The following is a 57671-nucleotide window of genomic DNA, read 5'->3' as shown; positions in this document are numbered from 1 at the left end:
CCTACCCAGTGTATGTATCCCGCAAACTACTCCGTTATCCGCAACTAGTGTTGGGACGCTTTCGCACATGCTGTGCGTAAGCGGAATAGCCTGTGGTGATACATACACTGCCGCAGCTTCGGTGTATGGCTTAGCCCCGTTACATCTTCCGCGCAGGCCGACTCGACTAGTGAGCTATTACGCTTTCTTTAAAGGGTGGCTGCTTCTAAGCCAACCTCCTAGCTGTCTATGCCTTCCCACATCGTTTCCCACTGAGCCATAACTTGGGGACCTTAGCTGGCGGTCTGGGTTGTTTCCCTCTCCACGACGGACGTTAGCACCCGCCGTGTGTCTCCCGGATAGTACTCTACGGTATTCGGAGTTTGCATGGGGTTGGTAAGTCGGGATGACCCCCTAGCCCAAACAGTGCTCTACCCCCGTAGGTATTCATCCGAGGCTCTACCTAAATAGATTTCGGGGAGAACCAGCTATCTCCGGGCTTGATTAGCCTTTCACTCCTAACCACAAGTCATCCCCTAATTTTTCAACATTAGTGGGTTCGGTCCTCCAATTGATGTTACTCAATCTTCAACCTGCTCATGGCTAGATCGCCCGGTTTCGGGTCTATACCTTGCAACTCGACGCCCAGTTAAGACTCGGTTTCCCTACGGCTCCCCTATTCGGTTAACCTTGCTACAAAATATAAGTCGCTGACCCATTATACAAAAGGTACGCAGTCACCCCACAAGGAGGCTCCTACTGCTTGTACGTACACGGTTTCAGGTTCTATTTCACTCCCCTCGCCGGGGTTCTTTTCGCCTTTCCCTCACGGTACTGGTTCACTATCGGTCAGTTGGGAGTATTTAGCCTTGGAGGATGGTCCCCCCATATTCAGTCAAGATAACACGTGTCCCGACCTACTCGTTTTCACTCACTATGCGCCGTCACATACCGGGCTATCACCGTCTATGGCTCTGCTTCCCAACAGATTCTGTTAACGCATTGTCAGCTTAAGGGCTGCTTCCCGTTCGCTCGCCGCTACTAGGGAAATCTCGGTTGATTTCTTTTCCTCCGGGTACTTAGATGTTTCAGTTCTCCGGGTTTGCCTCCAAGCACCTATATATTCAGTGCCGGATACTCTGTAAACAGAGTGGGTTGCCCCATTCGGAAATCCATGACTGATAACGACTCTTACTGTCTCGTCATGGCTTATCGCAAGTTAGTACGTCCTTCATCGCCTCCAACTGCCTAGGCATCCACCGTGTACGCTTAGTCACTTAACCATACAACACCTAAGATGTCTGCTATGCAGAACCTCGTGCATTGTATTGCAACTAAGATTGTTTGTTCTCGCTGTACACTTGTAAGATACGCCTCTACCAATTTGAATAAGGTTCAAGTAGAGTGGCATTTCATTACTTTATTACAATCAGCTTGTCCATGTTGTTAAAGAGCATGTAACGCAAAGTTACCGGTAAACATTCAGCTTTGAACGCTTAACGCTAACATCGCTATAGAGAAGAAGTGGTGGAGCCAAGCGGGATCGAACCGCTGACCTCCTGCGTGCAAGGCAGGCGCTCTCCCAGCTGAGCTATGGCCCCACAGACCCCAGGTCTGTCGGCACATCCAACAAAACCCGAAAAGGGAATTTCAAGCTGTGGCAAGGCCGCAAGGAGGACGCATGCACCAGCATGCGACGACGCAGCAACGCAGTTCACAGCGCAGAAATGGTGGGTCTGAGTAGACTTGAACTACCGACCTCACCCTTATCAGGGGTGCGCTCTAACCAGCTGAGCTACAGACCCAGTATAATTTAAGGCTTTATCTTGTGCCAAAGGCACAAGCTACCCCAATTCTTCTCTATTCATCAAACCAAGCAATCTGTGTGGACACTTACATCCATAAGCGAAGTGTAAGGAGGTGATCCAGCCGCAGGTTCCCCTACGGCTACCTTGTTACGACTTCACCCCAGTCATGAACCACACCGTGGTGATCGTTCTCCCGAAGGTTAAACTAACCACTTCTGGTGCAGCCCACTCCCATGGTGTGACGGGCGGTGTGTACAAGGCCCGGGAACGTATTCACCGTGGCATTCTGATCCACGATTACTAGCGATTCCGACTTCATGGAGTCGAGTTGCAGACTCCAATCCGGACTACGACGCGCTTTATGAGATTCGCTTACCCTCGCAGGTTCGCTGCCCTTTGTACGCGCCATTGTAGCACGTGTGTAGCCCATCCCGTAAGGGCCATGATGACTTGACGTCGTCCCCACCTTCCTCCGGTTTATCACCGGCAGTCTCCCCAGAGTTCCCGACCGAATCGCTGGCAACTAAGGATAAGGGTTGCGCTCGTTGCGGGACTTAACCCAACATCTCACAACACGAGCTGACGACAGCCATGCAGCACCTGTCTCAGTGTTCCCGAAGGCACCAATCTATCTCTAGAAAGTTCACTGGATGTCAAGGGATGGTAAGGTTCTTCGCGTTGCATCGAATTAAACCACATGCTCCACCGCTTGTGCGGGCCCCCGTCAATTCATTTGAGTTTTAACCTTGCGGCCGTACTCCCCAGGCGGTCAACTTAGTGCGTTAGCTGCGTTACTCACGTCTTAGTGACACGAACAACTAGTTGACATCGTTTACGGCGTGGACTACCAGGGTATCTAATCCTGTTTGCTCCCCACGCTTTCGTACCTCAGCGTCAGTCTCTGACCAGGTGGCCGCCTTCGCCACTGGTATTCCTTCCAATATCTACGCATTTCACCGCTACACTGGAAATTCTACCACCCTCTTCAGGACTCTAGCGTGCCAGTTCAAAATGCAATTCCCAGGTTGAGCCCGGGGCTTTCACATCTTGCTTAACACACCGCCTACGTACGCTTTACGCCCAGTAATTCCGATTAACGCTTGCACCCTCCGTATTACCGCGGCTGCTGGCACGGAGTTAGCCGGTGCTTCTTCTGTGGCTAACGTCAATTCAGCAAGCTATTAACTTACTGACCTTCCTCACCACTGAAAGTGCTTTACAACCCGAAGGCCTTCTTCACACACGCGGCATGGCTGCATCAGGCTTGCGCCCATTGTGCAATATTCCCCACTGCTGCCTCCCGTAGGAGTCTGGGCCGTGTCTCAGTCCCAGTGTGGCTGATCATCCTCTCAGAACAGCTAGGGATCGTCGCCTTGGTGAGCCTTTACCTCACCAACTAGCTAATCCCGCTTGGGCCCATCTCTAGGTGTGAGGCCCGAAGGTCCCCCACTTTGGTCCGTAGACATTATGCGGTATTAGCCACCGTTTCCAGTGGTTGTCCCCCGCCTAGAGGCAAGTTCCCAAGTATTACTCACCCGTCCGCCGCTCGTCAGCAAAGAAGCAAGCTTCTCTCTGTTACCGCTCGACTTGCATGTGTTAGGCCTGCCGCCAGCGTTCAATCTGAGCCATGATCAAACTCTTCAATTAAAAAGTTCAATCAACTCAATGAATTACGTGTGCTTGCTACCTCAGTAGCTAGACACTCATTCAAAAGTTGCAATATTTTTTGTTGCTTACTTTTGCAAGTGCCCACACAGTTTGCTTGGCTTGATATATTGTTAAAGAGCGTTTCTCAGCAGCCTTGCTGCGAGAGGTGCGTATTCTACACACCGTCAGTTTTCTGTCAACACTTTTTTGAAAAAAGATTTTTTAGAAAACTTATGTTTTCGGCGACTTCGTTGTCTGCCTCAAACGTGGGGCGTATTTTAGACATTTATCTCCGTGGGTCAAGGGCTATTTTCAATGTTTTTATTCGTTTGTACAGATTCCCGTCAAATGTAAATAAACACAACACAATTAAGCCCAAATTCGTTTAATAAGTCACCAAATCGGCACTAAGCCGACAAAAATGATAAACTAAAAGCTACTAACTTAAAGAAACGCCTATTAATCATGACCTACAAAACAATCGATCCGTCCGAATACCCGCTGCAATTTGCCGAGAAGGCAAAACACTTACAGCAATTGTTGTCTCCTTACTATAAAGGAGAACTTGAACTACACGAGTCGCCACGCACTCACTACCGTATGCGTGCTGAGTTTCGAGTTTGGCATGAGCAAAACGACTTATATTACATAATGTTTAATCCCGAAACGCGGGAGAAAATCAGAATGGATGAGTTTGTTCCTGGCTCTGGGCTTATTAATACCCTGATGAAAGCGGTCAGAGACTATGTCATTGATAAGCCAATCTTGAGAAATAAGCTGTTTCAGGTAGATTTTCTTACGACTACAACCAATGAAGCAGTTATCTCCTGCTTATACCACAAACAATTAGATGCGGAATGGGAAGAGTCCGCAAAGCAAATGCATGAAGCACTATCTCCAATAACTGACAAGCTTGGACTCATCGGTCGTGCAAGAAAGCAAAAGCATGTCATCGGAACCGATGAAGTAGTCGAGTGCTTGAATATTGGTAACCGTCATTGGAAAACCGTACAAACTGAAAATGCATTCACCCAACCGAATGCCGAGATCAACAAGCAAATGATAACTTGGGCAATAAATAGTGTGGGAACACCGAAACATGACTTGCTCGAGCTATATTGCGGTAACGGTAACTTCACTCTGCCACTCTCAACACAATTCGAACACGTGCTGGCTACGGAGATCAGTAAACGGTCGGTGGCTTCTGCTCAAGTGGCGACAGAAATGAACGGAATCAATAATGTTGAGTTCGTGCGCATGTCGTCAGAAGAGTTCAGTGAAGCACTCAAAGGTGACGTAGAAAAGCGAAGATTACAGAATATCGACCTGACGAGCTATGATTTTGGAACCGTACTTGTCGATCCGCCTCGCGCAGGCCTTGATGCTCTTACACTTAATGTAGTCAGTCAGTATCAAAGGATACTCTACATATCCTGTAACCCAGACACACTCATACAGAATATAAACGACCTGAGTGATAAGTTTACCGTTACAAAAGCGGCCTTATTCGACCAGTTTCCTTATACACACCATATCGAAGCCGGTGTCTTGTTAGAACGAAAAACTGGCTAAACATTTTTGGCTTCAGCGAGTGGGGCATTTGCTGAAGCCATTATTTTACGTGATCGACGTAAGTTACTGATGTGCGCGTAAATGATCAGTCCAGCGCCAACGGCAATAATAACCGGTTCTCCCCACGGACCAAGAATGTCTCGTTGCGAATATATTAATGCACCTGCGAGCAGCGGGATTAATAGAGACCACTTCCCATGCTGTTTAGCGCCGCCAATGAGCGCAGTTAGACCCACAATAACGCTGATACCTAAAATTGTGTTTTCGAGTAAATCCTCGCCTAAAAACGAGAAACCTACCAATGCAAGTAATGGGAGAATTAGAGGTAATAGCAAACAATGGATAGCACAGACCGTGGTGATCCATATACCCGCTCGATCCAGCTTTTGTTGTTTTGAATGAGTCATTTGCCCCCCTTACCTCAATGAGTCTGTTATATTATAACATACGTACATTGGTCGCAAGAGCGATCACAATTTAATCGTTAAGCTGAGGTGTATGAAAACGGAATCACGCGCTCAATTGAAGTTTCCTTTGTCTTAATCATCAGCAAACGATCAAATCCCATTGCGACACCTGCGCATGGAGGTAGCCCGTGTTCTAGCGCCGCTATTAAAAAACAATCCGCCGCGCGGTAGGGCAATTGAGCACGCTCACGTGCTGCAATATCTTTGTTGAAACGCAATGACTGCTCTACTGAATCGCTCAGTTCGTAATAACCATTGGCAAGTTCAATCCCCTCCCAATAAATTTCGAAACGTCGCGCTACGCTAGGATTTTTACTATCAATTTGGGCTAAGGCTGCCTGACTTGCAGGAAAGTGAGTAATAGCCGTTGGTTGCGATAACGATAATTGTGGCTCTACGTAAAGATTGAAAGCGACCTGCAAAATTGTATCCACATCCGACTCACTTGCCATCCAATCTTTCGTTCGCTCATCATCTTTCAAACGCTGATGAATTGCCTTTATTCCAGCCGGTGTTAGAGGGTCACACTGCATGTGTTGCAGAAAAGCATCTTGATACGTCAATTTTACTAAGGGCGGAGCGTCAGCAACTGTCATTAACAACTCACCAATCTCAGCTATCAGTTGGTCATCGTCAAAACCCACTCGATACCACTCGAGCATCATAAACTCAGGGTTATGGTGACGGCCAACCGGATCATCGCGTACCACATGGCTTAACTGATAGAGACTATGCCCATATTGCGCTAGCAAACGCTTCATCGCATATTCCGGGGAGGTTTGAAGATAACGTAAGTTGTGCTGACTATCGCGCGTACTGAGGTTTTCAATATGCCGATCGGTGACACCGTGTTGGCACAATAGTGGGGTATCGACTTCTAACACATCGCGCTCGAAAAAAAACGAACGAAGTTGCCGCAACAACTCCGCTCGTTTCTTTAATACGTTTAACGTGGCTTTTGAACGCCAGTCAGACATAGTATTTACTTCTGCACGCGTGAAACATATTCGCCTGAGCGAGTATCCACTTTAATAACTTCACCAATTTGCACGAACAACGGGACACGCACTACTGCGCCGGTGCTTAGTGTTGCAGGTTTACCACCTGTACCGGCAGTATCACCTTTTAGCCCTGGATCGGTTTCAGTAATCTCCAGCTCAACGAAATTAGGTGGTTGTACGTTAATCGGGTTACCTTCCCACAGAGTAAGCGTACATACGTCTTGCTCAACTAACCACTTTTCAGCTTCACCGACGGCTTTTGCATCCGCGGCAACTTGCTCAAAGGTTTCATTGTTCATGAAGTGCCAGAACTCACCGTCGTTATAAAGGTATGCCAACTCCAGTTCAATTACATCGGCGCCTTCCACAGACTCGCCTGATTTAAACGTTTTCTCAACGACTTTGCCACTGATGAGTTTACGGATTTTAACACGGTTAAATGCCTGACCTTTACCCGGCTTAACCATCTCGTTTTCAACGATGGAGCATGGCTCACCGTCTTGCATGATCTTTAAGCCACCTTTGAATTCGTTGGTGCTGTAATTCGCCATAAATTTTGTATCCTTGTTTCTCAATACAACTTGATTGCCGCAATAATAAACCAATCCAAGCGGTTTTTCAGGTAAAATAATGACATTAATTGTTAAATAGGGAGTCGTGCAGTGCAAACTCTTGAAGTATCAACGCGCGATGAATGGCAGCTGGAGTTGGCTAAAAGCTATAAAGATCCGCGCCAGCTGCTTACAACATTAGGGCTCGATCCCAATGCATTCAACGAGCACCTCGAAGCAAAAAAGTTGTTTTCGTTCCGTGTGCCGCGGCCCTTTGTCGAGTTGATGGAAGCTGGAAACCCACAGGACCCTCTCCTGCGACAAGTGCTACCCCTCGCTGATGAATTCACAGTAACGCCAGGGTACAGCGTCGACCCACTTAATGAAGTGACCGACAAACGTGAGCATGCAGTTCCCCAAGGTCTACTTCATAAGTATGCATCGCGTGTACTACTTCTGGTTCAGGGGGCGTGCGCCATAAACTGTCGCTACTGCTTTCGTCGCCATTATCCCTATGCAGATGATGTATTACCGCGTAAGCAGTTTGACGAGTGTGTCGAGTACGTTCGTCAGAATCAAGAAGTGAATGAAGTCATTTTAAGTGGCGGCGACCCGCTTTTTGCCAATGATGGTTATCTCATCGAACTCGCCGATAAATTGGCCGAACTAAAACAAATAAAGCGGCTTCGCATTCACTCTCGCCTGCCGGTGGTATTGCCACAACGTTTAACCGAGCGTCTTGCGACGCATTTAACCCAGCGCTTCGAGCAAGTGATATTGGTGATACACGCCAACCACGCTAATGAAATCGGAAGTTCGCTTAAACAGCACCTAGCAACATGGCGACAACGTGGTGTCACATTACTGAATCAAAGCGTCTTATTAAAAGCAATCAATGACGACGCAGACTCACTCTCACAACTCAGCGAAAGGCTTTTCGATGCGTCTGTGTTACCCTATTACCTACACCAACTCGACCCGGTTCAAGGAGCTGCGCACTTTGCCGTCAGCGACGCACGCGCACGTGAACTTTGGCAACAAATTAACGCCAGACTGCCTGGGTTTTTAGTCCCCAAGCTCGTTCGCGAAATTCCTAACCGAGACAGTAAAACACCCATCATGCCAAGCGAATGAGGAAAACCAAAGATGAGTGAAGCAATTGATCGCGTTGACAAACAGTTACAAGAACACCTGCGCGTACTCTATCGACAAGTTGTCGACGCGGACCAGTATTTAGATGATTTAAGAGAACAGGGCAAAGCTAAATTTGACAGTATCTTTGTTGAACAAACAGCTTTCGAAACCAAAGGCAATCGCTTTCAGCCTTATCTCCATGAAGTGACAAAAAATGTAGAAGCCTGGCAACTGGAGCGTGACAATGAAGCGTTGTTGAAAACCATTGTCGAACAACTCCAGCTACTAACAGAGACGTTGGCGCGCCTTAAGCAGATCCGCCAGGCTGGTTAGCCTTAATTTGCTCGGAGAAGGTTTCTCTGAACCACTCTTCGAGCATCTTATGTTCATAGTAGTTAATATCTCGATTACGTTTAATCGAGGCCATACTATCCATATCAAAACCCATATCTTTTACAACAACAGAGTTCTCTTTAATAACCTGCCCTTGCGCGTCAGTTAGCTTGTAAGTCAAGTTAATACGCGGAAAATCAATAGGCCGTACAACACGAATATAAGATGTTGCGCTTTGACCAAAGGTCGGCTCGATCCGACCGGTTAAATCCACATCCGTAACCGTTACCTCAAGCGTTTGCTTTTCTGGCAACAAACTCGCTAATTCATTAAACTTCTCAGTGAAATCTTCTTTTGTCTTCTCTTGGAAACGCGACTCAATGCCCGTAGCCGGCGAAAAGTCGGTGTACTTCTCAACATCCTTGAACGTTACTTTAGCCTCGCCCGCAAACACAGACGTTGCAATAAGTGATAACGGAATCAACGATGTAACCCATATCCTTTTCATAATCACCTCCATAGGTAATTGACTCACAAGATTTGACTACAATATAACCAAAAGATTCCCTGATTATATAAACAAACAAAAAAAGAGCCCCGAAGGGCTCTTTATTAAGTGTTCATGGGGTGAACGACAGCTTACATCATGCCGCCCATACCGCCCATGCCACCCATGTCGCCCATACCACCCGCAGACTCATCGTCTTTAGGGATTTCGGCAACCATTGCTTCGGTCGTGATCATCAATGAACCAACCGATGCAGCAAATTGCAGTGCAGAGCGAGTAACTTTAGTTGGGTCAAGGATACCCATCTCTAGCATGTCACCGTAGGTGTCATTACCTGCGTTGTAACCGAAGTTACCTTCACCTTCACGTACACGGTTTGCAACAACAGACGCTTCAGCACCTGCGTTATACGCGATTTGACGCAGTGGTGCTTCCATCGCACGTAGCATCATGCGAATACCTACGTTTTGCTCTTCATTGTCGCCGGTTAATTCCGCTAGCTTGCTTGCAGCGCGAACCAAGGCAACGCCACCACCCGGTACAACACCTTCTTCAACCGCAGCACGAGTTGCGTGCAACGCGTCTTCCACTCGAGCTTTCTTCTCTTTCATCTCAACTTCAGTTGCTGCGCCAACTTTAATTACCGCAACACCGCCAGCGAGTTTCGCAAGACGCTCTTGTAGTTTCTCACGGTCGTAATCAGATGAAGTTTCTTCCATCTGTTGTTTGATTTGCGTGACACGGCCTTCAATCGCAGCGTCATCACCATTACCATCAACAACAGTGGTGTTGTCTTTAGTAATAACAACACGTTTAGCAGTACCCAAGTCTTCGAGCTGAGTTTTTTCAAGCTCCATGCCGATTTCTTCAGAAACGACGGTACCACCGGTCAATACCGCGATGTCTTGAAGCATAGCTTTACGACGATCGCCGAAACCAGGTGCCTTAACAGCCGCAACTTTTACAATGCCGCGCATGTTGTTAACAACCAAGGTCGCCAACGCTTCGCCTTCAACGTCCTCAGCGATAATAAGCAGTGGCTTACCTGCTTTCGATACGCCTTCAAGTACAGGCAGTAATTCACGAATGTTCGATACTTTCTTATCAACCAACAAGATGAATGGGTTGTCGAGTTCAACAGAGCCGCTTTCTTGGTTATTGATGAAGTAAGGAGACAAGTAACCACGGTCGAACTGCATACCTTCGACAACATCAAGCTCGTCTTGCAGCGCTTGACCTTCTTCAACGGTAATAACGCCTTCCTGACCGACTTTATCCATCGCCTTAGCAATGATTTCTCCAATGGTGCTATCAGAGTTAGCTGAGATAGTACCTACTTGTGCAATGGCTTTGCTGTCAGCACAAGGTTGAGAGATCTTCTTCAGTTCTTCGACAGCGGCAGTAACTGCTTTATCGATACCGCGCTTCAGATCCATTGGGTTCATACCCGCTGCAACTGCTTTCACGCCTTCGTTTACGATAGCTTGTGCTAAAACCGTTGCAGTGGTTGTACCGTCGCCTGCTTCGTCGTTAGCTTTAGAGGCAACTTCTTTAACCATCTGCGCGCCCATGTTTTCGAACTTGTCTTCAAGCTCGATTTCTTTCGCTACAGAAACACCATCTTTAGTGATGGTTGGTGCGCCGAATGATTTATCTAGAACAACGTTACGGCCTTTAGGACCTAAGGTCACTTTAACCGCGTCTGCAAGGGTGTTTACACCTTTCAACATTCTTTGACGCGCGTTATTGCCAAATTTTACTTCTTTTGCTGCCATTTTTTGATTCCTCTTAACTGTACTCTTAGAGACTGTTTAGATTCGGCTTACTCTTGGATAGCCAAGATGTCGCTTTCGCTCATGATCAGGTATTCTTCGCCGTCAATTTTTTCAGTCTTAACGCCGTACCCTTCATTGAAAAGCACTTTGTCACCCACTTTAACGTCAAGTGGACGTACTTCACCGCTCTCTAAGATGCGTCCGTTGCCAACGGCAACGACTTCACCACGCGTTGATTTTTCTGCTGCTGAGCCAGTTAGAACGATACCGCCTGCCGATTTAGCTTCGACTTCGATACGCTTGATAATGACTCGGTCGTGTAAAGGACGAAGTTTCATTTCTCGATAACTCCTTAACCTATTGTTGTTGATAAAACCCACTGAGTGGGCGTTTAAATTTAGTCGTGACCTTTAAATGGGGTATGATTTTCTGTTATCAAGGTTTGCAAGAAAATTTTTTTCATCATATTCGAGGTGAACATGACTACCCCCATCCGCATGGTTTACACCACTACCGACGATGGCGAAGTTGCTGATAGACTAGCCAAAACAATGATTGAGCGACGTCTAGCCGCCTGCGTAAAAATCGTGCCCAAGGTGAGTTCTTACTATCGCTGGGAGGATAAAGTTCAGTGCGACAGCGAATACTGGTTGGTGATTAAAACCCATCATTGGCAGGTCGCAAACCTTAAGCAGTTTATCAGCGAACAGCACAACTATGATTCACCCGAGTTTATCGTTACAGAAATCGTCGATGGACTTGAGTCATACTTGGACTGGGTTGAGGTACAAACCAAACCATGAAAAAAATATGTTCGACTTTCTTATTTGCACTAATCAGTTGGAACCTACTCACGGCCAATGCCGTTGCCCAAAGTAGTAATATCTTTGACCAGCAGCCGGAGTTTTTAACGGTCGATCAAGCCTTTAATGTTCAGGTGCTTAGTGAAAAGCCACTCACTATTGGCATTGAGATCCAGCCTGGCTATTACTTGTATCAGCACGCGTTTAAACTCACACCTGCATCGGCTCTTAATCGACCTATCGAGTACCCTCCTGCGGAATCACACGTCGATGAGTTCTTTGGTGAGAGTCAGGTTTACCGAAATTATGTCGAACTGACGTACTCACTCAATGCAGGTGTCAACGAGGTGACCTTTCACTATCAGGGTTGCGCCGACGCCGGCTTATGCTATCCGCCCGAAACACGCACTATTGGTGTTCAAAGTGATACCAATGAGCCCATTAAGGCGGCATCTAATCCTACGGAAAACAACCAGGTTGAACAGGTCGACTTCGCCACCTTAGGTTTATTTTTTCTATTAGGTATCGGACTCGCTTTTACTCCCTGCGTATTTCCCATGTATCCAATCATCTCAGCGACAGTTGTTGGAGACAAACCAAAGACACTTAAAAACCTCGTCTTTCTTGCCTTCATTTATGTGCAGGGAATGGCTATCACCTATTCGTTGCTAGGACTTATCGTTGCTTCAATGGGGATGCAATTTCAGGCTTATTTCCAACACCCAGCCATCATTGCCACCTTAGCAATTGCCTTCGCGATTTTTGCCATGAGCATGTTGGATATTATCAATCTGCAACTTCCGTCGAGTTGGCAGTCTCGTTTAGACCAAATCAGCAGAAAACAAAATGGCGGTCGAATTGCCGGTGTATTTTCCATCGGCGTGATTTCCGGGTTAGTCGCTTCCCCCTGCACGACCGCGCCATTGAGTGGGGCATTGCTGTTCGTTGCACAAACTGGCGAATGGCTCTCTGGCGCTATACTATTGTACGCCCTGAGTTTAGGCATGGGCTTACCACTAATCGTTTTCGCCGCATCCGGTGGAAAGTTACTACCGAAAGCCGGCGCTTGGATGAATATCATCAAGCACTTGCTCGGCTGGTTACTATTAGCTGCTGTGGTTTTCTTATTAGAGCGCCTGTTTAACGACACAGTAAGCTTCTTTTTATGGCTTACTTACTTTGTCGGTCTAGCGGTGTATATGGGACGACATATTAACGATCTGAAGCATCCGTTAAGCCGCACTTTACTCTATCTGCTGGTAACGGCGACAGCCGTCGCTGGTAGCTATTGGCAAGTCGATAAGTATTACTCTGTTAAACAAACTCACGGTTTTTTCACTCAGGTTGAAACGCGAGCAGCGCTTGAGCAACAGCTGAATAACGCACACCAATCTCAGCAGTGGGTGATGGTCGATCTTTATGCAGATTGGTGCGTTGCGTGCAAGGAGTTTGAGCAATATACCTTTTCACGCCGTTCAGTACAGAGTGCACTCACCGAATTCAAAAAATTGCAAATAGACGTTACCGCGAATACTGCGGAACACAAGCAACTACTCAGCGACTATCAAGTACTGGGATTACCAACGCTTTTATTCTTCTCCCCAAATGGCGAGGAGCTCAAGCAGTGGCGTGTAACCGGCTTTTTGGATGAAGATGCGTTCAATGAACATTTACAAAAGATGAAAGACACTGCAAACTAGAGTTTGCGGCGAAAATCGCTGATAAGACCAGTATTTTACTGCAAACTAGCATAACTCAACTATAATGCAGAAAGTTTTGTCAAAATGGCGGTTAAACTTTACTGAACCGCCATTAATCTTTGACTTTTAACATGTTCGTAACTTTTGGCGGCAATATGCAAAACACTTCTCGACAAAAAAAGCATATTTTGGTTTTAAACGGCCCTAACTTGAACTTATTAGGAAGCCGTGAGCCCAATATATACGGACATGAAACGCTTAAAGATGTTGAACAGTTACTTCAAACACAAGCGAATACGCTCGATGTAACGCTCGAGTGCAAGCAAAGCAATCGCGAATATGAACTGATCGAATGGGTACACGCAGCGGCTAACAAATCCCAGATGATCATCATTAATCCGGGCGCATTCGCGCATACCAGCGTAGCGCTAAGAGATGCATTGCTTGGCGTGGGAATACCTTTTTACGAAGTACACATCTCCAATATTTATCGTCGCGAAGCGTTTCGACATCACTCATATTTGGCAGATATAGCCGAGGGTGTCATTAGCGGCTTCGGGATTTACGGTTACGAGCTAGCGTTAGCTGCGGCTAATCGGCTCATCGATTCAACTCTAGAAAAATAAATTAGAGGTTAAACAGCACCATGGATATCCGCAAGATTAAGAAGCTCATTGAGTTAGTTGAAGAATCGGGCATTTCGGAATTAGAAATTACAGAAGGCGAAGAGTCTGTTCGCATTAACCGCTACAGCCCGCAACCAGCGCAAGCACCTATCCAATACAGTGCCGCGCCTCAACAAGCAGCTCCTGCACCAGCAGCACCGCAAAGTTCTGACAGCGCGCCGGCTGAGTCAGAGGAAATCTCAGGACATATCGTTCGCTCACCAATGGTAGGCACCTTCTATGAAGCACCCTCACCAGACGCAAGTCCATTCGTGACTGTCGGCTCACGTGTTAATGCAGGCGACACGCTGTGTATCGTTGAAGCGATGAAAATGATGAACCAAATCGAAGCCGATAAGAGTGGCGTTATTAAGCAAATCTTGGTCGAAAACGAAGAACCCGTTGAATTTGACCAACCTCTGTTCGTCATTGAATAAGATTAAACCGGGAACGCATCATGTTAGATAAAGTGGTCATAGCAAACCGCGGTGAGATTGCACTTCGCATTCTGCGCGCGTGTAAAGAGCTAGGCATCAAAACGGTCGCTGTTCATTCAACGATCGACCGTAACTTAAAGCACGTCTTATTAGCGGATGAAGCGATATGTATCGGTAAAGCGCCCGCAGCAGAGAGTTATCTCGATATTCCGAGAATTATCAGTGCCGCTGAAATTACCGACGCCGCCGCTATTCACCCAGGCTACGGCTTTCTTGCTGAAAATGCTGATTTTGCTGAGCAGGTGGAAAAATCAGGTTTTGTTTTCGTAGGTCCTACGGCAGACGTGATTCGCTTAATGGGCGATAAAGTATCAGCCATTAAAGCCATGAAAAAGGCGGGGGTACCTTGTGTACCGGGTTCAGACGGCCCGTTGGACGACGACGATGAGCGCAACATTAAATTAGCAAAACGCATCGGTTATCCAATCATCATCAAAGCAGCTGGCGGTGGTGGCGGTCGTGGTATGCGTGTTGTCCGTCAAGAAAGCGAGCTACTCGGCGCTATTCGCATGACTCAAAACGAAGCGCGCGCGGCCTTTGGCAACCCTGTTGTCTACATGGAGAAATTCCTTGAAAACCCGCGTCACGTTGAGGTGCAGGTGTTGGCCGATGGCCAAGGTAATGCGGTCCACTTAGGTGAGCGCGATTGCTCCATGCAGCGTCGCCACCAAAAAGTAGTCGAAGAAGCGCCTGCCCCAGGTATTACGCCAGAAATGCGTAAGTTCATCGGCGAGCGTTGTGCCAAAGCGTGTATCGAAATCGGCTACCGCGGCGCTGGTACCTTCGAGTTCTTGTACGAAAACGGTGAGTTTTACTTCATCGAAATGAACACACGGATTCAGGTGGAGCACCCCGTTACCGAAATGGTCACAGGTATCGATTTGATCAAAGAACAACTGCGTATTGCCGCGGGTCGTCAACTATCTTTCAATCAGGAAGATGTGGTGATTCGAGGTCACGCAGTTGAGTGCCGTATCAATGCGGAGGACCCTGAGACCTTTGTCCCTTCGCCGGGCCAAATTACTCGCTTCCACTCACCGGGTGGGTTTGGTGTGCGTTGGGATTCACACGTATATGCAGAATATAAAGTGCCTCCTAACTATGATTCGATGATCGGCAAACTAATAACATACGGTGAAAATCGTGACATCGCTATCGCTCGTATGCGTAATGCGTTGAACGAGCTGATTATCGAAAACATTAAAACCAATATTCCATTGCAAAAGTCGATCATGGCTGACGAAAACTTCCAACACGGTGGTACCAATATTCACTACCTTGAGAAGAAACTTGGCCTTGGGGGTCACTAAACAGTGCCCTGGATTCAACTGACATTATCAAGTTCAGAAGAGCATGCCCCCCAAGTGGGTGACATGCTCATGGCCAACGGTGCACAAGCGGTGACTTATCGCGATGGTGCTGACACGCCAATTTTCGAGCCGCCACTGGGCGAGGTCTTACTATGGCAACATACCTTAGTGACTGGCTTATTCGATGCCGATATCGATATGAAGCCTGTCGTAGCTAACTTAGAGAAAGCTAAAGTTCTACCCAAACCACTGCAGTACAAACTCGATGGACTTGAAGATAAAGACTGGGAACTCGAATGGATGGATAACTTTCATCCTATTCAGTTTGGTAGACGGCTATGGATCTGCCCAAGTTGGCGCGATATTCCAGAGCCCGATGCCGTCAATATATTGCTTGATCCCGGCATGGCATTTGGTACAGGGACTCACCCGACGACGGCGATGTGTCTCGAATGGCTTGATGCTCATGTAAAAGGTAACGAGCAGATAGTGGACTTTGGTTGCGGTTCTGGAATCTTGGGTATTGCCGCGCTTAAACTGGGTTCTGCTCATGCGCTAGGCATTGATATCGATAAGCAAGCACTTATATCGACACAAGAAAATGCTGAGCGCAATCATGTCGCCGATAAATTTGACGTCTACTTGCCTGAACAGCACCCAAACCTTCAAGCTGATATTGTATTAGCTAATGTACTTGCTGGTCCGTTGCGTGAATTAGCTCATGTTATCAAAGAGTTCGTGAAACCAGGTGGGCGTCTCGTGCTATCAGGCATACTCGCACGCCAAGCGCAATCAGTCATGGATGCTTATGCGCCGGAAATCAAATTTGAAACACCAACTCAACAAGATGAATGGATCATGTTGGCAGGATACCGCGCAGAGTGACTCTGCGCGACTTTTGTCAATAGTAAAAAATTAAAAAAAGACCAAATTTGCATACTTTTTAGCCTTTCCTTTATCCCATAAATTCCATAAAATTCTCTCCCTTTTCGCTGAGTAGTTTTTGACCGATGCGGATTGGACCATATTCTTTACCTAATAACCTGATTTTAGCGCCAATGGCCGGGGTCACTGACCAGCCGTTCCGACAGCTTTGCTATAAGCTCGGTGCTGGCATGACAGTGTCAGAGATGCTGTCGAGTAACCCGAAGGTATGGCAAACAGACAAATCGATGCAACGCATGGATCACTCTGGTGAATTAGGTATCCGGTCGGTACAAATTGCAGGTTCTGAGCCTGAGTTGATGGCACAGGCAGCGAAAATAAATGTCAGCCAAGGCGCTCAGATTATTGATATCAATATGGGCTGCCCGGCAAAAAAAGTAAATAAAAAGCTCGCGGGGTCGGCATTAATGCAGCACCCCGCGCTTGTAGAAAGCATTTTAACAGCAGTGGTTGAGGCGGTTGATGTACCCGTGACTTTAAAAACAAGGACGGGTTGGAACCTAGACCACAAAAATGGAATTGAAATCGCTCAAATAGCCGAACGTTGCGGTATTCAGGCGTTAGCCGTACATGGACGCACACGCGCCTGCATGTATAAAGGTGAAGCAGAATACAACACCATTCGTGCGATTAAAGAGACAATATCAATTCCTGTCATTGCTAACGGAGATATTACGTCGCCCGAGCAAGCAGCACACGTGCTTAGATACACGGGAGCCGACGCCATCATGATTGGACGTGGTGCGCAAGGTAACCCTTGGATATTTAAGCAAATACAGTACTTCCTTGAGTACGGAGAGCACTTACAAGCACCTCCGCTCGACGAAGTCGCCCACACTGTCGTAGAGCATGTGAAAGCCTTACATCAGTTTTACGGCGAATACAAAGGTGTGCGAATCGCTCGTAAGCACGTTGGCTGGTATCTCAATGAGCGTCCCAATGGGCGCGAGTTTCGCCAAGCGTTTAACGGTATTGAAGAAGCTGAACAGCAGATTAATACCTTGGAACATTATTTTTTGTCACTGTAGGAAAGAGATAAGCGCATTATGTTTGATCAAAACCCAAATCGTGAGAACACGTCTCCTTTAACCACTATTGGAAATAACTCACAACCTAAGCCGTTACGTGACTCAGTCAAACAAGCTATCAACAGCTTCTTACGTCAACTCGACGGTCAAGATCCAGAAGAGCTGTATGAGCTTGTTTTATCCGAAGTGGAAGCACCACTGCTCGAAGAAGTCATGACCTATACTCGAGGGAATCAAACGCGCGCGGCCACCATGCTTGGCATCAATCGTGGAACTTTACGCAAAAAGTTGAAGAAATACGGCATGAATTAATTGCCTATTCTCTAAGAGCGCCTTCTGGCGCTCTTTTTTTTACTACACTGTCCATTAATTGTAATTAAAATTAAGGCTCTATAATGACGACCCCAGCTATCAAACGTGCTCTTTTAAGTGTTTCAGATAAAACCGGTATCGTGGAGTTTGCCAAGCAGTTAGCATCACGTGGTGTAGAACTCCTATCTACAGGCGGTACCGCAAAACTGTTACGAGACTCTGGCCTTACTGTTACCGATGTCTCTGATCACACCGGACACCCTGAAATTATGGATGGTCGTGTAAAAACGCTTCACCCAAAGGTTCATGGTGGAATCTTAGGTCGTCGCGATGTCGATCAGGCGGTCATGGATACTCACGGTATCGCACCTATCGACATGGTTGTTGTTAACTTATATCCATTCGCTAAAACTGTCGCAAAAACGGATTGCAGTTTTGAGGATGCGATCGAAAATATCGATATTGGCGGTCCTACCATGGTTCGTGCGGCAGCAAAAAACCATAAAGATGTGACGATAGTGGTTAACAGTGATGACTATGAACTTGTTATCGCTGACATGGAGCAAAACAACGGCGCAGTATCCGCAAAGAAACGCTTTGAACTCGCCGTATCAGCCTTTGAGCATACAGCCCAATACGATGGCATGATCGCAAACTACTTAGGTGGTCGTCTACGTGATGAAGCAGCATTTCCGCGCACCTATAACCTCCAGTTCAATCACAAGCAAAGCCTACGCTACGGCGAGAATAGCCACCAACAGGCCGCATTTTATACCGAACAAGATGCCCCTGAAGGAACTGTCTCGAGCGCAACCCAACTACAAGGCAAAGCGTTGTCATTTAACAACATCGCGGATACCGATGCCGCACTCGAATGCGTAAAAAGCTTTGTTGAGCCAGCTTGCGTCATCGTCAAACATGCTAATCCTTGTGGCGTTGCTGTCGCAGACTCCATTGAACAGGCTTATCAACGCGCCTTTAAAACCGACCCCACATCCGCTTTTGGCGGCATTATCGCGTTTAACCGCCCGCTAGGCGAAGCCACCGCTAAAGCAATCATCGACCAACAGTTTGTCGAAGTGATTATTGCGCCTTCGGTCAGTGAAGCTGCACAAAGCGTCATCGAATCGAAGAAAAATGTCCGTTTATTGGCGTGTGGAGAGTGGTCGGAGTCAACCGAGCAATGGGACTACAAACGTGTTGCTGGCGGTCTATTAGTGCAAGAAGCAGACGCACAAGATGTGGATGAGTCACAGTTACGCGTCGTTTCAAAAGTTGCGCCAACCGATGAGCAAATGGCCGATCTGCGTTTCTGTTGGAAAGTGGCTAAATTTGTAAAATCTAACGCAATTGTCTATGCCAAAGATGGCGCGACAATCGGTGTAGGTGCAGGTCAAATGAGCCGCGTGTATAGTGCAAAAATAGCGGGCATAAAAGCCAACGACGAAGGTCTCAATGTGCCAGGCTCTGTTATGGCTTCTGACGCGTTCTTTCCATTCCGCGATGGTATCGATGCCGCTGCGGAAGCGGGCATTAAAGCGATTATTCAGCCAGGTGGCTCTATTCGTGACGAAGAAATTATTGCGGCTGCCGATGAACATGGCATTGCAATGGTATTTACGGGAATGCGCCATTTCCGTCATTAATCCGTAGGTAATAGTTAGACAGATTTGCAGCCCTGCCTCAGCAGGGCTAATCTATCTTCAACAACTACGGAGGAAGCAAAATGAAAACAAAATTAATGTTATCAATGGCCGCCGCACTGACTTTAAGTGCTTGCGGGCAAGCGTCGAACGAGGGTTCAGTCGGCTCTAGCATGACGTTAGAAAAGGCCGTTCAAGACGACAGCCGCACGGAACGCTATGTAAAGCGTGACGAAGCTCGTCATCCTGTTGAAACCCTTGAGTTTTTTGAGCTCGCTCCAACCATGACAGTGGTTGAGATCTGGCCAGGCGGTGGCTACTACACAGAAATTCTGGCGCCTTACTTAAGCGAAAGCGGTCAGCTCTACGCTGCGCACTTTCCACAAAACTCGGGTAGCGACTATTACCAACGATCATTAGAAAAGTTTACGGATCGTATCCAAACCGAAGCGGTGTTCGGTAATGTCGAAATCACCGAGTTTGCACCACTGACTGATTTGGAAAGCGACATTGCGCCGCCTAACAGCGCTGATCGCGTACTGACATTCCGTAACTTACATAACTGGTACATGAGCGGCGGTGAAGAAGCAGTACGTGACGCATTCAAGCAGTTTTGGCGTGCGTTGAAGCCAGACGGTATTTTAGGTGTTGTTGATCATCGCCTACCAAAGGATGCGAGCGCTGATGCGATGGCCGAATCGGGGTATATTCATCAACAATGGGTTATTGATATCGCTGAACAAGCAGGTTTTGAGCTTGTTGAAGCCAGTGAAATTAATGCCAACCCCAAAGATACGGCAGACCATCCTAATGGTGTCTGGAACCTACCACCTACATTAAATGTTAATGAAGGTGATGATGCCGAGATATACAAAGCGATTGGCGAGAGCGATCGCTTCACACTGAAGTTTAGAAAACCAACAACACAAAGGTAACACATGAAGATATTGGTAGTTGGTGGCGGTGGTCGCGAGCATGCGCTCGCATGGAAAGCCGCCCAGTCAAAACAAGTCACTGAGGTTTTTGTTGCACCGGGCAACGCGGGAACAGCCGATGAAGCGAACCTTAAAAATGTCAGCATCAGTGCTGAAGACATCGAAGGGTTAGCTGACTTTGCCCAAGAGAATGCGGTCGATCTCACCATTGTTGGCCCTGAGGCACCGTTGGTAAAAGGTATCGTTGACCTGTTCCAGTCGCGTAAACTTGCGATTTTTGGTCCCTCTGCTGCAGCCGCACAACTCGAGGGCTCAAAATCGTTCAGTAAGGACTTTTTGGCACGTCACAACATTCCTACAGCCGCATACGATACCTTTACGGATATTGCGGCGGCTAAAAGCTATGTACGTGACAACCAACTACCTATCGTCATAAAGGCAGACGGCTTAGCAGCAGGCAAAGGTGTCATTATTGCTGAAACCCTTGAGCAAGCAGACGCAGCAATCGACGATATGTTAGCTGGCAATAAATTCGGTGAAGCGGGCAGCCGTGTGGTCATCGAAGAATTCCTCACAGGCGAAGAGGCTTCATTTATCGTTATCGCCGATGGTAAAACAGCAGTCGCTTTTGCATCGAGTCAAGATCATAAAGCGCGCGATGACGGTGATAAGGGTCCTAATACCGGTGGTATGGGGGCTTATTCTCCCGCTCCTGTTGTCACCGATGAAGTCCACGAATGGGTTATGCAGCACGTCATTCAGCCCACCATCGACGGTATGGCAGCGGAAGGTACACCTTATGTTGGTTTCCTTTATGCTGGTTTAATGGTTGCTCCAGATGGTTCTGCCAAAGTGTTAGAGTACAACTGTCGCTTTGGTGATCCCGAAACACAGCCCATCATGATGCGCATGCGCTCAGATCTGGTTGAACTTTGCGAAAAGGCAATTACAGGTCAATTGGCGGGTGCTTCAGCTCGCTTTGATGAACGCACCGCAGTAGGCGTAGTGATGGCGGCTGGTGGTTACCCTGAATCCTATCACAAGGGTGATGAAATTAAGGGGATTCCCGAAGCTACGGAATCGTACAAAGTTTTTCATGCTGGCACAAAATATGAGCAAGGCCGTTTGTTAACAAATGGCGGTCGTGTGTTGTGTTGTGTTGCGCTTGGCGATGACGTCCAGCAAGCACAGCTTGAAGCATATCAATTAGTTAAACATATTCATTGGGATAATGTTTATTACCGCAATGATATTGCACATCACGCTATTAAACGTCTCGGTTAATAGCCATTTTAAAAGGCGGCTGCCTCAGCCGCTTTTTAAACCTTCTGTCACAAATTCGTCACTCAAATGAGATAAATTAACGCCATCGTTAATCAGTCAGCTCACAATGCATGTCGAATCGGGACGTCTTATTAGAACTCATTGAACATGATCGTTTGTCACCACTCTTTCAACCAATTTTTGACAATGCATCACAAACGATCCTCGGGTATGAAGCACTTATTCGCGGCCCTGCTGGCCACTTGCTTGAGTTTCCTGACCAGTTATTTAAGGTTGCACAAGAAGAAGAGCTTCTATCAGAGCTCGAATTAGCCTGCCGCAACGCAGCCATTCAACGCTTTGTCCAACTTGAGACAGACGCCAAGTTATTTCTCAATGTAAATCCCAACGTACTTAAAGATGAGAGTCACCCCACAGGCAGCACCCTGCGACTTTCAGAACTGCATGGGTTAGCACCGGAGCGCATCATTATTGAGCTATCCGAACGTTACCCTATCGATGATACCGACTTACTATCTGAAGCTATTACACATTATCGGGCGCTTGGGTTGCGTGTGGCTATCGATGATCTGGGCGCGGGCTATTCGGGGCTGAAATTATGGTCAGAGCTACAACCTGATTTCGTTAAAATCGATCGCTACTTTATAAAAGAACTCCAACATGATGCGACTAAAAAGGAGTTCGTTCAGTCAATTATCAACCTTGCTCGTAACCTAAACGCAAAAGTCATTGCCGAGGGGATCGAAACTCACGCCGAATTAAAGCAGTTGAATGAGATGGGTATCCATTTGTATCAAGGTTTTTATCTCTGTCGGCCCGTTCAAAGCCCGCCCTTACACCCGGATTCGCAACTGATAGAGCGTATTGCCAGCTCTCACCGACCTAATGGCGATACCATTGCTCAGTTAGCTAAAGATGCTCCTAGCATTCCATCGACGACAAAAGCGCACGTGGCGCTTGACCTATTCACTAATGACAAGCAACTCACCGCAATCCCCGTTGTCGACAACAGTAAGCCGGTAGGCATGTTGCGCCGCGAAGCCATCATGGAATTATTCTCGGGGTCTTACGGGCGTGCACTATACGCCAATAAAGATGTCAGTCGAGTGATGGATAAAAACCCCATGATAGTGGACTGGCTGACGCCTATTGACTTGGTTAGTAACAAAGTGACCGATGATTTTGATGTTGATATCTACAAACAATTTATCGTTACGCAAAATGGTCGATTTCAGGGCATTGCCTCTATCCGCGACCTTTTGCGACGCATCACCGAAGTAAAAGTTCAGAATGCACGCTACGCCAACCCGCTGACACTATTACCCGGAAATGTGCCGATACACCGCACTATCTCCCAGTACCTCGATGAAAACAAAGCTTTTGAAGTCGCCTACTTTGACCTAAACAACTTCAAACCCTATAACGACGTGTACGGCTATTCGAAAGGCGACCGCGTGATATCTTGGGTAGGCGATTTATTACGCGAACTATTCGCTGAGAGTCATCACTTTATCGGACATATCGGTGGCGACGATTTCGTCACGATTTCGCCCGCGAATATCGCCAATAAGAATAAATACCATGGGGTAATCGAGCGCTTCGAGGAAAAAGTCAATGATTTTTATGCGACAGCTGACCAGAAACGACAATACATTTTGGCCAATGATAGAACGGGCGAGCGAGTGCAGTTTCCACTATTAGGCATCGCTATTGGTATCGTACAACCCGATTGCTCTCGCTGTAACTCGTATCACGACGTTTCTGATTTAGCGGCAGAAGCAAAGAAGCGTGCAAAACAACAACAAAAAAGCGCCTGCTTTTTTAGTCACAGACGCTTTCCTCAATTAATCCTCGACGATTAAGTCATCTTCACTGTCAGTGGAATAACCGAAATCTTCATCGGATAATTTACCTTTACCATACATACTTGCCACCTTAGGGCGGTGTATGCGTGCTTGGTATTTTGCCCAAGCCTTTTCAACAACGGTTACGGGCGCTTGTTCACCACGAGCCGATGCGAGCAACGAAATATCTTCATCGCAGCCAGGCGTTAATTCACCCTGCAATAAAGCAGTGATTAAACAGCCATATTGAGTCAGTGCGTCACTTTCTCGGATGGAAAAATCCCCAGAGCGAGAGAAACCATAGGGATAATTGCGGAAATCGTTAAACGGTTTTCTCAATAAAAATTCACGTGTAATTGCGGTCATGGCAAGCCCTTCCTACAGACTAAAACCTAACAAAAAGTCTGTCGCCTATAACGACAATGACGATATAGATGTAGAAAGAAAGTTTGTCAACGAAAAATTTATTTTTAACCGCAATTATCTATAACTAACTTGTGATGGACAGCCAGACATGATGCAAACTTTTCCAGCTCAGCAAGATACTGGTTAACATGATGATGGCTGCGAATGCATTACCCACGACACTGTTTTTCATGTGCCCCATCGTCGACTGGTTACATAGCCACCAAATAAAGCCGACGATAACCGGAAGTAAAATACCGTTAGCAACTTGAGCAAACCAGATCACTTTAATCGGCGATAGATCGAGGCTACTAATGACAACACCTAGCACTAGAATCGTTGCCCAAATGGCACGAAACGCAAAGCCTGTTAATGATTGCTTCCACCCCATGATGCCGCATAGCGCATAAGCAGATGCGAGTGGCGCAGTGGTGGCTGATGAAATACCCGCGGCACATAAGCCAAGCGCCATTAAGTACTTCGCTGAGTCGCCGAACAGTGGTGCTAAGGCAACAGCAAGATCGCCGGCGGACTCAATAACGATACCTTGGGCAAAAAAGGCGCTCGCCGCCGTGGCTAATATCGCCATGGAAATTAAACCGCCTAATGGAATCGAGATAAACGTATCGATCCGAGCCTGTTTTACTCCCTCATCACCCGACCATTTATTTGCCACCGACGCGCTATGAAGAAACAAGTTGTAAGGCACCACGGTAGTTCCGACCAGCGCGATAACGGTGATAATACTGTCCGAAGGCCAGCGCCAGCGCAGCAGACTATCGGCAACACCGAGCCAGTTTGGGTCGGTCAGCAAAAAAGTGCCGATAAACGCGAGGCTCATTAATAAAACCAGCGTAATCAGCGCATATTCGATAAACTTGGCTTTGCCTTGCCAAAGAATAGCGGCTGCTAATACGCCAAAAACTAACGGCCACCCCTGAGCAAACCAATCCGACAATAACGGTACTTGCCCTAGCACTTCCTGTGCACCGAGTGTAGCGCCCGATAAGTTACCGCCTTGGTAAACACTGTTACCAACCACGATGGCGGCAATAATAAGTGTGAAGAAAAGAATACGAAGCCAAGGCGAGGTCATTTGGGAACGGATATTTTCACCGAGCCCTTTGCCCGTAATAACGCCAATACGCGACGCCATCTCTTGCAGAACAGCGCAAATGACAGTGGAAAGCATCAATGCCCATAACAGCGCATAGCCAAATTCCGCGCCAGCAAGTGAAGCGGTGACAACCGTTCCAGGACCAATAAAAGCAGCCGCAACAAGCGCGCCTGGCCCAAACTGCGACAACTTCACTCAGCGTCCTCGAGAAACTCTAAAACTAACCAGTTTTCCTCTATCGCTGCATCCGAATTGTTAATTAAGTCGTCCATATGAGCATGTCCTCGCTCTGTTAAACCCATTACACCAACAGCGCAATGACGACCACGTGCTTTGCCCGAGTAGAGTGCGAGGTCAGCCAGTTTCAATGCACTTTCCCAATCAAGTTCAGACTCACTAAAATGACTGAATGGCAGCACTATGAACCCTACCGTCGCACTGACCTCGATCGATTGCTTCGACGTTTGTACGGGCTCCGCTGACACTGCGTGTTGAATACGCTGAACCAGGGTCACCAGTTGTTGCTGCGTGACTCTATTAAAACAAAATAAGAACTCCTCACCTCCCCAACGCACGAGACTATCATCTTCACGACAAAGCTCGCGTAGGCGTTGACTCATCTCCACCAGGACCTCGTCTCCAGTGTGATGCCCGAAGGTGTCATTTATCTTTTTAAAGTTATCAATATCGAGCAAAACCAAACCCATCGAGGTCGCGACATTTTTAGTCTTTCGGGCTTCCATTGTTAGTTGCATGGAACGGCGGTTTTCGAGTCCTGTCAGTGGATCTCGTTTGGTTTGTTCCGATAGCGCAACATTGGCTTGTTGTAGCTTACGATTGGATTCCTTAACTTTTCTATAAAGCAGTAAAAGCGTAAAAAATACAAATCCACCCAGCACGATAGCTAGCCATGTAATAACGGTTTGCTGACGGTTATTTTCTATGATTTGCTCACTTAACTTATTTCGTTGCTCCAGTAAGTCGATGCGTTGCGCCTTGTCGCGATTATCGTATAGCGCCTGCATCTCGGCTAATGCCTTGCTTTGCGAGTTTTGTAGAATTTTTTCTCGGATCGACTGGCGCTCTTTTAATGCTGCTGCTTGCTCTTTATAACGCCCCATAAGCTCGTATGCTTGCGCCAACTCTTTTAATGTTTGCTCGAGCGCACTGGATTGTTCGGTATCACGAAAATAATCAACAACACGCTTCATCTGCTGCAGACCTAGGCTATCTCCTTGCTTCACGGCAATAAAACCTAAGTTAAACTCAACGGTGCGAATCATATCGCCGTAGTCAAGCGACTGCGCTAATTCTAATGCTTCTTGTAAGTGGGACTTAGCCTTATCAAGTTGCTGTAAACGCATGTACGAGTCACCAAAATTATTCAGCACGATCGCTCTTTGATAAGGAAAGTTTTCAGTGTAAGCATAAGCCTTTTTCAAGGCGTTTAGACCTTTCTCGTGATCACCTAAACTGATGTACGCATAATATTGTGTAAACCAGAGCTCATAAGAAAGCGCAGGAAATGCATTCCCCTCCATCTCAACGAGTGCTTCCTGTGAGGTTTTTAAGGCGAGATCCCATTGCTCCAATCGTATCTGAATATCAGCAATGGAAGATTTCAAATAAAGCCGACGACGAAGTTGATTAATGCCCTGCATATGATCGAGTGCCGACTGGGCTTTAATTAAGTAAGCAAGCGCCACCTCATAGCGACTCCACTGCGTATATAGACTAGAAAGCAAGTTATAGGCGTAGTAATTAATACGCGGACTGGTGACTTTAGGCATTATTGCTTCAAGGTCCGGAACCTTAACAAACGCTTCATCGACCTTATCTGCAATGACTAAAAGATCGATTCTATTCGCAAGTAGTTCGGCTTGAAGGTTTGCATCATGACTCTTTTTCACCTCATCCGCCAGGCTATCAAGAATTGAGTTCGCCTCATCATAGCGCTCAGCATAGGCAAACTCAGAGGCCCAATAACTTAACGCGCGCAACCGTGTAGCGAGTGGAGTTGCGGGAGACAAACTATCAACAATCGGCTTCAAATAAGCTTTGCCATCAAAATCGTCAGCCTGAGACTGATTAAGATAGTCGTCCAGCTTCGACTGTACCGATTTATTCGACTCGGCTTCAGCGGTCTGAGCTTCGACTAAAGACGCATAGCCGATGAGGGCAAAGCTCAGTAACAATAGACAAAGTGCTTGCGAGAATGACTGTTGAGTTTTGGCAAATTTCACGGATATGCGTCCAACTTTTTGTTATATTTTTGTGTAAGCGGCGACATTGTATACGATTTTGCAACATCCTGTAACAGTTTAGCCTATTTAGCGCACAATCTAAATAATGACGGTTCCCTCTAAGGTGGTAACTATGAGCAAACTTGATTGGTCCAAGCTATTAAAATCAGGGCAACGCATTTTTATCGGCTCCCATGCTGCCGTTCCTACAGCATTGATTGATGATCTCATCGAAAATGCAAAACACCTACACGACATTGAAATTGTGCAGTTGATGACGCTCTCTGATAATAAGTGGGCACTTCCTGAGCATCAGCAACTATTTAAAGTGAATACCTTTTTTATCGGCGGCGATAACGTACGTAGCGCCGTTAATGAGGGGCGCGCCGACTACACGCCTTGCTTTATTTCTGATATTCCCAACTTATTCAATAATGGCATATTACCCTTAGACGCCGCCCTGATCATGGTTAGTCCAGCCGATCAATATGGCTATCACTCAATGGGGGTCTCCGTTGATGTGGTGGCTGCCGCTGCCAAATCCGCTAATACTGTAATCGCACAAGTCAACGAGCATATGCCTGTTACCTTTGGTCAATCTTTCTTACACAAAAATCAGATTGATTACTTTTGGTACCACGATCAGCCGCTACCTGAATTACCACCGCCCGATACCGTAGATAATAAAATTATTGAGCGTATTGGACAGTATATTGCTTTATTGGTGCGGGACGGTTGTACTTTACAAATTGGCTTAGGTCGTATTTGTGCCGCAGCGCTGCATTACTTAGGCAACCATAAAGATCTGGGAGTCCACAGTGAACTTATTACCGACGATATCATGAACCTGATGTTACAAGGCGTGATTAATAATCGTAAAAAAACGTTCCATCCCAATAAAATTGTCACTAGCTTTTGTATGGGCAGCCAAGCACTCTATGATTTCGTCGACAGAAATCCCCATATCGGCTTTTATCCAAGCGAATATGTCAACTCACCAACGAATGTGGCACGCAATGACAACTTAATTGCCATCAACAGCGCAATTGAAGTCGACTTGACCGGACAAGTGGTATCTGACTCGATAGGACATCAATTCTACTCAGGGATTGGCGGTCAAGTTGATTTCAGTCGAGGAGCGTCATTGAGTCAAGGAGGAAAGCCGGTCATCGCCCTTCCTTCAACAACACAAGACGGCAAGACCTCACGTATCGTCGCGCACATTCGAGAAGGCGCCGGCGTAGTGACCTCGCGTGGCCATGTGCACTATGTAGTAACAGAGTTCGGTGTCGCATCACTCCGTGGTAAAAGCATCCGCGAACGTGCTTTAGAACTTATTCGCGTTGCGCATCCAAAATTTCGCCAGCAACTATTGCAGCAAGTAAGGCAACATTATTGGGTCCCCAATTATCATCAACTTACGCCAAGCGATGTGCCGGAGCTAGGAGACATTGGATTTAAAAAAATCACCTTCGCCGGTGAGGAATTTGATTTGCGACCATTGTATCCGTCTGACGAACGCCGTCTGCAAGAGTTTTTCTATTCGCATACCAAGGAAACGCTTCAACTACGCTACAACGCCGTTCCTACACAAATGAGTCGAGAAAAGTCATGTACCTTAGTGAGCATTGACCAATCGGTTGATCTTGCACTGTGTATTGTGCGTCAAAAAGGCTCGGCGGCCAAAATCATGGCCGTGGGGCGCTATTACTATATTGAGTCTCATAACAGTTGCGAGGTGGCGTTTGTCACTCGTGAGCATTATCAAGGTCAGGGAATGGCCAGTGTGTTGCTACAAGAAATGATACGAATCGCCCAATTACGTGGACTCGACTCAATGCAGGCAGTGGTACTCGTGAATAATAAGCCCATGCTCAACGTATTTGAAAAGTCCGGATTTGTGCGTCAAGCGAGTGATGAGCCGGGTGAAGTCATGCTCAAACTCGAACTTAAGCAAAACGAAACCCAAGAAGAGTCGTCCTCATGAGTATTTACCTTTACTCTCATCCTCACTGTCTACTGCATAACCCTGATAAAGAACATCCGGAGTGTCCTGATCGAATAGACGCGGTGAATGACCAGATTATTCGTTCAGGACTCGATTTTGTGTTGACTCGCGAGCAGGCGAGTCCAGCAACATTAGAGCATATAAAACTAGCGCATAGCGATAAGTACATTAGTGAACTGTACCGTAAGCAGCCACACGAAGGTCATGTTTGGCTCGATCCAGACACCCCAATGACGCCCGATACGCTTGACTCTGCACTGCATGCGGTCGGCGCAAACGTGGCCGCAGTAGATAAAGTATTAGCCGACCAAAACAAACAGGCATTCTGCCTTGTGAGACCTCCGGGACATCATGCGACAAAGAATCAAGCAATGGGTTTTTGCGTATTTAACAATATAGCCATCGCAGCGCTCTACGCTCAGCAGGCATATGGCTTATCACGGGTAGCGATTGTCGATTTTGATGTGCACCACGGCAACGGCACGGAAGATATAGTTCAAGCGCATCCTAATATCCTGTTCTGTTCAACTTTTCAGTCACAGCTCTACCCTTATGTTGACGAGAACAACAACGATGATCACATTCTTTCTATCGCACTACCGCCAGGCTGCAAAAGCTTAGATTGGCGAGAGGCTGTTTACTACCAAATTTTGCCTAAACTCGATGCTTTTAAACCTCAATTAATTCTTATCTCAGCGGGTTTTGATGGTCATATTGAGGATGAAATGTCGCAGTTCCTACTGAAAGAAGATGATTACTTTTGGATTACGCAAAAACTCAAGTTAATTGCCGACAAACATTGCTCCGGACGCATCGTGTCCAGTTTAGAAGGCGGCTATGATCACAGCGCATTAGGACGCAGTGTTGTGGCGCATTTAAAAGGAATGTTGGGTAGCGAATACTAAGATAAATGAGATTTGGAGCGGGAAACGAGACTCGAACTCGCGACCCCAACCTTGGCAAGGTTGTGCTCTACCAACTGAGCTATTCCCGCATTTCGATATAAATAATTAGGAGAGTCTGACTTGGAGCGGGAAACGAGACTCGAACTCGCGACCCCAACCTTGGCAAGGTTGTGCTCTACCAACTGAGCTATTCCCGCATCGTCAGTGCGGCGTGTATTCTACTGAAACCGCCGCCCACGTCAACCGCTTTTTCACCGCTGGCCGTTTAAATGGCGAAAAAATGCGCTCTGTAATGCTTGAGCTCATCAATTGACTCACGAATATCAGCAAGCGCTTCATGTGCACCTTTCTTTTTAAAGCCGTTCATGGCTTCGGGCTTCCAGCGCTTGGCCAGTTCTTTTATTGTGCTTACATCGAGGTTTCGATAATGGAAAAAAGCCTCAAGCTCTGGCATGTGTTGGGCTAAAAATCGGCGATCCTGACAAATTGAATTACCACACATAGGCGATGTATTGGGCTCGACATAGTGTGATAAAAATTCAATGGTTTCGCGCACCGCATCCTGTTCGCTGTACTGACTCTTTTTTACTCGATCGACGAGACCTGAGCCAGTATGAGTTTTAACATTCCAGTCATCCATTTTATCGAGATTTGACTGCGGCTGATGAATCGCTATGGTTGGACCCTCAGCAAGGATATTCAAATCTGCATCAGTGACGATGGTTGCCACCTCAATAACGTGGTCGTATTCAGGGTTTAAACCTGTCATTTCTAAATCGATCCAAATTAACCGCTGACTTTTTTGTTCTTCACTCATTCGAACTCTCTTAACTCGACTCATTTTGGGTTATGATAGCGTTAAACTGTAAGTGGCAACAAGGTAAAGCGATTGGCAAAGCAAAAACGGCTGAATAAAGGACAAAAACGTCGAATTCAACAGAACCGCGAGAAACGTCTTGCGCGAGAAATCGACGTGCCCAGCGACCAGCTAGGCGCCAGCGAGACAGGCGTCATCGTCAGTCGTTACGGACAACACGCCGACTTGCTGACCACCGGTAATGAAATCATTCGTTGCCATATACGGCGTACAGTCGATTCATTGGTAACGGGCGATAAAGTGCAATGGCGTCCAATGATTCAGGCGCAAGATGGTATGCGGGGCATTATCGAAGCAGTGCACGAACGTCAGTCGTTGCTCTCTCGACCCGATTATTACGATGGTGTTAAACCAGTTGCCGCAAATATCGATCAGATATTTGTTATTTCGAGCGTACTCCCGAGCTTTACGACACAGATTATCGATCGCTACATCGTTGCTTGTGAAGCGATCGATATTGAGCCGATTATCGTTCTTAATAAAGCCGATCTATTAAAGCAAATTAATACCGAAGAGCGACAATTTATTGAGCAGCGGTTATCCGACTACCAAGCGATTGGCTACCGAGTACTTCTTGTGAGTAGTCACACTGCAGAGGGCATGACTGAACTTAACAACATGTTGAGTGAACATATCTCTATTGTTGTCGGTCAAAGTGGTGTCGGAAAGTCATCCATCGTGAATCGGCTTCTTCCCGACGTCGCAACTGAAACCAAAGAAGTCTCGTCGAACTCTGGTTTAGGTCAGCATACGACGACCGTGGCAACTTGGTATCCACTAAACAGTGGTGGCGCCTTAATCGATTCTCCAGGGATACGTGAGTTTGCCTTGTGGCACCTTGAACCGGAGCAAGTCGCCAGTGGCTATGTTGATTTTCAGCCTTATCTTGGGACCTGTAAGTTTAAAGATTGCAAACACAAAAATGATCCGGGCTGTGCATTGCAAGAAGCCGTGGAAAAAGGTGAAATACACCCATGGCGATTAGAAAATTATCATCGGATTATCGAGTCTATGTTGGCTAATAAGCCATCTCGAGTTTCAGCAAAAGGAAAACTGTAAGTGAGCAGCAGCGAACGATTCAAAATTGGTCTTCAATACGTACTCCCAAAGCACCTACTATCGCGTTTAGTGGGTCGATTTGCAGCGGCGAAGGCGGGAATATTTACTCAGGCTTTTATTCGCTGGTTTATCAAACAGTACAAAATTGATATGTCCGAAGCGATTCAAGAGGATCCGCGCGACTACGCCACGTTTAACCAGTTTTTTACTCGTCGCCTAAAACCTGAATTACGTCCAATCGTTGATGAGCCGGACCTTCTAGCTCATCCGGTTGATGGTGCCGTAAGTCAGCTCGGAGATATTGAGGAAGGCCGTATTTTTCAGGCCAAAGGGCACGATTATTCGTTACTTGAGCTACTAGGTGGCAAAGACGAGGACGCGGCACCGTTCCGAGAGGGTTCGTTTGCCACCATTTATCTCGCACCAAAAGATTATCATCGAATCCATATGCCGGTCGATGGTGTGTTACGTAAGATGGTTTATATTCCAGGTGACCTGTTTTCGGTCAATCCACTCACCGCACAAAACGTACCGAATCTCTTTGCCCGCAATGAGCGAGTCGTTGCAATATTTGATACCGAAGTCGGTCCAATGTCGATGGTACTCGTTGGCGCTACCATTGTTGCGAGTATTGGCACAGTTTGGTCGGGGACCGTCACACCTCCAACGGGCGCACGGATACAACATTGGTCCTACCCGACATCTGGACCTGAAGCCATTCGTCTCAATAAAGGTGAAGAGATGGGCCACTTTAAACTCGGCTCCACAGTAGTGATGACCTTCGCTAAAGGAGCAATAGAGTTTGATGAAGCACTGCAACCCGGTTCTGTGACTCGAATGGGTTCAGCAATGGCTAAGGTTCGGTCATGAAAGTCTGGGCGCATCGGGGTGCAAGCTTCGAAGCGCCCGAGAACACCCTTGCGGCATTCAGTCGAGCGATTGACAGCCATGCCTTTGGTATTGAGCTTGACGTTTATGCCGTCGACGATGAGCGATTTGTATTCCACGACCGATACTTAGAACGCTTAACCGCTTCACCCGGGCGTTTGCTCGATTTAACTCAAGCTCAAGTTAGAGCGCTTAAGGTATTCGGTCAACAACCTATCCCCACTTTACGTGAAGCACTTGAGCATATCGCGGGACATTGTCACGTCAATATAGAGTTAAAAGGGGATATCCCAAGTCAGTCGCTGCTTCTCGACATCGATTATGTTTTGCAACGGAAGCTGTTCAAGCCTGAACAGATCCTCGTCTCTTCGTTTAATCACCATTGGTTACAGCGCTTAAAACACCGTCGGCCAAATATCAACGTAGGTGCCTTAACCACTTGTTGCCCACTAGACTACTGTGATTTTGCATCGCGTCTTAACGCCTACTCTGTTCATGTTGACGTTGATTTTGTCACACAGGAGTTAGTTGATGACGCACACCGACGCGCATTGGAAGTCTACGTATTTACCGTAGATGAAGGGCATGATATCGAAGAATTACATGACATGGGTGTGGACGGCATTTTTACCAACCACCCGAGTTTTGCTCAGAAAATTATTGAGGGGCTTCCCGATATCAACCGTTCGCCCCTCTGGCATTACTGACCCACGGTCTAGTGACGGTGGTCAGGGTATTCCTCTTGCAATGACTCCAAACGACGTGTAATCGCCATCGGTGATTGTGTCTTCTGTGCCATCAGCATATACAGTGCCGGTATCACAAACAGCGTTAAGAACGCCGATAACGCCACACCTGCGAAGATAACCGTACCAATCACCATGCGGCTCTCTGAGCCCGGCCCGGTTCCCAGAATAAGCGGAACTGAACTCATTAGCGTGGTAAATGCCGTCATCACAATCGGTCGCAAACGTTGTCGCGATGCCGTAATCACTGCATCACGGAAGGACAGCCCTGCATCCCTTAATTGGTTGGCAAATTCCACGATCAGAATACCGTTCTTCGCCGCCAAGCCAATAAGCATGACAATACCAATTTGGCTATAAATATTAATGCTGTTACCGCTCAAATACAGGCCAATAAAAGCGCCTACAATGGCGATTGGAACAGCCAACATGATGACCAGTGGATGAATAAAACTCTCAAACTGCGCCGCAAGTACCAAGAAGGTAATAATTAATGCGAGCCCAAAGACAAATACTATCGAGCTGCCACTCTCCTTATAAAGTTGCGACTCACCTTTGTAATCAATAGAAACATCTTCTGGAAGTTTTTTGTCGACGACGCCCTCTAGGTAGCTCAACGCTTCGCCGAGCGAATAACCGTCGGCGAGGTTGGCTTCAATAGTGACACTACGCATACGGTTATAACGATTCAACTGAGATGAAGTCGCCCGCTCGCTCACTTTCACCACATTAGATAGTGGGATCAGTTCGCCGCTTTTGCCTGACCGAACATAAATGTTGTCGATAGCACTTGGGCTGCGATAGTCAGCTTTTTCACCCTCGAGCATGACATAGTATTCTTCGCCACGGTCAAGATAAGTCGTTACCCGACGTTGACCTAAAATCGATTGCAACGTGATACCGATATCTTCAACCGAGACACCGAGATCGGCAGCTCTCACTTCATCAACTTCGATTAATAGTTGTGGCAAAGTCTCTTTATAATCACTATCAACCTCAACTAAACCCGGGTTCTTAGCGGCTTCCTCAATCACAATATCGCGATACTCAGCCAGCTTTTCGTAGGTATTACCTTGCAGTACAAACTGCACGGGACGACCACCGCCACCGCTAATACCACTGCGCATAAAGGCAAACGCCTGTACGCCGACGACTTGGTTGAGCTTTTTACGCATCTCTTCCATGAGTTCAAAAGTCGACCAGTCACGTTCCTCAAAAGGAATTGCGCCAACAATCGCGATCCCCGCTGAGTTCCCCCAGCCCGGCGCCCTGACGATGACGCGATCAATTTTGTTCTGATCGATATAGGGTAGAAGGATTTGTTCGATTTCATCCATATGTCGCGAATTAGATTCAAAGCTAGCGCCCTCGGCACCTTTGATACTAATGTAGAAAGTACCGCGATCCTCCGGTGGTGCGAATTCTTGTGGTACAAATTGCATTGCGCCGTAACTCACCACGCCACTTAAAACGACCAGTATCAATGCCAAACTCGGGCGTTTGATGCTACCTTCTAAGACTGTTGTATATTTCGCTTCAAGCCATTTGAAAAAGCGGTCAAATGCTATACCAAACTTACTGGTCCGTTCTTTCTTATGTAAGATTTTCGAGCCTAGCATGGGCGTCAGGGTAAGCGCTGCAATACTCGAGAACGCCACAGCCGCCGCAATGGCTAGAGCAAATTCGGTGAACAACTTACCTATATTGCCTTCCAAGAACGCCAAGGGTACGAATACTGAAATCAGCACAAGCGTTGTCGCAATGACCGCAAAGCCGACTTCTCGAGCACCTCGATAAGCTGCCAGTAAGGGGGGCTCTCCTTCTTCGACCCGACGATAGATATTCTCTAGCACCACGATCGAGTCATCAACCACAAGCCCGATTGCGAGCACGAGTGCCAGCAAGGTCAATAAGTTAATCGAGAATCCGAGTGAAAACAGCACAATATACGAAGCAATAATAGCCACAGGGACCGTTAACGCGGGGATAATGGTCGCTCGTATATTGCCTAAGAATAGATAAATAACCACTACAACCAATGCCATCGCGATGAGTAGTGTGTTATACACTTCATCAATCGAGCCTTTGATGAAAATAGACGAGTCGTAACTTGTGGCTAAGTACATGGTTTCTGGTAGTGTTTTTTCTAACACTTCCATTTCCTCGCGCACATTCTCTACGACACTCAGGGTGTTGGCTTTGGATTGTTTAATGATGCCGATACCGACCATATTGACGCCATTACCACGGAAATCAGTTTTGTCGTCCTCAGCGCCAAGCTCAACACGCGCAACCTCACCCAACCTCACTAAATAACCGTCATCACCCTGACGAATCACTAAGTTTCGGAAGTCGTCCTCAGATAAATAGGCACGTGCCATACGCACAGAAAATTCGCGCTCGGTCGATTCAACTTCGCCCGCCGGTAACTCAATATTTTCCTCACGGAGGCGGCTGACGATATCCGTCACGGTGATTTGACGTGCAGCCATCGCATCGCGATCAAGCCAAACCCGCATTGCATAGCGACGGTCACCACCGATGCGCACGCGCGCAACGCCATCGACAACAGCGAGACGGTCCACAATATAACGCTCTGCATAATCGGTCAGTTCGAGTATCGACATACTCTCACTACGCAAGTTATACCAAACCACTGTTGTTTCATCGGAAGACGCTTTTGAAACCTCGGGAGGATCGGACTCCTCAGGCAAATTATCAAGTGCGCGTGATACCCGTTCACGCACATCATTGGAGGCTGCATCAATATCACGTGAAAGCGTGAATTCAATACTAATCGACGAGTTCCCTGGACGGCTGCGTGACGAGATATTTTTTATTCCCTCAATGCCACTGATGCGTTCTTCGATAAGTTGCGTGACTTGCGTCTCTACAACTTCAGCACTCGCGCCTGGGTAGTCTGTGCTGATGGTTACCACAGGCGCATCAATATCCGGAAACTCTCGCAACGGAAGCATTGTGAAAGCAACAATACCGAAAATAATTAACAGTACATTGACGACGGTGGCAAAGACTGGGCGTTTTACTGATACATCAGATAACAACATGCCCTAGTCCTCCCTTACATCGACAGGAATACCATCACGCAGGCGCACTAAACCTTCAACGATGACCTCGTCACCAGGCTTCAGTCCTTGTGTGATCTCGACTACGCCCGGCTTACGGCGACCGATGCTGACTTCCACCTGTTTAGCGCGATTATCCGGTGTTAGAACAAACACATATTGACGGTTCTGAATCGGCAGTAACGCTTTTTCAGGGAGTATTAAAGCCTCATCAATGCTGCGTAACAAGGTAATTTGCAACAACATACCTGGGCGTAAGCGTTCATCATCATTGGCTAGTTTGGCACGAACACGCACTGACCGAGTGACAGGATCGATGCGTGAATCAATACTGGTAATGCGTCCGCGGAACTGCTCGCCGGGATACGCTCGGTTTCGAGCGATCACTTCCTGGTCAACGGCGAGGCTAGCGAAATACCGTTCTGGAACACTGAAGTCCACTTTAATGGGCGAGATGTCATCTAAAGTTGTAAAGGTATCTCCAGGCGCAACTAGAGCACCTGGACTCACTTCACGAATTCCCACACGACCTGTAAACGGCGCATAGATCTTCATTTCCGCTAAGGTAGCTTCGGCTACTTCAAGTTCCGCCTGTAAGCGATTAACTTCAACATGTTGCTCCTCGACCTGCTGTTGTGACGCTGCATTTTGACGACGCAGAGAGGTTAAACGGTCAAGTTGACGCTGGGCTTCGTTGAGACTGAACTGTAGCTGCTGTACGCGAGCCACTTCTTTACGCGCATTGAGCTCAGCCAGTAGTTGACCTTTCTCGACACGATCACCGCTATCAAAATAAATTGCATCCACGATATCTTGTGTTTGCGAAGTGATTTCAACGGTCTCATTAGCTTGGGCTGTACCCAAGGCCTCAATCACATCGCGGTACTCACTCATCGAGACAACTTGTGTCTTTACGGGAACACTCGGTTGCGATTGTTCCTCCACTTGCTTCGCGGGTGGAAATGCAAAAAAATAAATCGCCAGTGCAATTAAGGCGATAACAACAAGGGTAATTGGATTAATCCAATTGCGGCGCGCCATACAATAACCTCGAGAAAAACAACATCATAATAAGGTCTATTGTATGAAAAACACCGCCCATTGGGCGGTGCATCTAACGAGTTTGAACGTGAGTTAATCGCAAATGTTTCAAAACATGTTCGATTTAGCGGTGATATTTGGGGCTGTGCTTATGAACCGCTTCTATAAATGCCCCCGCGTGGTCCGGGTTCACTTCTGGATGAATCCCATGACCCAAGTTAAATACGTGACCACTTCCTTCACCATAACTCTCTAAAATCAACTGAACTTCTTCTTCGATACGTTGTGGAGAAGCATATAACACGGATGGATCCATATTACCTTGCAAAGCAACCTGATCGCCAACGCGCGCACGAGCATCCGACAAATCAGTGGTCCAGTCTACGCCTAAACCATCAGCGCCCGCTTGTGCCATCGCCTCTAGCCACTGCCCACCGTTTTTAGTAAATAGGGTGACAGGTACATGGTTTCCATCCTGCTCACGAATCAAACCAGCGACGATTTTTTCCATGTATGCCAGTGAAAATTGCTTATAGTCCCGTGGTGATAACACGCCACCCCAGGTATCAAAAATCATCACTGCTTGTGCGCCCGCTTTAATCTGCGCATTGAGGTAGTCAATAACCGAGTCGGCCAAAACGTTGAGTACATGATGCATGAGCTCAGGTTCAGCAAACAGCATCTGCTTAACTTTAGAGAAGTTTTTAGTGCTGCCGCCCTCAACCATATAGGTCGCTAACGTCCAAGGACTGCCAGAGAAACCGATTAAGGGTACTTTTCCATCCAGTTCCTGACGAATGAGACTCACTGCATCGGTCACATAACGCAGTTCATCACTCATATCCGGTACAGTAAGTCCCTTTACGTCTGCCTCAGTGCGCAACGGACGCGAGAATTTGGGACCTTCACCTTTTTCAAAGTAAAGACCAAGCCCCATCGCGTCTGGAATCGTTAAGATGTCACTGAATAGGATAGCCGCATCGAGATCAAAGCGCCGCAGTGGCTGCAATGTCACCTCGCAGGCGAGCTCGGTATTTTTGCACAGCGACATAAAGTCACCCGCTTCAGCCCGAGTTGCTTTATATTCAGGCAAGTAACGGCCCGCTTGGCGCATCATCCAAATCGGTGTTCTATCAACCGGCTGTTTCTGCAATGCTCTCAGATAACGATCATTTTTTAACTCGGGCTTTCTCATAACGTCTTCCAACATCCAATTTATTGGTTATTTTATCACTCTTGCTGTGCCTTGCCGATAGCGATTTCAATCAAACGATGCGCAATCGTGCCTTCGGGTGGCGTGTCGGGTAAGTCATCAATAGCAAACCAGTCACCCGCTTCGAGTTCCACAGGGTCAATGTGTAAATCGCCCGACTGCCATTGTGCAGTGAATCCCATCATCAATGAGTGTGGAAACGGCCACGGCTGGCTCAGTTGGTACTCGATATCACAGACTTCAATACCTGCTTCCTCGTGCACCTCGCGCGCTAATGCTTGTTCGAGCGACTCGCCTGGCTCCACAAAGCCCGCCAAAACAGAATAAACGCCTTGTTTATGCCGCTTACCTCGGGCTAGTAACAACGCATTCTCTTTTCTTATCGCTACAATGATGCACGGCGAAACGCGTGGATAACACCGGTGGTTACACTGCTGACAATGCATGGCGAGTTCCCAGTCCACCGCTTGCATGCGCGCCCCACAACGACCGCAAAACCGATGCTGGTTGAGAAAGTCCATTACCTGACGCGCCCGACCCGCCATCGCAAACTGCTCTTCATCATGCACAGAAAGTAAGCTACGTAGTGGCACAAACTCACCGGCTACAAAAGCAGGATCATTAAGGTCAGCCACAATAAGGTAACATGGTCGCTCTCTCAACTCGCCTAAATAGACCACTGTATATTGAGACAGATCAGGAAAGTTCAGTGATGCCATCGCTCCCGATGGAACGTTGCCATTCTCAGTTACGAAAACATCACCAGCCGAGCAAATAAACCAACGTGCGGGTTCGTCTTTCGATGGTTTTACATAAGGCTTAACCACGTTACACTCCTTAGAGTAAAGATCGCCAATTTTGATTGAGAAAAGCATTCGACACCTTTACAGTATGTCGAAGATCTCATTTCGGAGAACCCCATGTTAAAGAAAAGTGAGGAAGCACGCCAGCGTTGGGGCGGAGCTCATGACAGCATTGACCAATGGTTAACTGAACGACAAGACCTTCTCGTTAACTATTTTAAGCTAGCCGCCCTTCCTCCCTATGAAGGTGTACGCAACGGCTTACCTGATGTCACTGACATTCGTGATTTCTGTGGTCAATTAGTCGACTACGTATCGAGTGGTCATTTTGAAATATATGAACAATTGATGAAGCAAGCGAGAGAGAATAAGCAACCCCTCGAAGCCTTGTTAGAACAAGTATTTCCACTCATCAGCGATACCACCGAAATCGCTTTAGACTTTAATGATAATTACGGTGAAATTGATTCAAATAATCATCTAAATCAATTTGATCGTGATCTATCAGCACTTGGTGAAGCCATTGAATTGCGAATGGAATTTGAAGACCAGTTACTACATCACTTAGAAAAACACGAAGCGCTATAAATGATTCGATGAACAATAAAAAACGGCCGCAATTGCGGTAATGCTTGTCAGTTAAGCTAACGACTAGCATTTTTTCTAGGCGACCGCATCGGATAACGTTGCGGTCGCCTTTTTATTGCTCGTGGATAGTGCCGTTCTCGTCGGTCAGGTAATACAAACGCGCTGGCCATTTCCATCATCTGCTCCATGACTTTGGGTATTTTCCCTGGAGAGATATTTACGAGCATATGAAGCTGTCCAACGAGGTAGTGCGATGCCTGTTTAAAGCTGATTTGATTGGGCTCGACCTGCTTCAGGCTGTAAGCCATTTGAGCCATCATATATCGTAACAAGTTGTATGCTACGAGCATGCCCCAGAGCTCTTGTTCAACTAGCTCGGGACGCTTACTTCGCAAGGTCAGTTCATTTTTCAGCATATACTGCTTCATTTCTCGGTAAGCTTGTTCGATTTCCCAGCGGTGAGCATATAAGTCCACGATATCCGCTTCCGGATAGCGCATCGTATCTGTCATTGAGGTTAAGATAGCCACATCTTTCTTACCGACTTTCTTGCTCACCAACCGAGCTTCAACGGTTTCGGGTGCGTTATCCCACTTCTTTTTTGCCTGTGGGGATAACTTAATTTCCACCAGTTTATCGGTGCTACTGAATGATGTTTTTACAGTATATTGCGCGCCTTTTCTGAGCGGGATAAGCCAGTGGCGCTCTTCACCCGCCCGATGCCACTGCTCTAATAGCCCCAGCGCATAGAAGCCCTTATCGAATAGCGTCAGTGAATGGTCAGGCGTTCGCTCGATAAGTTTAGCTGCCAAATCAACTTCACTGGCTTGTGCAATACTGCCAAACTCCGTTGCTGTCACTAAATGACTGCTGACTTCCATTTGATTAACCATACGAATTTGAGGATAGTCTGACTCTTTGAGTTGATTCGCTGTGCGTCCAAACCTCGCACTATTTTCAGGCGTATCGGGTGTACGCCAGACAGTCCCGTCTACTGCCAAAATCGATAGGTTATTCCAATGAGACGTGGGTAATTTATCGAACCATAACTGATTAGTGAGCTCAAACATCCGCTTCATCACATCAGCGCCTAAGCGCTGACGTGCCTGAACCACAGCACTGGGTGCAACGTAGGGCCTGTTACCAGGCAACATTAAATCAAGATGCGAAACCAGTTGCCGCATGGGCATGTCTCTGAAAAGCGCCATGCCAACAACAGCCCACACCATAAAATCCATGGGCAAACGACGCTTACGCACCGTCGTAACGCCTGTATCCTGCAAGCATTGCTCGACTAATTCAGGCTCGAGTAAGTCGGGTAACTTACTGAAATCATCTGGGGTAAACTCTTGCAGCTGTTCTAACGCTTGACTTAAAAACATAAAAAAATCCATAGCCAGAAATTCTGACTATGGATTTTGAAGACTCTGCCGGATCGGTCAACCGATCATTGAAAATTTCTTAACTGATCGGCATTACGCAATTGCGGCCGTTTTTGTATGTAAGTGACAACTTACTGTTGAGTCTCAGATTTATCAGACTCTGGCTTATCTTTCACGTCCAATAGTTCAACAGTGAAGATTAACGTTGAATTAGGTGGAATTTGACCACCCACTTCGCGATCACCGTAAGCTAGCTCTGCCGGAATAACAAAGCGATATTTTGCGCCCTCTTTCATCAACTGCAGGCCTTCAGTCCAGCCTGGGATCACACGATTAAGTGGAAAGACTGTCGGTTCGCCACGCTCATACGAGCTATCAAATACTTCGCCATTGACTAAAGTGCCTTCATAGTGGACTTCTACAATGTCGTCTTCACTAGGGCTATCACCTTCACCCGCTTCAATCACTTCGTATTGAAGACCCGATTCGGTTACCTTAACGCCATCCTTTTTAGCATTTTCTTCTTGGAACGCTTTGCCTTCTTTCGCCGCTTTGCTACCTAATACATTCTTGCGTTGTTCCATCACTTTTGAACGTAAGTCATTCAGTAGTTTGTCAGCTTCTTCGTCAGATAATTTATTTTCACCTTTGACGGCATCAACAAAACCCGCAATCACGAGTTGACGGTCAAGCATCACTTCTGCTTTTTCCTGATCATCAAGGTTACGAGCAACAAAACTACCCACTGACGAACCTAGCGCATAAGCTTGCTTTTCTTGTTCTGATTCGAGTTTCTTCTGGCTAACAGGATACGGTTCTTGCTGCGAACATGCAGTAATAGCCAGCGCAATAGCCGATAGCGCTAGAGGTTTCATCATTCGGTTCATCTTTTTCTCCAATTAACATCCCGTAAAGTAATTGACTATGCCATAATCAAATTGTTCGGTCAGCCCCATACTACACAACACCATAAGGCTTGCCCATGAATATTAAACAAAACGTCGTATTCAGTCTTGGTCTTGTAATCAGCATGCTGCTATTTGGATGCACGCCAGCACCCGAGCAGATACATAAAAAAGCCCATTCCGAAGCTGGCACATACGTGGCAGACATCGCCGATGATGGCTCCTTTAGTGTCGTCGCGACTGACAGTAACGGCGTCTTATTATGGCCACGCTACGCGAATGATGCCAAGTATCAATGGCGCCAAGATGATGCTGATGTGTCACAAATAATTGCCGTCGATATTAGCGCCGATGGCGCAACTGTAGCCGCGGCAAGTCGTAAGGCATTTAGCCTTTGGGACGTTGATAAAGGAACTAACATAGGTTATTGGCAATCAAGCGGAGCGGACATTAACAATATTGCCGTCTCTAATAACGGCTCCACCATCGTACTTGGGCTAAACAACGGTACTCAGATCGCATTTAATCCGCAGTCGGGTCGACGTCTTGAGTTTTACGGTCATCAAAGCTCAATCACTGACTTGGTCATTACACCCAATGGTCGCTATGCCTTGAGCGGAAGTACCGATCAAAAAGCCATTCTGTGGTCAACTGAGTCTGGACAACCCATACATCAATGGCAGCATGAGACTCGCTTAACAAAGGTGGCATTAGACAGCGGTGGACGCTATGCCCTCACCGCTGGGAGTTTAGATAAAGCCTATATCTGGGATGTAAACTCCGGTGAGCAAGTAAAGCAACTCGATATCATCGAGCGTGTTAGAATATTTAGTAGTGCACGTTTCAGTCAGTCAGGTAAATTTTTAATTACCGGCTCGCCGTCTCGTCAAATCACACTTTGGCGCACTAAAACCGGCGAAGAACTTAGGACGTGGAACGTCGAGTTACGCGATAGCCATCGACCTAATAATGCCGTGGTATTATCAACCTGGCTTAACGAGAGTACCGGCATGGTCATGAGTGAGAGCTCCGCAGGCTATGGCGAATGGTGGCAACTAGAACCTAACTGGCAGCAGTAATATGAGTGAAGAAGAACGCTTACAAAGTAGAATTGATAATTTGGAATCACAATTAGCATTCCAAGAAGATGTCATTGACGCGCTGAATCAGCGCGTCACTGATCACAACCGCGAGCTCGCAGAGGTAGCGCGGCGCATGAAGTATTTAGGCGAACGATTAAGACAAGTGCAAGACAGTCAATCATCACCTGATGCGGATCCGAGTGTTGAGCCTCCACCGCCACATTATTGATCGTGACGCGGTTATCCGCTATAACAGATGTTCATCCATTGTTAATAGGTTTTTATGTCTTCGAAGCATCCTATCATTGCGGTAACGGGTTCGTCAGGTTCGGGAACAACCACGACAGGTCAAGCACTACGTCATATCTTTCGATCCCTCGATGTATCAGCTGCTTTCGTAGAAGGTGATAGTTTTCACCGTTATTCTCGACCAGAAATGGATGTCGCAATTCGTAAGGCGCAAGAGCAAGGGCGCCATATTAGCTACTTTGGACCTGAAGCAAATGATTTCGAGCGGCTTGAATCGTTGTTCGAAGAATACGGCCGCACGGGTAATGGACAAATTCGACGTTATTTACACACTTTTGACGACGCCGTCCCCTACAATCAAATGCCAGGCACATTTACGCCATGGGAAGACATGCCAGAAAACACCGACGCATTGTTCTATGAGGGGTTACATGGAGGCGTTTGCGGCGACGGTTATGATGTCGCTAAACACGTTGACTTATTGATTGGCATGGTACCCATCGTCAACTTAGAGTGGATCCAAAAGCTCGTTCGCGATACGCAGGACAGGGGACATTCACGCGAGGCCGTCACGACTAGTATTATTCGTAGTATGGAAGATTACATTTACCATATTGTCCCCCAGTTCTCACGCACTCATATAAACTTTCAGCGCGTTCCGACCGTTGATACCTCCAACCCGTTTAGCGCCAAAGAAATACCGTCTCATGACGAGAGCTTTGTCGTTATTCGTTTTCGTGGAATGAAAAACGTCGACTTCCCGTACTATCTGCAAATGATCGACGGTTCGTTTATGTCGCGTACCAACACGCTTGTCGTGCCCGGTGGTAAACAAGCACTCGCAATGGAGTTAATACTAACACCTTTAATTGAACAAATTATCGAGCGCAAAACGCAGTTGCGTACCCAAGTGGATTGGCTCGATAATTAAGTCGTTACTCTTCAACAAGCCAAAAAGTACGCGAATGAGCTGACTCATCTTGAGCAAGAACACGTTGCAGGTAGTTCATCACATCAGGTAACTGTTGCTGTATTCCATAAGGGGGGTTAACCCAAACGTAACCGCACCCATAAAGACCGGCACTGGGGTCAGGCTCTTTTACCATCAGTTCAATCGCCAAGGTTTTTGGTAAGCCCTCGAGCTCACTGAGTTGACCGTAAAAGTCAGCCACTTTCGCATCGTCTTTAAGCGGGAACCAAACGGCAAAACTTCCCGCCGCCCAACGCTTAATACCCTGTTGGATAGCCGCTACAATATCATCAAACTCATTAACCGATTCGAATGGTGGATCGATTAACACGAGTCCTCGCTTCTCATTAGGAGGCATTTTAGCTTTTAGTACTTCATAACCATCAAATGGCGCAAGTACCTCTAAGCGACTCGTTTGCTGCCCTTCAAGATTAGCCTTTAACGCCTCGGCATCTTCTATATGCAGCTCGCTCACAATATGTCTATCGTTCGCTCTCAATAATTGTTGCACTACCCAAGGCGAACCTGGATATGACTTCAACTCACCTTGCTCATTTAAACCTTCAACAATATCTAAGTAAGGCTTAACAAAAGCTGGCGCATCGGCATCGTTCCACAGCCTGCCAATCCCCTCTGGATACTCATTCGTTTTACCGGCTTGCTCAGAGGTCAGATCGTATAGCCCAATCCCGCCGTGGGTATCGAGCACACAAATAGGCTTGTCTTTCTGCTTGTAATAGTCAATCGCCATGACCAACAGAAGATGTTTGAATACGTCAGCAAAGTTGCCAGCGTGATAAATATGTCGATAATTCACGCTTCGATAATCTTATAACTGTGAGTCATCTCAACACTGGCTTCCAGCATTTTAGCGACCGAGCAATATTTATCGGCTGACAGCTTAACTGCTCTGTCCACATGCGTTTCGGCGACATTTTGTCCTGTTACCACGAATTCCAAATGCACCTTTTTAAACACTTTCGGGGTGTCACTCACTCGTTCACCGGTCACACGACATTCACAGTGCATGACCTTTTGTCGTGCCTTTTGTAGTATGCTCACCACATCCACTGAAGCACAACTTCCGGCAGCCATTAGTATCGCTTCCATGGGACTGGCAGATGTTTTAGCATGCCCATCAAGTACCATTTGATGGCCACTCCCAGACTCGGCAACGAACGTCAAATCATCAAGCCACTTGACGGTCGCATTCAGGGTATTATCAGACATAAAAGCAATTAACCTTTAGTATTGAGACGCTGATCGAAGAGGTTTTTTACTAAACCTACGAATTCAATAATGCAGGCCTCTTGTTGTTCGGAGGGATGATTGTTTAGAACAGAAGAAAGGATTTCTTCTAAATCATACATGATAGCGTCAGCTTCTCTTACCATATCGAGCCGAGTATCTTGGTCGATATCATTTTGCTCGAACAACGCCATCATATGCTGAGAAAGTTGCTCTTCAAGCACATCACGTAGGGTGTAGTTGGCACTACCCGCTGGCAGCTTCCGCTGTTCAAACAACGGAAGCTGCCCAGTCAAGTAGTGAATAAGTTCGACGTAACCGTCTGTCTCAGTAATCATTGAGATAACTTATTAAAATTTTAGCCCCGGCGCTAGTGTTTCGGGCAAACTTTGTGTATCGGCTTCGACAGATGCCACAGGGTAAGAGCAGTAATCTGCTGCATAATAAGCACTTGCGCGGTGGTTACCGCTCGCACCAATGCCACCAAAAGGAGCTGCACTGCTTGCACCTGTGATCGGTTTGTTCCAATTAACAATGCCAGCACGAATGTGCTTAAAGAAATGACGATAGGTCGCTTCGTCATCACACAGAATGCCTGCTGACAACCCATAGCGCGTATCGTTTGCTTTAGCAATCGCATCGTCTAGATCGTTAAAGCGGTATACTTTAAGCATTGGACCAAAGTATTCTTCATCGGGCGCATTTTCGACACCGGACATATCAATGATACCTGGCGTAACAAAGCCTAAGTTACTGTCTTTCTGCTTGAGCTTAACCAATGGTTTACCACCGAGTTGGACGAGCTCATTCTGCGCATCCACCATTTGACTCGCGGCTTTTGCAGAAATCATTGCGCCCATGAACGGCTGAGGGTCAGCATCGTAGTCATCAACGAGGATGTTTTCGGTCACTTCTACCAAACGGTCGAGTACTTTGCCGCCCATTTCGGTGTTTTCGATAAACAGTTTACGCGCACAAGTACAACGCTGACCTGAAGTGATAAACGCTGACTGGACGATGTTATGTACAGCAGCATCGACATCAGTAATGTTGGTAACGATTAACGGGTTATTGCCGCCCATCTCCAACGCCAAGATTTTATCTGGACGTCCACCAAATTGTTTATGTAATAAGTGTCCGGTATTCGAAGAGCCCGTAAAGTATAGGCCATCGATCTGTGGATGGACTGACAGCGCTTTACCGGTCTCGACTTCACCCTGAACCAAGTTCAGCACGCCCGCTGGCAGGCCAGCCTCTTGCCACAACTCGACCGTCACCTGAGCCACATGAGGCGTCAGCTCAGACGGCTTAAACACCACCGTGTTGCCAGCGATCAAAGCAGGGACAATGTGACCGTTCGGTAAGTGCCCTGGGAAGTTATAAGGACCATAAACAGCGACTACGCCATGAGGCTTGTGGCGAATAAACGCCTTCGCACCTGGCATCTCGTTTTCTACTGTCCCTGTGCGCTCTTGATATGCGCGCTCAGAGATGCCCACTTTACCGATCATCGCACCCACTTCAGTGCGTGTTTCCCAAACCGGTTTGCCTGTTTCGGCCGCCATCACGCGTGCTAAACGTTCTTTGTTTTGCTCAAGTAATTCTGAGAACTTTTTACAAATAGCTAAGCGATCTTCGAATGAAGTGTGAGACCACTCAGGAAATGCCGCACGAGCAGCCATAACCGCTGCATCAACTTGTTGCTCGGATGCACTTTCACCACTCCAAACAACTTCATTACGTGCAGGATCAATCGACTTAAAGGTTTTACCTTCGCCCGCGAGCCATTGATCGTTAATAAACTGTACATTAGAACTCATCATTGTTCTCCTGTTACAGAGCCACGATACGCACCGTATCGCCCTCAGAAAGATTCAATTTATCCGCTTGCTCAGCGCTCAATTGCACTTTTTCAGAGCCGTCAACGTGACGAACCTGAGCTGCTCTAAATGATTCAATTTGTGTGTTGCATATAATATGAGGTGTTGCACTCTCAGCATCTACTGGCGTATCGACCAGCACCACCTCTTTTAAAACACTATTACGTACACTACGTAAGTTCTGGACTTCTGCCTCAACCGTTGGTCCTGCGTCGAAAATATCGACAAAGCCACGGAACCTAAAGCCTTCAGACTCGAGTAGTTTTAACGCCGGTCGCGTATTATCGTGCACTTTGCCGATCACTTCTCTTGCCTTCTCTGGCAACAGTGATGTGTAAATCGGGTAGCGCGGCATGAGTTCAGCAATAAAGGTTTTATCGCCAATACCACTCAAGTAATCTGCTTTGGGGAAGTCCATTGAGAAAAAATGTTGTTCCAACCAATCCCAGAAAGGTGATGCGCCATCGTCGTCACACACGCCACGCATTTCGGCAATCACCCAATCGCTAAAGCGTTGTTTGAATTGCGCTAAAAACAGCATCCGAAAACGTGAAAGCGTGCGGCCATTTAGGTTGTGACGATACGGTTCACGTAAGAACAACGTGCATAGCTCTGAAACACCTGTGTAGTCATTACATAATGACAATGTCTCGAGCGTGTTATGAATGTTTAGCTTCTCAGAATGGTGCACGACCTTACCTAAGCGGTAATGCCAAAACGCTTCCGTCAACCCAACGGCTGCCTCAATACCACTGACACCGGCAATTTCGCCCGTTTCGGTATCTTCCATGACGAACAGATAACTTTCATCGCCTGGGGTCGCTACATCTTGCTTGGCAAAAGCAGCTTGCGCTCGAGCGATTCTTCGCTCGAGCAAACCTTGATCAATTGGCAACGATGTAAATCCATGCCCAGACTCTACCGCACAACTATATAGCGCTTCGTAATCTGCTGCCTCTATCGGTCGAATAACCAACATACAGGGTCCTCAATTAACCAACGACTTGAGCAACGGCGTGCTCAAAACGTTTGAGACCTTCCTTGATATCCGCTTCAGGGATAATAAGCGAAGGTGTGAATCGAATAACGCTGGCGCCAGCAACCAAAACCATAACGCCGTGCTCTTGACCCGCGAGCAAGAAATCGCGTGCACGACCTTCAAATTGCTCAGTAAGCTCCGCGCCAATCAGACAGCCCATGCCTCGTACTTCTTTAAACACATTGTATTTGTCGTTAATTGCAGCGAGGTGCTCTTTAATCATTGCTTCGCGCTGCTTAACACCTTCAAGCACGGTCTCTGTATTTACTACTTCTAGAACCGCTTCTGATACGGCACATGCCAACGGGTTACCGCCATAAGTACTACCATGCGTGCCTGGTTTTAAATGCTCTGCAATTGCCGCAGTCGTCAACATTGCACCGATTGGGAAACCACCACCCAATGACTTAGCAGAGGTTAGAATATCTGGCGTCACGCCAAGTTGCTCATACGCATACAACGTACCGGTACGACCAAAGCCAGTCTGGACTTCATCAAAAATCAATAACGCATTGTGTTTATCACACAATTCACGAACTTGTTTTACGAAGTCCTGCTCTGGAGGGACAACGCCACCCTCACCTTGCAATGGCTCCATCATCACCGCACAGGTCTCGTCATCGATAAGTTTCGCCAATGCATCAGCATCATTGTAAGGTACGTGTTCAATCGCACCTGGCTTTGGACCAAAGCCATCAGAATAAGCAGGCTGACCACCAACCGTGACGGTGAAGAAGGTACGACCGTGGAAGCCTTTGTTAAAGGCAATAATTTTTTGTTTCTGTTCGCCGTGCACATCAATCGCCCAACGACGCGCCAGTTTTAACGCAGCTTCGTTTGCCTCAGCGCCCGAGTTGGCGTAGTAAACACGGTCAGCGAAAGTCGCGTCAGTTAACTTCTTAGCTAAACGAATCGCCGGTTCGTTAGTAAACACGTTACTTAAGTGCCAAAGCTTTTGGCTTTGCTCATGAAGCGCGTTTACCATTGCCGGGTGACAATGACCTAGACAGTTAACGGCAATACCACCAGCAAAATCAATGTACTCTTTTCCCGCTTGGTCCCAAACACGTGAACCTTCACCTTTCACAGGCACCATTTGAGCGGGGTTATAGTTTGGCACCATCACGTCACTAAACATCTCACGCGTAACGGCCATTTTTGCTGAATTATCTGTCATTGCTCACTTCCTTATCGCTTACAGCGAATTAGTTAACTTAACAATCACGAATGATTTTAAAGGATATATTATGCCAAAAATTGAGCAATTTGTCTGCGTAAATCAGGTATGAATGGGGCGAAAGCCGTGATATGCAGTAGTTTTGCAAAGAATACGAATAACTATCCACAAACGCGGCTTAAAGTAGAATGAATACGCACAATTTTTTCTAAAGTTTAAAAACAGCGCGGTCGGTTACTTTGGCACGTTAAATTTTGGACGCTTCAAATTGAGCGTATTTAGTTCGGCAACAAGACCGGCGTCAACGTCATAGCGCCGCAGTAGATGTGAGCCCTCTTCAACACTGGCGAGCTCGACCTCACGTAACATACGAAACTCACAAAACGCATTTGCTTGGGACAAGACTTTCGCATAATCAGAGTCAAAGTCATCCACATCGTGCGCTTGGTGAAAGTTTTGCAAATGTTGACTGATCGGCACTCGCTGCAGACCCCACCCCTCAGAGACAATGTAACTTACACGCTTATCTTGCTCGAGCATCAAATTACGCAAAAATCGCTCGTCTGGTGTGATGCTGATGAGTGCGCTGTGGCGCTCTGGACTACTGTCGTTAATCGAAGCGATTGCCATTTCACGTTGGATCTCATCAAATACACGTAAGTACAATTTAGTCAGCGCCACTTTTCCTAATTCATGAAACATACCGAGCGTAAACGCCAAGACAGGATCCTTGAGTTGTTGCCGTTCGGCGATTGCTTGCGCGATGATCGCTGTTCCCAATGAATGTTCCCACACTTTCCTGCGAAACAATGTAAAGGGTTGCGTGGAAGGCGGCAGCCAATTCTGCATGATGTAAGCAGGCGCCAATAAACGGAGGTTTTCCGTACCCATGAAGCTCATCGCTGTTCGCAGATTCTCTAGTTTTACTTTTTTACTCTGCTTACGTTGGTCAATAAATGGGGGCTGATTAACCGTTTTTAAGACCCCATTATGAAACCAATCCATGCCTTGCACGATATCTTCGATACGTCTCATCGACGCCGCTTTAGTGCTCAGAATATCAAGTAGATCCGGCAGTTTTTCAGGAAGCGGGATCAGCTTTTCACGGATGTAATCTCTATCGTCAAGTTGAGCTAAAATACGACGATAGATATTTTCATGAAGCTCATCCGAAATCCGATCTTGGTAGCGTTGACGAGCACGCGCTAAACGTTCACGTTCATCATAGTTAATTTGTTCGACTTGCAATAACCGACGCTTCTGCTCTTGAACTTCACTTTCTACTCCATCCGCTTTATCTTTACTTTTACGGGCAAATGGAAAGCTAATCAGATAGTTAATAAAACGCTTCTCAAGACGAAATGCGGGGTCCTTGCTTCCACCTTCGGTCGATACAGCAAAAAAATCAAACATTTAACAGTATACTCTTGTTAACAATAGCTGGCTCAAATACACATAGAATGGCGCAAGACTATAGCATGCTAGGAGTTTAGCTCTGCTAAAAAGTTGCCAATAATCCTATGCCCCATTTTCGTAAGTACCGATTCTGGATGAAACTGCACGCCAAAAATTGGTAATCGCCGGTGCCTCATCCCCATCACCTCGACACCAAAATTGTCCGTTTCTACCCAGGCATCTACAACAAAGTCGTCCGGGATAGTATGTTGCTCAACAATCAGTGAGTGATATCGAGTTACTTCAATTGGCGACGGCAGCCCCATATAAAGTCCTTTTCCACTATGGGTTACCTCCGACACTTTTCCGTGCATGACACGTGGCGCTCTCACCACTTGCGCACCCCACACCTGAGCGATTGCCTGATGACCAAGACATACTCCGAGGATTGGCATATGGCCCGCACAAGCCTCTATCGCAGCCAACGACAGCCCGGCCTCATTAGGACTACAAGGCCCTGGCGAAATAACTAAGGCGCGAGGTTCCCGTGCCAGCAGTTCCGACAGCGAAATGGCGTCGTTACGCACGACCCATACCGACTCGCCTAGCTCCTCAAAGTAACGGGCTAAGTTGTAAGTGAATGAATCGTAGTTGTCGATTAACGCGATCACGCGTGGTGACCTCACTGACCGGGATATTGTACAAAGCCAACCGCTTTGTAGACATCTGACAGCGTTTGATGAGCAGCTTCCCGCGCCTTGTCAGCACCTTTCTTCATGACTTGATTTAAAAACTCACGGTCGTTTCGCATGTCGTGATAGCGTTGTTGAATCGGTTCCAGCATGGCGACGACAGCCTCTGCAACGTCTTTTTTCAAATGACCGTACATCTTATCTTCATACTCAGGGACAAGCTCATCAATACCACGACCTGTCGCTGCTGACATAATACTCAACAAATTGGACACACCCGGCTTCTCTTGTTGGTCAAAGTAAATGCGCGCTTTCTCATCCGAGTCAGTAACCGCTTTTTTGATTTTTTTGAGGATTTTTTTAGGTTCCTCTAATAAGCCCACATAGTTGTTCGGGTTGTCATCTGACTTTGACATTTTCTTCGTAGGGTCTTGTAGCGACATCACTCGAGCACCGACTTTAGGAATCATCGGCTCAGGAATTTTGAACACCTCTCCATACAAATTATTAAAGCGTTCAGCGACGTTTCGCGCGAGTTCCAAATGTTGTTTTTGATCATCACCCACCGGCACCTCGTTGGCTTGGTAGAGCAAAATATCAGCCGCCATCAGTGCTGGGTATGTGAATAGTCCCGCATTAATATTGTTGGCATGACGCTGCGACTTATCTTTAAACTGCGTCATTCGATTCAGTTCACCCATTTGCGTGTAGCAATTTAAAATCCACGCCAACTGGGCATGTTCTGGTACATGTGACTGAATAAATACTGTGCTTTGTTCGGGATCAAGACCGCAGGCGAGATACAATGCCAAACCATCAAGGGTCGCCTCTTGCAGTTTTTCAGGCTCCTGGCGCACAGTAATCGCATGCAGATCGACCAACATAAATTTGCAGTCGTGGGTCGCTTGCATATTCACCCACTGACGCAATGCGCCGATGTAATTACCAATTGATAGTTGTCCTGAGGGTTGGCAGCCACTTAATACAATAGGTTTCGACATCTTAATTTGCTTCCTAACTAAATAATTTAATTTGCGTTAATCGCTTGCTTCATCGTACGGATAACCTCGGCATAATCGTCGGCATTAAAAATCGCCGAACCTGCAACAAACATGTCGGCACCCGCCTGCGCAATTTCACCGATATTGTCGCAATTTACTCCACCGTCGACCTCTAAACGAATATCACGCCCACTTGCGTCAATCCGTTCGCGCACTTGACGAAGCTTATCTAACGTTCCCGGGATGAACTTCTGCCCCCCAAAACCAGGATTAACTGACATCAAGAGGATCAAATCGATTTTATCCATCACATAATCGAGATAATGCAATGGCGTCGCCGGATTAAATACGAGACCCGCCTGACACCCGTGTTCCTTTATTGTCTGAATCGTACGATCGACATGTTCAGATGCTTCCGGGTGAAAAGAAATAATAGAAGCTCCAGCCGCAGCAAAATCGGGCACGATTCGATCGACCGGCTTAACCATAAGGTGGACATCGATAGGTGCTGTGACGCCATAGTCCCGCAGCGCCTTACACACCATTGGACCAATGGTTAGATTGGGCACATAGTGATTGTCCATGACATCAAAGTGAATAACGTCAGCGCCCGCGGCTAACACATTATTCACTTCCTCGCCCAGACGCGCGAAGTCGGCAGATAAAATCGAGGGTGCAATTAACGGCTGCATGGGTCATCTCCGTTTTTAAAAGTGCGCGCATTATAGCACCGAAAAGATGACAAAAAAATTCGTAATATCGACTAGCATTTTCAGCAATTCGCTGATAAATTAATCAGAATTTTTAATGATAAAGGTGCTGACCATGAAAACATCCGCTAAATATGCAGCGCTCGCTGTCGGCGTGATTCTCACGGCTTCAGGCGTTTTTGCCCTGAACCAAGGTCCTGCTTTTGTCTCTAAACAAGCTGCTAACTCAACACAACGTTGCGAAGTGTTACTCAACGCCTCCGAAATTAAGCAGTCAAGTGCACAGTGCCAAGCACCTAGCACGAAAGTGACTTGGTCCAACTGGTTTAAAGGTGAGAGTCGCTCTACCCAGTTTCACTTCTTCGATTTAATCGAACTCCTCTTCAGCTCATCCGAAGAGCATACGCCCCAGTCGACCTCTAGCTATAATAGTCAGACAGCCTTATAACCGAATATTATGCAGATTGCGCGAATGAGCCAAGGCTCCATTTTGCAAACACTCTTGAGTGTTATTGCGGCTTTTTTTGGCGTACAAACAGATAAAAACCGCCAACGTGACTTCAATAAAAAAAGTCCTGTGCCTTTTATCGTCGTTGGCATCATTTTGGCGGTCTTAATGGTGATAGGCATTATGCTCATCGTCAAATGGGTGTTAGCCACCCATTCTTAATCGTTATTAATTGGCAATACCACTGTGACGGAGCAGTGCATTTATATCGGGTTCACGCCCTCTAAATTCGCTAAACAGTTCAGCGGCAGGTTGACTGCCTCCTCGCTCGAGAATTGCGTGTAAAAATTCGCGACCCGTTGCTCGATCAAAAATGCCATTTTCTTCAAATTTGGCAAACGCATCCGCTGACAACACTTCAGCCCATTTGTAGCTATAGTAGCCGGCAGCGTACCCCCCAGCAAAGATATGACCAAAGCTATGTTGAAAGCGATTATATTCTGGTGGGATACGCACAGCAACGTGCTCTCGAACACGTTGTAAGACGCCCGCAATATCTGCACCTTGCGCCGCATCAAACTCATAATGCAACTTCATATCAAATAGTGAAAACTCTAATTGCCTCACCATTTGCATCGCCGACTGGAAATTACGCGCCGCCAGCATGTTATCAAGTAAGTTTTGCGGGAGCGGTTCACCCGTCTCGTAGTGACCCGAAATATCGGCCAACGCCTCTGGTTCCCAACACCAGTTTTCAAGAAATTGGCTTGGTAACTCCACCGCATCCCATTCGACGCCATCAATACCTGACACACCGCCCGTGTCTACTTGGGTAAGCATGTGGTGTAATCCATGCCCAAACTCGTGAAACAGAGTCAAAACTTCATCATGAGTAAACAGAGCCGGCTTATCTCCCACTGGCTTACTAAAATTACACGTTAAAAATGCAACGGGATACTGTAACTCACCCTTACTATCACGATTGCGGCCAACAAAATCAGCCATCCAAGCGCCACCACGTTTGCCAGCTCGCGCATATAAATCCATATAAAAGAAACCGCGTGTTTCACCATTGGCATCCGTAATCTCGTAAAAACGTACGGTTGGATGATAGGTGTCAATCTCCTTATGTTCCTTGATATGTATACCAAATAATCGGTTAACAACACTGAACAACCCATCCACTACCTTGTGCTCTGGAAAGTAAGGCTTAAGTTGCTCATCTGAAATCGCATATTCAGACTGTTTTAATTGCTCGCTATAATATGGAACATCCCACGCATCTAGGGTTTGTACTGACTGCGCTTTAGCAAAGTTTTCAATGGCTTGATAATCTGCTTTAGCCTGATCTAACGAGCGCTCAGCCAAATCGTTTAGAAACGAAAGCACTTGATTAGGCGACTCGGCCATTTTGGTTGCCAGAGACATTTCAGCGTAATTATCAAACCCGAGTAAGTTAGCGAGCTCATGACGAAGGGCTAACGTTTCATTCATCACGTCGGAGTTATCATACTCACCTGCATTCGGACCGACATCCGATGCGCGTGTCACAAAAGCCTGATACATCGCCTTACGGAATTCGACATTATCGGCATACAACATGACGGGTAGATAGCTCGGAATATCAAGGGTAAACAACCAACCCTCCTTTTCCGCTTCCTGTGCCGCCTCTTTCGCAGCCTCAATCGCGCTATCGGGTAGCCCGCTCAGTAGCGTTTCATCGGTTATATGATAATGCCAGGCGTGGGTGGCATCTAACAGATTGTTACTAAACTGAGACGATAATTCAGACAAGCGACTAGTGATTTCCGCGTAACGCTTCTTCTCGTTCTCAGGTAGGTCCACACCCGACAGTTTGAAGTCGCGCAAGGTATCATTAATTAGCTTCTGCTGTGACCGATTCAGCGTAGAATATTCGTCACCATTAGCAAGTGCTTGATAGCCTGCAAACAGGCCTTGATGCTGACCTACGTAAGTCGCATACTCAGACAGCAAAGCTAAGCATGCGTCATGCGCGTTACGGAGCTCAGGCTCACTCATCACCGAATTTAAGTGTGACACCGGAGCCCACACTTTTTGAATACGTTCATCCGCACGTTGCAACGGCTCAACAAACCCTTGCCAAGTAAATTGTTTGGTATCAAGCACCTTATCAACCGTGCTTTTCGCATCGTTAATAACTTGTTCAATCGCGGGTTCTATGTGCGTTGGCTTAATCGCCGCAAATTTTGGCAACGCATTATGACTGTTAGCGACTTCAAGTAGTGGGTTCGACATCTTTACCCTTCCTTATAAAACCGATTAATTTAACTCTTATATTGGGCAGTTTGTCCAATCTTCAACCATAAACACTGATTTTCTGGCGCGCATCGGGTATCCTTTTTATGTTTTAAATAACAAGATGGAAACCGACTATGAATTTTAAAGCGTCAACCTTTAGCGCACTGAAGCCGCTAAAGCGGGGGCTAACACTGGTGAGTTTTGCGACGCTCGTTGCTCTTTCTGGTTGTAGCTCTATGTCGAATCAGTCTGCGGATAAAAATGACTCGGTAGCAGCTCAATCCACTGAGGGTCAGCTCTCTTTACAAGACATTTTTGCGAGTGATAAATTTCGTGTAAAGCGTCCTGCACCAACACGCTGGCTAGAAGATGGTTCGGGCTATACGACTCTTGAGTCATCAAAACAGGTAAAAGGTCGCGATATTGTCCGTTACCACCCCGAAACCAATGCGCGCGATATTATGGTATCAGCGCAAGCACTCACACCTGAAGG

The 57671-nt window shown here is 46.9% G+C and carries 54 protein-coding genes, 4 tRNA genes and 2 rRNA genes (2 of these 60 only partly in view); 27 read left to right on the top strand and 33 right to left on the bottom strand.

The features are described 5' to 3' along the window. The 4 genes from AC3AP5_RS13255 to AC3AP5_RS13240 all read right to left on the bottom strand — a co-directional run. Positions 1 to 1262: ribosomal RNA gene (locus AC3AP5_RS13255) — 23S ribosomal RNA — on the bottom strand; it reaches 1709 nt to the left of the window's first position. A gap of 242 nt (positions 1263 to 1504) precedes the next feature. Beyond that, positions 1505 to 1580: transfer RNA gene (locus tag AC3AP5_RS13250), tRNA-Ala, on the bottom strand. Between the two features lie 127 nt (positions 1581 to 1707). Beyond that, positions 1708 to 1784 (bottom strand) — tRNA-Ile (locus tag AC3AP5_RS13245). Positions 1785 to 1892: 108 nt separating this feature from the next. Further along, positions 1893 to 3434, bottom strand: a 16S ribosomal RNA gene (locus AC3AP5_RS13240). Together the 16S and 23S rRNA genes with 2 tRNA genes alongside form the textbook arrangement of a ribosomal RNA operon. Before the next feature lie 465 nt (positions 3435 to 3899). Here AC3AP5_RS13240 and trmA point away from each other — a divergent pair. After that, on the top strand, positions 3900 to 5006 hold the full coding sequence (trmA, locus tag AC3AP5_RS13235) for a tRNA (uridine(54)-C5)-methyltransferase TrmA (protein WP_487326857.1): 1107 nt from the start codon (positions 3900 to 3902) through the stop codon (positions 5004 to 5006). On the opposite strand, the gene AC3AP5_RS13230 is transcribed toward trmA, so the two are convergent. The 3 genes from AC3AP5_RS13230 to efp form a co-directional block, all read right to left on the bottom strand. Continuing rightward, positions 5003 to 5413: a MerC domain-containing protein gene (locus AC3AP5_RS13230; protein WP_006954333.1), complete on the bottom strand. Its 411-nt coding sequence runs from the start codon at positions 5411 to 5413 to the stop codon at positions 5003 to 5005. The two genes, trmA and AC3AP5_RS13230, sit on opposite strands and share 4 nt — an antisense overlap. Before the next feature lie 77 nt (positions 5414 to 5490). Continuing rightward, a complete protein-coding gene (gene epmA, locus AC3AP5_RS13225; protein WP_006954334.1) occupies positions 5491 to 6450 on the bottom strand; it encodes an EF-P lysine aminoacylase EpmA in 960 nt (319 codons plus the stop codon). A 5-nt stretch (positions 6451 to 6455) separates the two neighbouring features. Next, positions 6456 to 7025, bottom strand: a complete 570-nt coding sequence (gene efp, locus AC3AP5_RS13220; RefSeq protein ID WP_006954335.1) for an elongation factor P — start codon at positions 7023 to 7025, stop codon at positions 6456 to 6458. Between the two features lie 111 nt (positions 7026 to 7136). On the opposite strand from efp, the gene epmB reads away from it, so the two are divergent. Together epmB and AC3AP5_RS13210 are read left to right on the top strand one after the other, a co-directional pair. Next, positions 7137 to 8159, top strand: coding sequence for an EF-P beta-lysylation protein EpmB (gene epmB, locus AC3AP5_RS13215; protein WP_487326856.1), 1023 nt, complete (start codon positions 7137 to 7139; stop codon positions 8157 to 8159). Positions 8160 to 8171: 12 nt separating this feature from the next. After that, positions 8172 to 8492 carry a hypothetical protein gene (locus AC3AP5_RS13210; protein ID WP_487326855.1) on the top strand — a complete coding sequence of 107 codons (321 nt, stop codon included), beginning with the start codon at positions 8172 to 8174 and terminating at the stop codon, positions 8490 to 8492. Here AC3AP5_RS13210 and AC3AP5_RS13205 read toward each other — a convergent pair. From AC3AP5_RS13205 to AC3AP5_RS13195, 3 genes are all read right to left on the bottom strand, one after another. Continuing rightward, positions 8467 to 9000, bottom strand: coding sequence for a DUF3016 domain-containing protein (locus AC3AP5_RS13205; protein ID WP_006954338.1), 534 nt, complete (start codon positions 8998 to 9000; stop codon positions 8467 to 8469). The two genes, AC3AP5_RS13210 and AC3AP5_RS13205, sit on opposite strands and share 26 nt — an antisense overlap. Positions 9001 to 9131: 131 nt before the next feature. Beyond that, positions 9132 to 10775, bottom strand: a complete 1644-nt coding sequence (groL, locus tag AC3AP5_RS13200) for a chaperonin GroEL (protein ID WP_006954339.1) — start codon at positions 10773 to 10775, stop codon at positions 9132 to 9134. A 47-nt stretch (positions 10776 to 10822) separates the two neighbouring features. Next, positions 10823 to 11113, bottom strand: a complete 291-nt coding sequence (locus AC3AP5_RS13195) for a co-chaperone GroES (protein ID WP_006954340.1) — start codon at positions 11111 to 11113, stop codon at positions 10823 to 10825. A 141-nt stretch (positions 11114 to 11254) separates the two neighbouring features. On the opposite strand from AC3AP5_RS13195, the gene cutA reads away from it, so the two are divergent. From cutA to AC3AP5_RS13135, 12 genes are all read left to right on the top strand, one after another. Continuing rightward, a complete protein-coding gene (gene cutA / locus AC3AP5_RS13190; RefSeq protein ID WP_040487585.1) occupies positions 11255 to 11578 on the top strand; it encodes a divalent-cation tolerance protein CutA in 324 nt (107 codons plus the stop codon). Further along, complete coding sequence (locus AC3AP5_RS13185) at positions 11575 to 13278, top strand: protein-disulfide reductase DsbD (RefSeq protein ID WP_487326854.1); 1704 nt, start codon at positions 11575 to 11577, stop codon at positions 13276 to 13278. The genes cutA and AC3AP5_RS13185 overlap by 4 nt, the downstream gene beginning before the upstream one ends. Before the next feature lie 155 nt (positions 13279 to 13433). Continuing rightward, a complete protein-coding gene (gene aroQ, locus AC3AP5_RS13180) occupies positions 13434 to 13904 on the top strand; it encodes a type II 3-dehydroquinate dehydratase (RefSeq protein ID WP_040487587.1) in 471 nt (156 codons plus the stop codon). A gap of 20 nt (positions 13905 to 13924) precedes the next feature. Continuing rightward, complete coding sequence (gene accB, locus AC3AP5_RS13175; RefSeq protein ID WP_006954347.1) at positions 13925 to 14380, top strand: acetyl-CoA carboxylase biotin carboxyl carrier protein; 456 nt, start codon at positions 13925 to 13927, stop codon at positions 14378 to 14380. A 20-nt stretch (positions 14381 to 14400) separates the two neighbouring features. Beyond that, positions 14401 to 15750, top strand: coding sequence for an acetyl-CoA carboxylase biotin carboxylase subunit (gene accC / locus AC3AP5_RS13170; protein ID WP_487326853.1), 1350 nt, complete (start codon positions 14401 to 14403; stop codon positions 15748 to 15750). Positions 15751 to 15753: 3 nt separating this feature from the next. Then, positions 15754 to 16635 (top strand): 50S ribosomal protein L11 methyltransferase, encoded by an 882-nt coding sequence (gene prmA, locus AC3AP5_RS13165; protein WP_006954352.1) that lies wholly within the window; start codon positions 15754 to 15756, stop codon positions 16633 to 16635. Positions 16636 to 16760: 125 nt separating this feature from the next. Beyond that, complete coding sequence (gene dusB, locus AC3AP5_RS13160) at positions 16761 to 17723, top strand: tRNA dihydrouridine synthase DusB (RefSeq protein WP_006954355.1); 963 nt, start codon at positions 16761 to 16763, stop codon at positions 17721 to 17723. 18 nt (positions 17724 to 17741) lie between these two features. Beyond that, complete coding sequence (fis, locus tag AC3AP5_RS13155; RefSeq protein WP_006954357.1) at positions 17742 to 18035, top strand: DNA-binding transcriptional regulator Fis; 294 nt, start codon at positions 17742 to 17744, stop codon at positions 18033 to 18035. An 83-nt stretch (positions 18036 to 18118) separates the two neighbouring features. Then, positions 18119 to 19681: a bifunctional phosphoribosylaminoimidazolecarboxamide formyltransferase/IMP cyclohydrolase gene (purH, locus tag AC3AP5_RS13150; RefSeq protein WP_487326852.1), complete on the top strand. Its 1563-nt coding sequence runs from the start codon at positions 18119 to 18121 to the stop codon at positions 19679 to 19681. An 80-nt stretch (positions 19682 to 19761) separates the two neighbouring features. After that, entirely contained in the window at positions 19762 to 20613 is an 852-nt protein-coding gene (locus AC3AP5_RS13145) for a class I SAM-dependent methyltransferase (protein ID WP_487326851.1), read from the top strand. A gap of 3 nt (positions 20614 to 20616) precedes the next feature. Continuing rightward, positions 20617 to 21897 carry a phosphoribosylamine--glycine ligase gene (purD, locus tag AC3AP5_RS13140; RefSeq protein ID WP_272977995.1) on the top strand — a complete coding sequence of 427 codons (1281 nt, stop codon included), beginning with the start codon at positions 20617 to 20619 and terminating at the stop codon, positions 21895 to 21897. A gap of 110 nt (positions 21898 to 22007) precedes the next feature. Further along, positions 22008 to 23759 carry an EAL domain-containing protein gene (locus AC3AP5_RS13135; protein ID WP_286682087.1) on the top strand — a complete coding sequence of 584 codons (1752 nt, stop codon included), beginning with the start codon at positions 22008 to 22010 and terminating at the stop codon, positions 23757 to 23759. Here AC3AP5_RS13135 and AC3AP5_RS13130 read toward each other — a convergent pair. From AC3AP5_RS13130 to AC3AP5_RS13120, 3 genes are all read right to left on the bottom strand, one after another. After that, on the bottom strand, positions 23742 to 24107 hold the full coding sequence (locus AC3AP5_RS13130; protein ID WP_006954363.1) for a MaoP family protein: 366 nt from the start codon (positions 24105 to 24107) through the stop codon (positions 23742 to 23744). The two genes, AC3AP5_RS13135 and AC3AP5_RS13130, sit on opposite strands and share 18 nt — an antisense overlap. A 124-nt stretch (positions 24108 to 24231) precedes the next feature. Continuing rightward, entirely contained in the window at positions 24232 to 25458 is a 1227-nt protein-coding gene (locus tag AC3AP5_RS13125; protein ID WP_487326850.1) for an Nramp family divalent metal transporter, read from the bottom strand. Continuing rightward, positions 25455 to 27506 carry a tetratricopeptide repeat-containing diguanylate cyclase gene (locus tag AC3AP5_RS13120; RefSeq protein WP_006954365.1) on the bottom strand — a complete coding sequence of 684 codons (2052 nt, stop codon included), beginning with the start codon at positions 27504 to 27506 and terminating at the stop codon, positions 25455 to 25457. Before AC3AP5_RS13120 ends, AC3AP5_RS13125 begins: the two co-directional genes overlap by 4 nt. Before the next feature lie 133 nt (positions 27507 to 27639). On the opposite strand from AC3AP5_RS13120, the gene AC3AP5_RS13115 reads away from it, so the two are divergent. Together AC3AP5_RS13115 and AC3AP5_RS13110 are read left to right on the top strand one after the other, a co-directional pair. Beyond that, on the top strand, positions 27640 to 29493 hold the full coding sequence (locus AC3AP5_RS13115; RefSeq protein WP_286682090.1) for a GNAT family N-acetyltransferase: 1854 nt from the start codon (positions 27640 to 27642) through the stop codon (positions 29491 to 29493). Then, positions 29490 to 30419, top strand: a complete 930-nt coding sequence (locus AC3AP5_RS13110) for a histone deacetylase family protein (protein WP_006954367.1) — start codon at positions 29490 to 29492, stop codon at positions 30417 to 30419. The genes AC3AP5_RS13115 and AC3AP5_RS13110 overlap by 4 nt, the downstream gene beginning before the upstream one ends. 13 nt (positions 30420 to 30432) lie before the next feature. On the opposite strand, the gene AC3AP5_RS13105 is transcribed toward AC3AP5_RS13110, so the two are convergent. The 3 genes from AC3AP5_RS13105 to orn all read right to left on the bottom strand — a co-directional run bounded on the left by AC3AP5_RS13105 (position 30433) and on the right by orn (position 31236). Next, positions 30433 to 30508, bottom strand: a tRNA-Gly gene (locus AC3AP5_RS13105). 32 nt (positions 30509 to 30540) lie between these two features. Then, a tRNA-Gly gene (locus AC3AP5_RS13100) sits at positions 30541 to 30616 on the bottom strand. Positions 30617 to 30684: 68 nt separating this feature from the next. Continuing rightward, a complete protein-coding gene (gene orn / locus AC3AP5_RS13095; protein WP_006954368.1) occupies positions 30685 to 31236 on the bottom strand; it encodes an oligoribonuclease in 552 nt (183 codons plus the stop codon). A 72-nt stretch (positions 31237 to 31308) separates the two neighbouring features. Between orn and rsgA the strand changes: the two genes are divergently transcribed. Genes rsgA through AC3AP5_RS13080 form a run of 3 tightly spaced genes read left to right on the top strand, consistent with a single transcriptional unit; the run spans position 31309 to position 33950 of the window. Continuing rightward, the gene (gene rsgA, locus AC3AP5_RS13090; RefSeq protein WP_006954369.1) at positions 31309 to 32355 is read left to right on the top strand and encodes a small ribosomal subunit biogenesis GTPase RsgA; all 1047 of its coding nucleotides are present in this window, start codon (positions 31309 to 31311) and stop codon (positions 32353 to 32355) included. Continuing rightward, the gene (asd, locus tag AC3AP5_RS13085) at positions 32356 to 33225 is read left to right on the top strand and encodes an archaetidylserine decarboxylase (RefSeq protein WP_006954370.1); all 870 of its coding nucleotides are present in this window, start codon (positions 32356 to 32358) and stop codon (positions 33223 to 33225) included. It abuts the gene before it with no gap. Further along, complete coding sequence (locus AC3AP5_RS13080) at positions 33222 to 33950, top strand: glycerophosphodiester phosphodiesterase (RefSeq protein WP_487326849.1); 729 nt, start codon at positions 33222 to 33224, stop codon at positions 33948 to 33950. The genes asd and AC3AP5_RS13080 overlap by 4 nt, the downstream gene beginning before the upstream one ends. An 8-nt stretch (positions 33951 to 33958) precedes the next feature. On the opposite strand, the gene AC3AP5_RS13075 is transcribed toward AC3AP5_RS13080, so the two are convergent. From AC3AP5_RS13075 to nudC, 4 genes are all read right to left on the bottom strand, one after another. Next, positions 33959 to 37057 carry an efflux RND transporter permease subunit gene (locus AC3AP5_RS13075; RefSeq protein ID WP_006954372.1) on the bottom strand — a complete coding sequence of 1033 codons (3099 nt, stop codon included), beginning with the start codon at positions 37055 to 37057 and terminating at the stop codon, positions 33959 to 33961. 3 nt (positions 37058 to 37060) lie between these two features. Further along, the gene (locus AC3AP5_RS13070) at positions 37061 to 38116 is read right to left on the bottom strand and encodes an efflux RND transporter periplasmic adaptor subunit (RefSeq protein ID WP_006954373.1); all 1056 of its coding nucleotides are present in this window, start codon (positions 38114 to 38116) and stop codon (positions 37061 to 37063) included. A 124-nt stretch (positions 38117 to 38240) separates the two neighbouring features. Further along, positions 38241 to 39311 carry a uroporphyrinogen decarboxylase gene (gene hemE / locus AC3AP5_RS13065; protein WP_286682095.1) on the bottom strand — a complete coding sequence of 357 codons (1071 nt, stop codon included), beginning with the start codon at positions 39309 to 39311 and terminating at the stop codon, positions 38241 to 38243. Between the two features lie 35 nt (positions 39312 to 39346). After that, entirely contained in the window at positions 39347 to 40156 is an 810-nt protein-coding gene (gene nudC / locus AC3AP5_RS13060; RefSeq protein WP_487326848.1) for an NAD(+) diphosphatase, read from the bottom strand. Positions 40157 to 40249: 93 nt separating this feature from the next. On the opposite strand from nudC, the gene AC3AP5_RS13055 reads away from it, so the two are divergent. Then, positions 40250 to 40720, top strand: a complete 471-nt coding sequence (locus tag AC3AP5_RS13055; RefSeq protein ID WP_006954376.1) for an Rsd/AlgQ family anti-sigma factor — start codon at positions 40250 to 40252, stop codon at positions 40718 to 40720. Between the two features lie 56 nt (positions 40721 to 40776). Here AC3AP5_RS13055 and AC3AP5_RS13050 read toward each other — a convergent pair whose 3' ends face one another. Both AC3AP5_RS13050 and fkpA read right to left on the bottom strand, forming a co-directional pair. Further along, entirely contained in the window at positions 40777 to 42102 is a 1326-nt protein-coding gene (locus tag AC3AP5_RS13050) for an IS4 family transposase (RefSeq protein ID WP_287832378.1), read from the bottom strand. Positions 42103 to 42233: 131 nt separating this feature from the next. Next, positions 42234 to 42989, bottom strand: a complete 756-nt coding sequence (gene fkpA / locus AC3AP5_RS13045; protein ID WP_006954377.1) for an FKBP-type peptidyl-prolyl cis-trans isomerase — start codon at positions 42987 to 42989, stop codon at positions 42234 to 42236. 95 nt (positions 42990 to 43084) lie between these two features. On the opposite strand from fkpA, the gene AC3AP5_RS13040 reads away from it, so the two are divergent. From AC3AP5_RS13040 to AC3AP5_RS13030, 3 genes are read left to right on the top strand one after another with little or no spacing between them, the layout of a single operon-like run. Beyond that, a complete protein-coding gene (locus tag AC3AP5_RS13040) occupies positions 43085 to 44086 on the top strand; it encodes a WD40 repeat domain-containing protein (protein ID WP_487326847.1) in 1002 nt (333 codons plus the stop codon). Position 44087: 1 nt separating this feature from the next. Then, positions 44088 to 44318, top strand: a complete 231-nt coding sequence (locus AC3AP5_RS13035; RefSeq protein WP_006954379.1) for a SlyX family protein — start codon at positions 44088 to 44090, stop codon at positions 44316 to 44318. Positions 44319 to 44372: 54 nt separating this feature from the next. Beyond that, entirely contained in the window at positions 44373 to 45269 is an 897-nt protein-coding gene (locus AC3AP5_RS13030) for a phosphoribulokinase (protein ID WP_006954380.1), read from the top strand. A 4-nt stretch (positions 45270 to 45273) separates the two neighbouring features. On the opposite strand, the gene AC3AP5_RS13025 is transcribed toward AC3AP5_RS13030, so the two are convergent. The 10 genes from AC3AP5_RS13025 to rpe form a co-directional block, all read right to left on the bottom strand. Beyond that, positions 45274 to 46125: a 23S rRNA (adenine(2030)-N(6))-methyltransferase RlmJ gene (locus AC3AP5_RS13025; RefSeq protein ID WP_006954381.1), complete on the bottom strand. Its 852-nt coding sequence runs from the start codon at positions 46123 to 46125 to the stop codon at positions 45274 to 45276. Next, positions 46122 to 46538, bottom strand: coding sequence for an OsmC family protein (locus AC3AP5_RS13020; protein WP_272977770.1), 417 nt, complete (start codon positions 46536 to 46538; stop codon positions 46122 to 46124). Before AC3AP5_RS13020 ends, AC3AP5_RS13025 begins: the two co-directional genes overlap by 4 nt. A gap of 8 nt (positions 46539 to 46546) precedes the next feature. After that, positions 46547 to 46894, bottom strand: a complete 348-nt coding sequence (locus AC3AP5_RS13015; protein WP_272977771.1) for a DUF3802 family protein — start codon at positions 46892 to 46894, stop codon at positions 46547 to 46549. A 12-nt stretch (positions 46895 to 46906) separates the two neighbouring features. After that, positions 46907 to 48376, bottom strand: coding sequence for a succinylglutamate-semialdehyde dehydrogenase (astD, locus tag AC3AP5_RS13010; RefSeq protein ID WP_272977778.1), 1470 nt, complete (start codon positions 48374 to 48376; stop codon positions 46907 to 46909). A 13-nt stretch (positions 48377 to 48389) separates the two neighbouring features. After that, complete coding sequence (gene astA / locus AC3AP5_RS13005; RefSeq protein ID WP_272977772.1) at positions 48390 to 49415, bottom strand: arginine N-succinyltransferase; 1026 nt, start codon at positions 49413 to 49415, stop codon at positions 48390 to 48392. A 13-nt stretch (positions 49416 to 49428) separates the two neighbouring features. Continuing rightward, complete coding sequence (locus AC3AP5_RS13000; RefSeq protein WP_143441028.1) at positions 49429 to 50631, bottom strand: aspartate aminotransferase family protein; 1203 nt, start codon at positions 50629 to 50631, stop codon at positions 49429 to 49431. A gap of 255 nt (positions 50632 to 50886) precedes the next feature. Continuing rightward, the gene (locus AC3AP5_RS12995) at positions 50887 to 52065 is read right to left on the bottom strand and encodes an HDOD domain-containing protein (protein WP_272977773.1); all 1179 of its coding nucleotides are present in this window, start codon (positions 52063 to 52065) and stop codon (positions 50887 to 50889) included. A 68-nt stretch (positions 52066 to 52133) separates the two neighbouring features. Next, positions 52134 to 52718, bottom strand: coding sequence for an anthranilate synthase component II (locus tag AC3AP5_RS12990; protein WP_487327315.1), 585 nt, complete (start codon positions 52716 to 52718; stop codon positions 52134 to 52136). Positions 52719 to 52729: 11 nt separating this feature from the next. Beyond that, positions 52730 to 53740 carry a tryptophan--tRNA ligase gene (gene trpS, locus AC3AP5_RS12985; RefSeq protein ID WP_006954389.1) on the bottom strand — a complete coding sequence of 337 codons (1011 nt, stop codon included), beginning with the start codon at positions 53738 to 53740 and terminating at the stop codon, positions 52730 to 52732. A gap of 26 nt (positions 53741 to 53766) precedes the next feature. Then, positions 53767 to 54432: a ribulose-phosphate 3-epimerase gene (rpe, locus tag AC3AP5_RS12980; RefSeq protein ID WP_006954390.1), complete on the bottom strand. Its 666-nt coding sequence runs from the start codon at positions 54430 to 54432 to the stop codon at positions 53767 to 53769. 133 nt (positions 54433 to 54565) lie between these two features. On the opposite strand from rpe, the gene AC3AP5_RS12975 reads away from it, so the two are divergent. Beyond that, entirely contained in the window at positions 54566 to 54898 is a 333-nt protein-coding gene (locus tag AC3AP5_RS12975) for a hypothetical protein (RefSeq protein WP_272977777.1), read from the top strand. Between the two features lie 24 nt (positions 54899 to 54922). Continuing rightward, the gene (locus AC3AP5_RS12970; RefSeq protein ID WP_006954392.1) at positions 54923 to 55120 is read left to right on the top strand and encodes a DUF2970 domain-containing protein; all 198 of its coding nucleotides are present in this window, start codon (positions 54923 to 54925) and stop codon (positions 55118 to 55120) included. A 6-nt stretch (positions 55121 to 55126) separates the two neighbouring features. Here the strand turns inward: AC3AP5_RS12970 and prlC are convergent, their stop codons facing one another. Continuing rightward, complete coding sequence (gene prlC, locus AC3AP5_RS12965) at positions 55127 to 57175, bottom strand: oligopeptidase A (RefSeq protein WP_286682098.1); 2049 nt, start codon at positions 57173 to 57175, stop codon at positions 55127 to 55129. Between the two features lie 137 nt (positions 57176 to 57312). Here prlC and AC3AP5_RS12960 point away from each other — a divergent pair, with 137 nt between their 5' ends. Further along, positions 57313 to 57671: the beginning of a S9 family peptidase gene (locus AC3AP5_RS12960; protein WP_487326846.1), read on the top strand. It continues 1966 nt past the right edge of the window; only the first 359 of its 2325 coding nucleotides appear in the window; it begins with the start codon at positions 57313 to 57315; its stop codon lies beyond the right edge, outside the window.

Source organism: Idiomarina sp. D18 (assembly GCF_057748155.1).
Note: the sequence above shows the minus strand (reverse complement) of the source record. Positions and strands in the feature narration are given on the sequence as shown.

Excerpts from the sequence above, each read along its gene's own strand:
- trmA (WP_487326857.1), top strand. The coding sequence starts at position 3,900 with ATGACCTACAAAACAATCGATCCGTCCGAATACCCGCTGCAATTTGCC.
- AC3AP5_RS13230 (WP_006954333.1), bottom strand. The coding sequence starts at position 5,413 with ATGACTCATTCAAAACAACAAAAGCTGGATCGAGCGGGTATATGGATC.
- epmA (WP_006954334.1), bottom strand. The coding sequence starts at position 6,450 with ATGTCTGACTGGCGTTCAAAAGCCACGTTAAACGTATTAAAGAAACGA.
- efp (WP_006954335.1), bottom strand. The coding sequence starts at position 7,025 with ATGGCGAATTACAGCACCAACGAATTCAAAGGTGGCTTAAAGATCATG.
- AC3AP5_RS13210 (WP_487326855.1), top strand. The coding sequence starts at position 8,172 with ATGAGTGAAGCAATTGATCGCGTTGACAAACAGTTACAAGAACACCTG.
- AC3AP5_RS13205 (WP_006954338.1), bottom strand. The coding sequence starts at position 9,000 with ATGAAAAGGATATGGGTTACATCGTTGATTCCGTTATCACTTATTGCA.
- groL (WP_006954339.1), bottom strand. The coding sequence starts at position 10,775 with ATGGCAGCAAAAGAAGTAAAATTTGGCAATAACGCGCGTCAAAGAATG.
- AC3AP5_RS13195 (WP_006954340.1), bottom strand. The coding sequence starts at position 11,113 with ATGAAACTTCGTCCTTTACACGACCGAGTCATTATCAAGCGTATCGAA.
- cutA (WP_040487585.1), top strand. The coding sequence starts at position 11,255 with ATGACTACCCCCATCCGCATGGTTTACACCACTACCGACGATGGCGAA.
- AC3AP5_RS13185 (WP_487326854.1), top strand. The coding sequence starts at position 11,575 with ATGAAAAAAATATGTTCGACTTTCTTATTTGCACTAATCAGTTGGAAC.
- aroQ (WP_040487587.1), top strand. The coding sequence starts at position 13,434 with ATGCAAAACACTTCTCGACAAAAAAAGCATATTTTGGTTTTAAACGGC.
- accB (WP_006954347.1), top strand. The coding sequence starts at position 13,925 with ATGGATATCCGCAAGATTAAGAAGCTCATTGAGTTAGTTGAAGAATCG.
- accC (WP_487326853.1), top strand. The coding sequence starts at position 14,401 with ATGTTAGATAAAGTGGTCATAGCAAACCGCGGTGAGATTGCACTTCGC.
- dusB (WP_006954355.1), top strand. The coding sequence starts at position 16,761 with ATGCGGATTGGACCATATTCTTTACCTAATAACCTGATTTTAGCGCCA.
- fis (WP_006954357.1), top strand. The coding sequence starts at position 17,742 with ATGTTTGATCAAAACCCAAATCGTGAGAACACGTCTCCTTTAACCACT.
- purH (WP_487326852.1), top strand. The coding sequence starts at position 18,119 with ATGACGACCCCAGCTATCAAACGTGCTCTTTTAAGTGTTTCAGATAAA.
- AC3AP5_RS13145 (WP_487326851.1), top strand. The coding sequence starts at position 19,762 with ATGAAAACAAAATTAATGTTATCAATGGCCGCCGCACTGACTTTAAGT.
- purD (WP_272977995.1), top strand. The coding sequence starts at position 20,617 with ATGAAGATATTGGTAGTTGGTGGCGGTGGTCGCGAGCATGCGCTCGCA.
- AC3AP5_RS13135 (WP_286682087.1), top strand. The coding sequence starts at position 22,008 with ATGTCGAATCGGGACGTCTTATTAGAACTCATTGAACATGATCGTTTG.
- AC3AP5_RS13130 (WP_006954363.1), bottom strand. The coding sequence starts at position 24,107 with ATGACCGCAATTACACGTGAATTTTTATTGAGAAAACCGTTTAACGAT.
- AC3AP5_RS13115 (WP_286682090.1), top strand. The coding sequence starts at position 27,640 with ATGAGCAAACTTGATTGGTCCAAGCTATTAAAATCAGGGCAACGCATT.
- AC3AP5_RS13110 (WP_006954367.1), top strand. The coding sequence starts at position 29,490 with ATGAGTATTTACCTTTACTCTCATCCTCACTGTCTACTGCATAACCCT.
- orn (WP_006954368.1), bottom strand. The coding sequence starts at position 31,236 with ATGAGTGAAGAACAAAAAAGTCAGCGGTTAATTTGGATCGATTTAGAA.
- AC3AP5_RS13080 (WP_487326849.1), top strand. The coding sequence starts at position 33,222 with ATGAAAGTCTGGGCGCATCGGGGTGCAAGCTTCGAAGCGCCCGAGAAC.
- AC3AP5_RS13075 (WP_006954372.1), bottom strand. The coding sequence starts at position 37,057 with ATGTTGTTATCTGATGTATCAGTAAAACGCCCAGTCTTTGCCACCGTC.
- AC3AP5_RS13070 (WP_006954373.1), bottom strand. The coding sequence starts at position 38,116 with ATGGCGCGCCGCAATTGGATTAATCCAATTACCCTTGTTGTTATCGCC.
- hemE (WP_286682095.1), bottom strand. The coding sequence starts at position 39,311 with ATGAGAAAGCCCGAGTTAAAAAATGATCGTTATCTGAGAGCATTGCAG.
- AC3AP5_RS13055 (WP_006954376.1), top strand. The coding sequence starts at position 40,250 with ATGTTAAAGAAAAGTGAGGAAGCACGCCAGCGTTGGGGCGGAGCTCAT.
- AC3AP5_RS13050 (WP_287832378.1), bottom strand. The coding sequence starts at position 42,102 with ATGTTTTTAAGTCAAGCGTTAGAACAGCTGCAAGAGTTTACCCCAGAT.
- fkpA (WP_006954377.1), bottom strand. The coding sequence starts at position 42,989 with ATGAACCGAATGATGAAACCTCTAGCGCTATCGGCTATTGCGCTGGCT.
- AC3AP5_RS13040 (WP_487326847.1), top strand. The coding sequence starts at position 43,085 with ATGAATATTAAACAAAACGTCGTATTCAGTCTTGGTCTTGTAATCAGC.
- AC3AP5_RS13035 (WP_006954379.1), top strand. The coding sequence starts at position 44,088 with ATGAGTGAAGAAGAACGCTTACAAAGTAGAATTGATAATTTGGAATCA.
- AC3AP5_RS13030 (WP_006954380.1), top strand. The coding sequence starts at position 44,373 with ATGTCTTCGAAGCATCCTATCATTGCGGTAACGGGTTCGTCAGGTTCG.
- AC3AP5_RS13020 (WP_272977770.1), bottom strand. The coding sequence starts at position 46,538 with ATGTCTGATAATACCCTGAATGCGACCGTCAAGTGGCTTGATGATTTG.
- AC3AP5_RS13015 (WP_272977771.1), bottom strand. The coding sequence starts at position 46,894 with ATGATTACTGAGACAGACGGTTACGTCGAACTTATTCACTACTTGACT.
- astD (WP_272977778.1), bottom strand. The coding sequence starts at position 48,376 with ATGAGTTCTAATGTACAGTTTATTAACGATCAATGGCTCGCGGGCGAA.
- astA (WP_272977772.1), bottom strand. The coding sequence starts at position 49,415 with ATGTTGGTTATTCGACCGATAGAGGCAGCAGATTACGAAGCGCTATAT.
- AC3AP5_RS13000 (WP_143441028.1), bottom strand. The coding sequence starts at position 50,631 with ATGGCCGTTACGCGTGAGATGTTTAGTGACGTGATGGTGCCAAACTAT.
- AC3AP5_RS12995 (WP_272977773.1), bottom strand. The coding sequence starts at position 52,065 with ATGTTTGATTTTTTTGCTGTATCGACCGAAGGTGGAAGCAAGGACCCC.
- trpS (WP_006954389.1), bottom strand. The coding sequence starts at position 53,740 with ATGTCGAAACCTATTGTATTAAGTGGCTGCCAACCCTCAGGACAACTA.
- rpe (WP_006954390.1), bottom strand. The coding sequence starts at position 54,432 with ATGCAGCCGTTAATTGCACCCTCGATTTTATCTGCCGACTTCGCGCGT.
- AC3AP5_RS12975 (WP_272977777.1), top strand. The coding sequence starts at position 54,566 with ATGAAAACATCCGCTAAATATGCAGCGCTCGCTGTCGGCGTGATTCTC.
- AC3AP5_RS12970 (WP_006954392.1), top strand. The coding sequence starts at position 54,923 with ATGAGCCAAGGCTCCATTTTGCAAACACTCTTGAGTGTTATTGCGGCT.
- prlC (WP_286682098.1), bottom strand. The coding sequence starts at position 57,175 with ATGTCGAACCCACTACTTGAAGTCGCTAACAGTCATAATGCGTTGCCA.